53 protein-coding genes and 1 tRNA gene (2 of these 54 cut by a window edge) are annotated in these 56,755 nt (G+C 64.3%); 31 read left to right on the top strand and 23 right to left on the bottom strand.

Going from position 1 to position 56,755, the window contains the following annotated elements; genetic code table 11:
* On the top strand, positions 1-646 hold the final stretch of the coding sequence (locus tag SAJA_RS00840) for an SLC5/6 family protein (RefSeq protein ID WP_221180064.1). It extends 794 nt beyond the left edge of the window; 646 of the gene's 1,440 nt are visible here — the last part of the coding sequence; the start codon falls outside the window, past its left edge; its stop codon occupies positions 644-646.
* Between the two features lie 18 nt (positions 647-664).
* Here SAJA_RS00840 and SAJA_RS00845 read toward each other — a convergent pair whose 3' ends face one another.
* Positions 665-1,903: an SAM-dependent methyltransferase gene (locus tag SAJA_RS00845; protein WP_123656750.1), complete on the bottom strand. Its 1,239-nt coding sequence runs from the start codon at positions 1,901-1,903 to the stop codon at positions 665-667.
* A gap of 159 nt (positions 1,904-2,062) precedes the next feature.
* On the opposite strand from SAJA_RS00845, the gene SAJA_RS00850 reads away from it, so the two are divergent.
* From SAJA_RS00850 to SAJA_RS00865, 4 genes are read left to right on the top strand one after another with little or no spacing between them, the layout of a single operon-like run.
* Positions 2,063-3,052, top strand: a complete 990-nt coding sequence (locus tag SAJA_RS00850; RefSeq protein WP_123656751.1) for a zinc-dependent alcohol dehydrogenase — start codon at positions 2,063-2,065, stop codon at positions 3,050-3,052.
* Entirely contained in the window at positions 3,052-3,450 is a 399-nt protein-coding gene (locus SAJA_RS00855; RefSeq protein ID WP_123656752.1) for a 6-pyruvoyl trahydropterin synthase family protein, read from the top strand. Before SAJA_RS00850 ends, SAJA_RS00855 begins: the two co-directional genes overlap by 1 nt.
* Entirely contained in the window at positions 3,447-4,511 is a 1,065-nt protein-coding gene (locus SAJA_RS00860) for a glycosyltransferase family 4 protein (protein ID WP_123656753.1), read from the top strand. Before SAJA_RS00855 ends, SAJA_RS00860 begins: the two co-directional genes overlap by 4 nt.
* Positions 4,508-5,350, top strand: a complete 843-nt coding sequence (locus tag SAJA_RS00865) for a class I SAM-dependent methyltransferase (RefSeq protein WP_123656754.1) — start codon at positions 4,508-4,510, stop codon at positions 5,348-5,350. Before SAJA_RS00860 ends, SAJA_RS00865 begins: the two co-directional genes overlap by 4 nt.
* On the opposite strand, the gene SAJA_RS00870 is transcribed toward SAJA_RS00865, so the two are convergent.
* A complete protein-coding gene (locus SAJA_RS00870; RefSeq protein ID WP_123656755.1) occupies positions 5,327-6,157 on the bottom strand; it encodes a RibD family protein in 831 nt (276 codons plus the stop codon). The genes SAJA_RS00865 and SAJA_RS00870 overlap by 24 nt on opposite strands.
* 98 nt (positions 6,158-6,255) lie before the next feature.
* Here SAJA_RS00870 and ribA point away from each other — a divergent pair, with 98 nt between their 5' ends.
* Positions 6,256-7,377: a GTP cyclohydrolase II RibA gene (gene ribA / locus SAJA_RS00875; protein WP_123656756.1), complete on the top strand. Its 1,122-nt coding sequence runs from the start codon at positions 6,256-6,258 to the stop codon at positions 7,375-7,377.
* A gap of 491 nt (positions 7,378-7,868) precedes the next feature.
* Here the strand turns inward: ribA and SAJA_RS00880 are convergent, their stop codons facing one another.
* The gene (locus SAJA_RS00880) at positions 7,869-8,705 is read right to left on the bottom strand and encodes a creatininase family protein (RefSeq protein ID WP_123656757.1); all 837 of its coding nucleotides are present in this window, start codon (positions 8,703-8,705) and stop codon (positions 7,869-7,871) included.
* A 116-nt stretch (positions 8,706-8,821) separates the two neighbouring features.
* Between SAJA_RS00880 and SAJA_RS00885 the strand changes: the two genes are divergently transcribed.
* From SAJA_RS00885 to SAJA_RS00895, 3 genes are all read left to right on the top strand, one after another.
* On the top strand, positions 8,822-10,480 hold the full coding sequence (locus SAJA_RS00885; protein ID WP_123656758.1) for a Na+/H+ antiporter: 1,659 nt from the start codon (positions 8,822-8,824) through the stop codon (positions 10,478-10,480).
* A 367-nt stretch (positions 10,481-10,847) separates the two neighbouring features.
* Positions 10,848-11,468 (top strand): flavin reductase family protein, encoded by a 621-nt coding sequence (locus SAJA_RS00890; RefSeq protein WP_123656759.1) that lies wholly within the window; start codon positions 10,848-10,850, stop codon positions 11,466-11,468.
* Positions 11,469-11,510: 42 nt separating this feature from the next.
* Positions 11,511-11,966 carry an MliC family protein gene (locus tag SAJA_RS00895; protein WP_123656760.1) on the top strand — a complete coding sequence of 152 codons (456 nt, stop codon included), beginning with the start codon at positions 11,511-11,513 and terminating at the stop codon, positions 11,964-11,966.
* 19 nt (positions 11,967-11,985) lie between these two features.
* Here the strand turns inward: SAJA_RS00895 and SAJA_RS00900 are convergent, their stop codons facing one another.
* A complete protein-coding gene (locus SAJA_RS00900) occupies positions 11,986-13,248 on the bottom strand; it encodes an NRAMP family divalent metal transporter (RefSeq protein WP_123656761.1) in 1,263 nt (420 codons plus the stop codon).
* 147 nt (positions 13,249-13,395) lie between these two features.
* Here SAJA_RS00900 and SAJA_RS00905 point away from each other — a divergent pair, with 147 nt between their 5' ends.
* The 7 genes from SAJA_RS00905 to SAJA_RS00935 all read left to right on the top strand — a co-directional run bounded on the left by SAJA_RS00905 (position 13,396) and on the right by SAJA_RS00935 (position 19,506).
* A complete protein-coding gene (locus tag SAJA_RS00905) occupies positions 13,396-14,487 on the top strand; it encodes a M42 family metallopeptidase (protein WP_123656762.1) in 1,092 nt (363 codons plus the stop codon).
* Between the two features lie 86 nt (positions 14,488-14,573).
* A complete protein-coding gene (locus SAJA_RS00910) occupies positions 14,574-14,927 on the top strand; it encodes a CidA/LrgA family protein (RefSeq protein WP_123656763.1) in 354 nt (117 codons plus the stop codon).
* A 2-nt stretch (positions 14,928-14,929) separates the two neighbouring features.
* Positions 14,930-15,649, top strand: a complete 720-nt coding sequence (locus SAJA_RS00915) for an LrgB family protein (protein WP_123656764.1) — start codon at positions 14,930-14,932, stop codon at positions 15,647-15,649.
* Positions 15,650-15,722: 73 nt separating this feature from the next.
* A complete protein-coding gene (locus SAJA_RS00920) occupies positions 15,723-16,127 on the top strand; it encodes an Hsp20/alpha crystallin family protein (protein ID WP_123656765.1) in 405 nt (134 codons plus the stop codon).
* A gap of 14 nt (positions 16,128-16,141) precedes the next feature.
* Positions 16,142-18,565: an endopeptidase La gene (gene lon, locus SAJA_RS00925; RefSeq protein ID WP_123656766.1), complete on the top strand. Its 2,424-nt coding sequence runs from the start codon at positions 16,142-16,144 to the stop codon at positions 18,563-18,565.
* Positions 18,566-18,634: 69 nt separating this feature from the next.
* The gene (locus SAJA_RS00930) at positions 18,635-18,979 is read left to right on the top strand and encodes a winged helix-turn-helix domain-containing protein (RefSeq protein ID WP_123656767.1); all 345 of its coding nucleotides are present in this window, start codon (positions 18,635-18,637) and stop codon (positions 18,977-18,979) included.
* On the top strand, positions 18,976-19,506 hold the full coding sequence (locus SAJA_RS00935; protein WP_123656768.1) for a hypothetical protein: 531 nt from the start codon (positions 18,976-18,978) through the stop codon (positions 19,504-19,506). Before SAJA_RS00930 ends, SAJA_RS00935 begins: the two co-directional genes overlap by 4 nt.
* A gap of 14 nt (positions 19,507-19,520) precedes the next feature.
* On the opposite strand, the gene SAJA_RS00940 is transcribed toward SAJA_RS00935, so the two are convergent.
* Positions 19,521-20,099, bottom strand: coding sequence for a gamma-glutamylcyclotransferase (locus SAJA_RS00940; protein WP_123656769.1), 579 nt, complete (start codon positions 20,097-20,099; stop codon positions 19,521-19,523).
* Between the two features lie 13 nt (positions 20,100-20,112).
* A complete protein-coding gene (locus SAJA_RS00945; RefSeq protein WP_123656770.1) occupies positions 20,113-21,036 on the bottom strand; it encodes a recombination-associated protein RdgC in 924 nt (307 codons plus the stop codon).
* Positions 21,037-21,361: 325 nt separating this feature from the next.
* Here SAJA_RS00945 and SAJA_RS00950 point away from each other — a divergent pair, with 325 nt between their 5' ends.
* From SAJA_RS00950 to SAJA_RS00965, 4 genes are read left to right on the top strand one after another with little or no spacing between them, the layout of a single operon-like run.
* On the top strand, positions 21,362-22,501 hold the full coding sequence (locus tag SAJA_RS00950; RefSeq protein WP_123656771.1) for an ABC transporter substrate-binding protein: 1,140 nt from the start codon (positions 21,362-21,364) through the stop codon (positions 22,499-22,501).
* A gap of 6 nt (positions 22,502-22,507) precedes the next feature.
* Positions 22,508-23,311 (top strand): ABC transporter permease, encoded by an 804-nt coding sequence (locus SAJA_RS00955; protein WP_123656772.1) that lies wholly within the window; start codon positions 22,508-22,510, stop codon positions 23,309-23,311.
* Positions 23,308-24,045: an ABC transporter ATP-binding protein gene (locus SAJA_RS00960; RefSeq protein WP_123656773.1), complete on the top strand. Its 738-nt coding sequence runs from the start codon at positions 23,308-23,310 to the stop codon at positions 24,043-24,045. The genes SAJA_RS00955 and SAJA_RS00960 overlap by 4 nt, the downstream gene beginning before the upstream one ends.
* Positions 24,042-24,356 (top strand): DsrE family protein, encoded by a 315-nt coding sequence (locus SAJA_RS00965; RefSeq protein ID WP_123656774.1) that lies wholly within the window; start codon positions 24,042-24,044, stop codon positions 24,354-24,356. Before SAJA_RS00960 ends, SAJA_RS00965 begins: the two co-directional genes overlap by 4 nt.
* Here SAJA_RS00965 and SAJA_RS00970 read toward each other — a convergent pair.
* The 3 genes from SAJA_RS00970 to SAJA_RS00980 all read right to left on the bottom strand — a co-directional run bounded on the left by SAJA_RS00970 (position 24,353) and on the right by SAJA_RS00980 (position 26,618).
* Positions 24,353-25,306 carry a glutathione S-transferase family protein gene (locus SAJA_RS00970; protein ID WP_123656775.1) on the bottom strand — a complete coding sequence of 318 codons (954 nt, stop codon included), beginning with the start codon at positions 25,304-25,306 and terminating at the stop codon, positions 24,353-24,355. The two genes, SAJA_RS00965 and SAJA_RS00970, sit on opposite strands and share 4 nt — an antisense overlap.
* A 109-nt stretch (positions 25,307-25,415) precedes the next feature.
* Complete coding sequence (locus SAJA_RS00975) at positions 25,416-26,027, bottom strand: hypothetical protein (protein WP_123656776.1); 612 nt, start codon at positions 26,025-26,027, stop codon at positions 25,416-25,418.
* Between the two features lie 90 nt (positions 26,028-26,117).
* Positions 26,118-26,618, bottom strand: a complete 501-nt coding sequence (locus SAJA_RS00980; protein WP_123656777.1) for an MOSC domain-containing protein — start codon at positions 26,616-26,618, stop codon at positions 26,118-26,120.
* A gap of 91 nt (positions 26,619-26,709) precedes the next feature.
* On the opposite strand from SAJA_RS00980, the gene SAJA_RS00985 reads away from it, so the two are divergent.
* Positions 26,710-29,055, top strand: a complete 2,346-nt coding sequence (locus SAJA_RS00985) for a bifunctional acetate--CoA ligase family protein/GNAT family N-acetyltransferase (protein ID WP_123656778.1) — start codon at positions 26,710-26,712, stop codon at positions 29,053-29,055.
* A 59-nt stretch (positions 29,056-29,114) separates the two neighbouring features.
* Positions 29,115-30,008 carry a S1/P1 nuclease gene (locus SAJA_RS00990; RefSeq protein WP_123656779.1) on the top strand — a complete coding sequence of 298 codons (894 nt, stop codon included), beginning with the start codon at positions 29,115-29,117 and terminating at the stop codon, positions 30,006-30,008.
* A gap of 257 nt (positions 30,009-30,265) precedes the next feature.
* Here the strand turns inward: SAJA_RS00990 and SAJA_RS00995 are convergent.
* Positions 30,266-30,342 (bottom strand) — tRNA-Arg (locus SAJA_RS00995).
* A gap of 75 nt (positions 30,343-30,417) precedes the next feature.
* Between SAJA_RS00995 and SAJA_RS01000 the strand changes: the two genes are divergently transcribed.
* From SAJA_RS01000 to recB, 4 genes are all read left to right on the top strand, one after another.
* Positions 30,418-31,227 (top strand): TOBE domain-containing protein, encoded by an 810-nt coding sequence (locus SAJA_RS01000; RefSeq protein ID WP_123656780.1) that lies wholly within the window; start codon positions 30,418-30,420, stop codon positions 31,225-31,227.
* Between the two features lie 29 nt (positions 31,228-31,256).
* Entirely contained in the window at positions 31,257-34,658 is a 3,402-nt protein-coding gene (gene recC, locus SAJA_RS01005; protein WP_123656781.1) for an exodeoxyribonuclease V subunit gamma, read from the top strand.
* Between the two features lie 83 nt (positions 34,659-34,741).
* A complete protein-coding gene (locus SAJA_RS01010; protein ID WP_123656782.1) occupies positions 34,742-35,815 on the top strand; it encodes an endonuclease/exonuclease/phosphatase family protein in 1,074 nt (357 codons plus the stop codon).
* A gap of 381 nt (positions 35,816-36,196) precedes the next feature.
* Positions 36,197-39,889, top strand: a complete 3,693-nt coding sequence (recB, locus tag SAJA_RS01015) for an exodeoxyribonuclease V subunit beta (protein WP_123656783.1) — start codon at positions 36,197-36,199, stop codon at positions 39,887-39,889.
* A gap of 16 nt (positions 39,890-39,905) precedes the next feature.
* On the opposite strand, the gene SAJA_RS01020 is transcribed toward recB, so the two are convergent.
* Positions 39,906-40,190: a HigA family addiction module antitoxin gene (locus tag SAJA_RS01020; RefSeq protein ID WP_123656784.1), complete on the bottom strand. Its 285-nt coding sequence runs from the start codon at positions 40,188-40,190 to the stop codon at positions 39,906-39,908.
* Between the two features lie 27 nt (positions 40,191-40,217).
* Positions 40,218-40,511, bottom strand: a complete 294-nt coding sequence (locus SAJA_RS01025; RefSeq protein ID WP_123656785.1) for a type II toxin-antitoxin system RelE/ParE family toxin — start codon at positions 40,509-40,511, stop codon at positions 40,218-40,220.
* A gap of 89 nt (positions 40,512-40,600) precedes the next feature.
* Between SAJA_RS01025 and recD the strand changes: the two genes are divergently transcribed.
* The gene (recD, locus tag SAJA_RS01030; protein WP_123656786.1) at positions 40,601-42,502 is read left to right on the top strand and encodes an exodeoxyribonuclease V subunit alpha; all 1,902 of its coding nucleotides are present in this window, start codon (positions 40,601-40,603) and stop codon (positions 42,500-42,502) included.
* A 68-nt stretch (positions 42,503-42,570) separates the two neighbouring features.
* On the opposite strand, the gene SAJA_RS01035 is transcribed toward recD, so the two are convergent.
* Entirely contained in the window at positions 42,571-42,750 is a 180-nt protein-coding gene (locus SAJA_RS01035) for a TonB-dependent receptor (protein WP_123656787.1), read from the bottom strand.
* Positions 42,751-43,614: 864 nt separating this feature from the next.
* The gene (locus SAJA_RS01040; protein ID WP_123656788.1) at positions 43,615-43,845 is read right to left on the bottom strand and encodes a DUF2171 domain-containing protein; all 231 of its coding nucleotides are present in this window, start codon (positions 43,843-43,845) and stop codon (positions 43,615-43,617) included.
* Positions 43,846-44,189: 344 nt separating this feature from the next.
* Between SAJA_RS01040 and fdhA the strand changes: the two genes are divergently transcribed.
* On the top strand, positions 44,190-45,377 hold the full coding sequence (gene fdhA / locus SAJA_RS01045) for a formaldehyde dehydrogenase, glutathione-independent (RefSeq protein WP_123656789.1): 1,188 nt from the start codon (positions 44,190-44,192) through the stop codon (positions 45,375-45,377).
* 131 nt (positions 45,378-45,508) lie between these two features.
* Here the strand turns inward: fdhA and SAJA_RS01050 are convergent, their stop codons facing one another.
* Positions 45,509-45,898, bottom strand: a complete 390-nt coding sequence (locus SAJA_RS01050) for a DUF2267 domain-containing protein (protein ID WP_123656790.1) — start codon at positions 45,896-45,898, stop codon at positions 45,509-45,511.
* Between the two features lie 573 nt (positions 45,899-46,471).
* Between SAJA_RS01050 and SAJA_RS01055 the strand changes: the two genes are divergently transcribed.
* Positions 46,472-48,313, top strand: a complete 1,842-nt coding sequence (locus SAJA_RS01055; protein ID WP_123656791.1) for a GMC family oxidoreductase — start codon at positions 46,472-46,474, stop codon at positions 48,311-48,313.
* Positions 48,314-48,432: 119 nt separating this feature from the next.
* On the opposite strand, the gene SAJA_RS01060 is transcribed toward SAJA_RS01055, so the two are convergent.
* Together SAJA_RS01060 and SAJA_RS01065 are read right to left on the bottom strand one after the other, a co-directional pair.
* Positions 48,433-48,654 (bottom strand): DUF2795 domain-containing protein, encoded by a 222-nt coding sequence (locus tag SAJA_RS01060; RefSeq protein WP_245963191.1) that lies wholly within the window; start codon positions 48,652-48,654, stop codon positions 48,433-48,435.
* 140 nt (positions 48,655-48,794) lie between these two features.
* Positions 48,795-50,171, bottom strand: a complete 1,377-nt coding sequence (locus SAJA_RS01065; protein ID WP_123656792.1) for an NAD-dependent succinate-semialdehyde dehydrogenase — start codon at positions 50,169-50,171, stop codon at positions 48,795-48,797.
* A gap of 146 nt (positions 50,172-50,317) precedes the next feature.
* Here SAJA_RS01065 and SAJA_RS01070 point away from each other — a divergent pair, with 146 nt between their 5' ends.
* Complete coding sequence (locus SAJA_RS01070) at positions 50,318-50,764, top strand: YchJ family protein (RefSeq protein WP_123656793.1); 447 nt, start codon at positions 50,318-50,320, stop codon at positions 50,762-50,764.
* 68 nt (positions 50,765-50,832) lie between these two features.
* Positions 50,833-51,651: an SDR family NAD(P)-dependent oxidoreductase gene (locus SAJA_RS01075; RefSeq protein WP_123656794.1), complete on the top strand. Its 819-nt coding sequence runs from the start codon at positions 50,833-50,835 to the stop codon at positions 51,649-51,651.
* A gap of 43 nt (positions 51,652-51,694) precedes the next feature.
* Here the strand turns inward: SAJA_RS01075 and SAJA_RS01080 are convergent, their stop codons facing one another.
* The 6 genes from SAJA_RS01080 to SAJA_RS01105 all read right to left on the bottom strand — a co-directional run.
* Complete coding sequence (locus SAJA_RS01080) at positions 51,695-52,126, bottom strand: group I truncated hemoglobin (RefSeq protein ID WP_221180066.1); 432 nt, start codon at positions 52,124-52,126, stop codon at positions 51,695-51,697.
* Positions 52,127-52,200: 74 nt separating this feature from the next.
* Complete coding sequence (locus SAJA_RS01085; RefSeq protein ID WP_123656795.1) at positions 52,201-53,430, bottom strand: toxic anion resistance protein; 1,230 nt, start codon at positions 53,428-53,430, stop codon at positions 52,201-52,203.
* Positions 53,431-53,445: 15 nt separating this feature from the next.
* Positions 53,446-54,387, bottom strand: a complete 942-nt coding sequence (locus SAJA_RS01090) for a cobyrinic acid a,c-diamide synthase (protein ID WP_123656796.1) — start codon at positions 54,385-54,387, stop codon at positions 53,446-53,448.
* Positions 54,388-54,485: 98 nt separating this feature from the next.
* Positions 54,486-55,370 (bottom strand): endonuclease/exonuclease/phosphatase family protein, encoded by an 885-nt coding sequence (locus SAJA_RS01095; protein WP_184999686.1) that lies wholly within the window; start codon positions 55,368-55,370, stop codon positions 54,486-54,488.
* A gap of 7 nt (positions 55,371-55,377) precedes the next feature.
* Positions 55,378-56,376 (bottom strand): mechanosensitive ion channel family protein, encoded by a 999-nt coding sequence (locus tag SAJA_RS01100; protein WP_123656798.1) that lies wholly within the window; start codon positions 56,374-56,376, stop codon positions 55,378-55,380.
* 123 nt (positions 56,377-56,499) lie between these two features.
* A protein-coding gene (locus tag SAJA_RS01105; RefSeq protein WP_123656799.1) for a hypothetical protein crosses the window boundary here: on the bottom strand, positions 56,500-56,755 show its final stretch. The gene runs 1,334 nt beyond the window's last position; the window shows 256 of its 1,590 coding nt (coding positions 1,335-1,590); the start codon falls outside the window, past its right edge; its stop codon occupies positions 56,500-56,502.

Here is a 56,755-nt window from a genome sequence, read left to right on the forward strand (position 1 = left end):
GCTGGCCGCCCTGCTCGGCGGTGTTCTGATCGTTGGGTTCTCGACCGCCGGGCTGTACGCGCTGGTGCACGATATCGCACCGCAACCCTCGGTGGCCGTTGCTGTCCCACTGGCCATTGGCCTGGGCATGACGCTGCTGTTCAATGCGGTCATGCTGGCCAGTGCCGGATCCACGCTGGATTCGGTGATGACCTCCAGCGCGAAATTCGCTGCCCGCGACTGGCCCCACGCCGAGGGCCCGCCCACGGTGTATCAACAAGCCAGGGGCCGACGCGCCATGTGGGCGATCGCCGTGCTGGGCAATCTGCCCCTGTTATCGATCTATATCGACGGCGTGGGGCCGGCCGTGATCGCCGCGACCACGATCAGCGGTACGGCTATCATGGGGCTGGCGCCAATCTTTCTACTCGGCTGGATCAAGAAAGCCGGTCGGCTGTCGTTTCATCTCGCACTCTGGCCCGGCGTGATCATCGGCGTGCTCCTGGCCCTCGAGGATATCCTGCATCTGCCCACGATTCCGGCCTTCGTGGGCCTCGGCGAAGGCCGCTACGCCGAAACACTGGGCATCAACGTCTACGGCGTCATCCTGTGCTCGGTGCTGTTCGTGGCCGGAGCGTTCATCCGGCCACGGCGGGGTCTTTTATAGGCCGGCCGCCGGCATCACCTAACCCACTGAATCCAGCGTTCGTGCGCTGATTGAGGTCAGCTCAGGCGGGTGGGTGGCGTATTGCTTGTAGAGATAATCGCGCGTGACCGGCACGGCTTCGTTCGTGTGGCTGACCTGGACATGAAAGACGATGAGATCGCCGTAGCGGAATACCGCTTCACAGCCCAGCAGATAGAACTCCCACATACGACAGAAGCGCTCACCCAGGCGCTGGGAGAACAGCTCGCGCTGGGCCTGGAAACGTGTATTCCATGCCTTGAGGGTTTCGGCGTAGTGGCGGCGCCAGACTTCAAGATCAGCCAGCACCAGGCCCGAAGTCTCCACGCACGGCGATATCTCGGACAACGACGGGATATAACCGCCGGGAAAGATATGTTTCTGAATCCAGGTGCGGCTGTCGGCCGGCGGCGGGCCATTGCGGCCGATGGTATGAATCAGGCTGCGCCCGTCAGGCTTGAGCAGGCGTGAGACCTGATCGAAGAATGTCTGATACTGCGGCCGGCCGACGTGCTCGAACATGCCCACCGAGACGATCGCATCATAGGCGCCCCGATGATCGCGATAGTCCTGTTTGGCAAACGTCACCCGGTGCGACAACCCGAGAGCTTCGGCGCGTTTGACCGCGTGCCCGTACTGGTCATCGGACAATGTCAGCCCTACGACCTCGACGTCGTAATGACGCGCCAGATACAGAGCCATGCCGCCCCAGCCACAGCCGATATCGAGCACCTTGTCACCCGGCGAGAGTGTGAGCTTGCGGGCGATGTGATCGAGCTTGGCCAGCTGGGCATCGTCCAGCGTCATGTCGCGGTGTGACCAGTAGGCACAGGAATACTGCATTTCCGGATCGAGAAAACGCTGGAACAGATCGTTGTCGATATCGTAGTGATGCGCCACGTTGCGCGCGCTGCGCAGTTTGCCGTTGACCTCGGTCAAACCGCGCAGCGCGCGTCTGGCAAGCGACATCAAGCGACTGCCACCGATATGCTCGGCGTTGGCGAAATACAGCTCGAACACCTTGGCCAACCCGCCACGCCCCGGCCACCAGTCGCCGTCGACGTAAGCCTCGCCGAAAGCCATCTCCGGATCAGAAAGCAGCCGCGCTATGACACGGCGATCTTTCAAATGGACATGGGCGACCGGTTCACCCGAGCCATAACGGCTCTGCTCACGCTCGCCGATCGACACCACCAGCGTACCTCGCTTGACGAGGCGATCGAACAGTTTGTCTTTCACGTTCTATCCCTTGTGCGCGCTCCTGCACGCTTCCCCATATCAACGAAACCTAAAGATACACCGCTATCCCCATAGCTGCATCCTGCATTTACTTTCCGGCTGGTGCTCTGAGCGTCGAACTCTTAAGGTAACGCGACACCTTGCCCAGCCCGCTATTGCATGTCCTTGTCCTCGGCCCGTGCGCTCTGGCTCGCCCCGCCGAATCACGCGATGATCCGCGAGATGCCGCTTGACCCGCGGCCGGCCGATCATCTGCGCGTGCGTACGTTGTATTCCGCGATCTCCAAGGGTACCGAAACCCTAGTGTATTCGGGCCGTGTTCCTGAAAGCGAGTATGCCCGGATGGCGGCCCCGTTCCAGGCCGGCCAGCTGCCGGAACCGGTGCGTCACGGCTATGCCAACGTTGGCATCGTCGAGAAGGGGCCGCACGACTGGCCGGGCCGTCTGGTCTTCTGTCTGTTCGGCCACCAGAGCCGTTTTGATATTCCGATTGACGCCGCCGTCGCCCTGCCCGATGACGTGCCGCCCGCGCGCGCGGTGCTTGCGGCCAACCTGGAGACCGCCATCAACGCGCTCTGGGATGGACCGCCGCGGGTCGGTGACCGGGTGACGGTGGTTGGCGCCGGTGTGCTGGGTGCGCTAGTGGCTTGTCTGGCGGCCGATATTCCGGGCGTGCACGTCGAGCTGGTAGACATCAACTCTGACCGCCAGCCCCTGGCCCGCGCACTCGGGGTGCATTTCGCCACACCCGACACGGCGGCTCCGGCGCGTGATGTGGTCTTTCATGCCAGTGCGACCGAGGCCGGGCTGAACACCGCGATCGGCTTGGCGGGCACCGAGGCGCAGATCACCGAGATGAGCTGGTACGGCGACAAGCGCCCGGGCATCGCCCTGGGCGGCGCGTTTCATGCCAAACGCCTTACCCTGCGGGCCACGCAGGTTGGCACCGTAGCGCCGTCGCAGGCCGCGCGCTGGACACACGCCCGGCGCCTGGCGCTGGCGGTCTCGCTCTGTAACGATCCGCGTCTGGATGCCCTGTTCAACGCGTGCGATGTCGTCTTCGACGATCTGCCGGCCGTCATGGCACGCCTGGCCGAGCCGGGCGACCGAAGCCTGTGTCAACGCGTAACCTATTCGGAGATTGATTGATGTTTCATTTGACCGTTCGTGATCACATGATGATCGCGCACAGTTTCAACAGCCCCACCTTCGGCCCGGCCCAGAAGCTCCATGGCGCGACTTATATCGTCGACGTGACGTTCTATCGGCCCGAGTTGGACGCCGACGATCTGGTCGTGGATATCGGGGCCGCCGCGGCCGCTCTCGGCGAGATCACGCAAACGTTCAATCTCACCAACCTGGATGAGCACGAGGCGTTCGCCGGGCATAACACTACGACCGAGTTCATGGCCCGCGCGGTCTTCGATGCCATGAAAGCCGCCATCGCGGCCGACAAGCTCGGCCCCGGAGCGCACGGCGTGACGCGTCTGGGCGTGCGCCTGGCGGAGTCGCATATTGCCTGGGCCGGTTACGAGGCCGATCTGTGACCTCGGTGGTATTCATCGTCGCCGGCGACCCGTCGCAGCTCACCGGCGGCTATATCTATGACGAACGTATTGCGGCTGGCCTGCGGCACGCGGGCTACGCCGTCGAAACCATTGGCCTGGCCGGGCGTTTTCCCCTCGCCGATAGCCGCGCCCAGAACGCCATGGCCGATACGCTGGCTTGCCTGCCAGCCGATTGCCATGTCGTGATCGACGGGCTGGCGCTGGGCACGCTGGGGGCCACCGTGGCCGCGCACCGCGGGGCTCGTCGCATCACCGCCCTCGTGCATCATCCCTTGGCCGACGAGGCCGGGCTGGACGCACAGCAGGTCACACAGCTGAAGACTGCGGAGCACGCCGCACTGGCCGGCGTCGATCACGTCATCGTTACCAGTGCCTTCACCGCGCGTCGCCTGTCCAGCGCCTATGACGTGGCTACTGATCGCATCAGCGTGGTCGAGCCCGGCATCCCGCAGCCGATCACGCCACCACGAGATCGTCGCGCGCCGCCGAAGCGCCTGCTGTGTATCGCCACATTAATTCCACGCAAGGGCCACGAGACGTTGGTAACGGCTCTGGCCGAATTGGCCGCCCACGACTGGGTTTGTGATCTCATCGGTGATGCCACGCGCGCCCCAGCGCATGCTGCGGCCGTCACCCGGGCGATCGAGGCCGCCGGCCTGACCGATCGTATCCATTTACGCGGGGCGCTGGCACCGGAGGCTCTGGCTGAAGCTTATCAGGGCGCCGATCTGTTCGTGCTGGCCTCGCACTACGAGGGCTATGGCATGGTGATCACCGAGGCCATCAGCCACGGCCTGCCCGTGGTCACGACCACCGGCGGCGCGCTGGCCGATACGTTGCCTAGTAGTGCCGGGCTGGCTGCGCCCCCCGGGGACGCGCGCGCGCTCGCCGCGGCTCTGTCGCGCTGTCTGGACGAGCCGGCGACCTACAACGACATGGTCGCCGGCGCCCGACGGGCCGCGGCCGGCCTCAACGACTGGGACGCGGCCAGCCGGGCATTCGCCGATGCGCTGGGGTTGTCCAGCCCGGCCGCGCCATGAACGCGCCGGTCGAAGGCTCTATATTCGATAATGCCTGGCTGGCCCTGCGCGAACCGGTCGATCATGCCAGCCGTGCCCACGGCCTGAGCCAGCTGGCCGGCCGTGCGCTGGCCGCCCGATCCGCGCCCAAAGTCGTTGACCTGGGTACCGGCTCGGGCTCGAATCTGCGCTATCTCTCGGCTTACCTGCCGACCGAGACGCGTTGGCGCCTGATTGATCACGACGCCGATTTGTTGGCCCGCGTGGCCGCTCATGCCGGCCATGCCGGCCATGCCGTGAGCCCGCACGTAACGACCGAAACCCGTGATCTGGCGCGCGAGCTTTGCCCGGCCATTGGCGGCGCCGATCTAATCACGGCCTCTGCCCTGCTCGATCTCGTCTCCGACGCATGGCTGGACACGCTGTGTCGCAGCGCCGCCGCGCAGCGTTCGGCCGTGTTGTTCGCGCTGAGCGTGGATGGCCGAATTCGACTGACCGGCCGAACCGATACGGATGACCGCGCGCTACTGAGCGCCCTAGCCGTCGATCAGCGCCGCGACAAGGGGCTCGGTGCGGCTCTGGGCACGGCCGCACCGGCCCATCTGATTAATCATCTGGCCGCCCGTGGCTACGGTGTGACCGCGATGCCGGCCATCTGGTATCTCGACACACGCCAGCCCGAACTCGTGGCCGCCCTGCTGGACGGCTGGGCAGCCGCGGCCTGCACAGCACGGCCCGCCGAGGCCCGCCGGTTCAAATCGTGGGCGGCGCGTCGCACGGCAGATATAACCGCGGGGCGCAGCGGCCTGGAGGTCGGCCATATCGATGTGCTGGGCCTACCCGGTCGTCGTACGCCGTAGATCAAGATCATAGAGCCGATCATCGCCCATCGGGTGATCACGACACGCCGGTCGGCGCGCCTCGGCCAGCGTTTCAATCTCGGGTAGCGACAGCCCCGGCCGGCCTGAGCCGATCAGCATCGGGGCCACGACCGTATGCAACCGGTCGATCTGCCCGGCTGCGATGAAGCCCGAGATCGTCTGGCCGCCCCCTTCAACCAGCACGCGATGCACGTTGCGCCCGGCCAGTGCTGCCAGTACCGCGGCCGGGTCAAGGCGGCCATCGGCCTCACGGGCCACGCGCAGCGTAGCCACGCCAGGCAGCGCGGGCACATCATCAGCGATGACGTGCCAGGTGGGCGGCCCGTCATCGGTAAACACACGCCGCTCAGCGCTGGCGCGCCCGTTCGGGTCCAGCACCACGCGTACCGGATTAACGCCGGGCGCATGGCGAACGGTCAGCTGTGGATCGTCGGCCTCGAGCGTGCCCACGCCGATGATCACGGCATCCACTAACGCGCGTAGCCGATGCAGGTGTACGCGGCTGGCCTCGCCGGTCACGTAGTAGGAATGCCCGCTGGCGGTTGCGATACGCCCGTCCAGTGATTGGCCCAGCTGGGCGATCACAAAGCTCAGCCCACCACGAGCGACCGGCAACAGCGTATCGAACAGCGCAGCGGCCGCCTCGCTCACCGAATTCGGCCCGGCCTGCCAGGCGCCATCGGCCGTGATGGTCAGCCCCTCGGTCGGGGTCAACGTCTTGTCGGCAGGTAGACGAGACGCATCGCGGATGATCTGCCAAGCGTAGTCGGCATCGATTAATGGCATCATTACCGCATTCTAGACTGACCGCGCCGAGAACGTGTGGCTGATAGCCCGCTGTTTCTCCACGCCATTTTTCGCGCGGGCCGAGCAAGGACTGTTACATGCATCATGTCGAGCGTGCCATTTTCGATCTGCGCCGCGGTGTGCCCGTACTCATCGAATCCGATGAGGGCAATCGTCTCGTGGCCCCGGTCGAAGGCCTGGACAGCACGCTGCTTGCCAAACTTTTCGACGGTGCAGCCGAGGCGCCGCGCCTGGTGTTGACCGATCATCGCCTGGCACGCCTGGGCCACACGCAGCGTGATACGGCCGGCGCCTTGGTGCTTGATGCAACGCGCGACAGCCGTGAGGCCATCATCGAACTGGCATGCGCGCCCTCGGCCACGCTGGATCAAGCCCGTCCGCTTGAGCCGCTGTCAGCCGGGGATGCCGCCGGCCTGCATTTGATGCGTCGTAGTCTGTTAGTGCCGGCGGCTGTCGTGGCTGCGCCCTCGGAGCGCATGGCCGACGAACTGCGCCGCCGGGTCACGGTCAACGATATTCTGGCGGTTACGGCCGCCGATGTAGCCCTGCACTACGATGCCGTCCCCTCGTTGCTGCGACGTGTGAGCGAGGCCGACGTACCGCTGGAAACGGCCGAACGCTCGCGCTTCGTCGTCTTTCGCGAACCGGATGGCCTGCGTGAACACATCGCGATCCTCATCGGCGACGACATGCAATGGGCCGATCCGGTGCCAGTACGCCTGCATTCGGCCTGCCTGACCGGCGATTTGTTCGGTTCGCTGCGCTGCGACTGCGGGCCCCAGCTGCGTGCCAGCGTGGCCGCCATCGCCGAGCGCGGCGGCGGCGTACTGTTGTATCTGGCCCAGGAGGGCCGCGGCATCGGTCTGGCCAACAAGATGCGGGCCTATCAGATGCAGGATGAAGGCCTGGATACAGTCGATGCCGATCAGGTGCTGGGCTTTGGCAAGGACGAGCGCGACTACACCGTGGCGCGTGAAATGCTGGCCCAGCTGGCCGTCGAACACATCGACCTGCTGACCAACAACCCGGCCAAGCTCGATGCGATGAACCAGAAGCCCATCGATGTCGCCGGGCGCAGCAGTGTCTTCGGCCCACTCACCGACCAGAACCGACGCTACCTGGCCACCAAGGCCACCCGCGCCGGCCACTGGCTCGACGCCATCCTGGCCGAGCCGGACGATGTGCCCGTGAGCAAATAGGTGCTCACCGGGCCGTTCTTTAATAATCGTCCGCCAATGAACGCGAATAAGCGCAAATGGAAAACAGAAAGAAAGAAGACAATCCGCAGATTCACGCCGATTAGCGCAGATTAAAGACAGATGGGGCGGCGCTGTTATCGAGCACTGAAATCACAATCGCCCATCCGCTTTTCAGCGCCCCAAATCATCTTTTTCATCGGCGCCAATCTGCGGGTAACGGTCTGTATTCATTCGCCCTTATTCGCGTTCATTAGCGCACGTTTTAAAAGATTGGCCTCCGGCGCCTATTCAGGATAGGTCAAACTCGGCGGTCTCTTGAAAAGACAATCCGCAGATTCACGCCGATTAGCGCAGATTAAAGACAAATGGGGCGGCGCTGTTATCGAGCACTGAAATCACAATCACCCATCCGCTTTTCAGCGCGGCAATCATCTTTTTCATCTGCGCCAATCTGCGTAAATCTGCGGATAACCGTCTGTATTCATTCGCGTTTATTTGCGTTCATCGGCAGTCGTTTTAAAAGATTGGCTTTCGGAGCCCAGCCGGGATAAGTCAAACACGGCGGTCTCGTGCCAGATCTGGGCGAGGCGTTGCCCGAAGGTTTCGACTAAGCGCTCGCCTTGTTCGGCGGTGGCACTCGCGGCGTTGCCGGTCACGCCCTGAGGGTTCAGGTCTTCGGCGCGCCAGGCGAAGCCGGCATCGCCTTCCGGGCCGAGTGTGGCGCCGGCTGCTGCACGCTCGGCGCCGTAGCTCGGAAAATCGGCCAGCGCATCACGGCGAACGCGTGCCGGCGCCAGGTGCAGCATCATCGCGGTTTCCAGTGCCCCGCCATGCAGGCCGTGGGCCAGTTCGCTCGCGGCCAGCGTGTCGGCCGGCGGCGCGAAACGAAAATAGCTGGCCTTGACCACCAGCAGGCCGTGATCGTGTCGCAGCTGCAGGGCTGCCATATCGATGGCGGCCTTGTTGCCGCCGTGGCTGTTGAAGATCACCAGGCGCTTGATGCCGGCGCCGGCGACGCCGGCCCCGTAGGCGCGCAGCTGAGTCATGGCCTGTTCGCCCGACAGGCTCAGCGTGCCGGCGAAGCCGGTGTGTTCAAGACTGGCGCCCAAGCTCATCACGGGCAACACGATGATCGGGGCCCTACGCTCGGGATAGCCGCGCCCGGCGGCCTCGATCAGCCCGGCACCGATGACGACATCGGTATCCAGCGGCAGATGCGGGCCGTGTTGTTCGATCGCGGCCACCGGCAGCACGGCCACGGGATCCCTCGTGGCCAGCGCGGCCAGCTCCGGGCCGGTCAGATCAGCCCAGCGATAGAGTTCGGTCATCAATCGGCACGTCGTTGCGCAAGTGTTGCCATGATGAACAACACACGGGCACCTGCCCAGCGCGCGATCCATGCGGTAGGCTCTCGCTCGCACGCATTCGCGACGACCCCGCGCCGATGACGATCGTTCTGACCAGTCTCATTCTGTTGTTCGCCGTGGCGATATCCGGCGTGATGATCGGCGTGTTGCCGTTTCATCTGCCACGCCCGCTGGTCCAGATCGCGCTCGGGGCCGGGCTGGCCGTGCCGAGTTTCGGGGTGCATGTGGCACTCGACCCGGAGATCTTTTTCGTGCTGTTCGTGCCGCCGCTGCTGTTCATCGACGGCTGGCGGATGCCACGGCGTGAGTTTCGGCATCTGGCGATGCCGATCACGGCACTCGCACTTGGCCTGGTCATGGTCACGGTGGCCGGCGTGGGGTTTTTCATCCACTGGCTGATTCCGGCGATTCCGTTGGCCGCGGGCTTTGCTCTGGGGGCCGTGCTGTCGCCAACCGATGCGGTCGCGGTCTCGGCGATCACCGGCGGGGCGTCCATCCCGCCGCGGCTGATGCATATTCTCCAGGGCGAGGCCCTGATGAACGATGCGTCAGGGCTGGTCGCGCTGCGTTTTGCGATCGCCGCCACCCTCACGGGCACATTCTCGATTAGCCAGGCGGGCTTGAGTTTCGTTCTTATCGGCGGCGGCGGCCTGGCCATCGGCGTGGCGATCGCTTGGGTCTTCGCCCAGGTACGCCAGCTCATGACGCAGTGGCGCGGCGATGACCCGGCCAGCCACGTCACGCTGCTGGTGCTGTTGCCGTTCGCGGCTTATCTGCTGGCCGAGCATCTGGGGGTGTCGGGTATTCTGGCCGCGGTGGCGGCCGGCATGACGCTGAACAGCCTGGATACGCTCAAGGGCGAGCTGAACACACGCATGCAGTCGCGCGGCATGTGGCCGATGATCGAGTTCGTGTTCAACGGCTTGATCTTTGTGCTGCTGGGCCAGCAGATACCGGCAATTCTCTCGCTGGCCGACAACGCGCGCCTGAGCATGAATCTGTCCCAACTCGAGATCGTGGCCTATCCGCTGGCGCTATTCGCGCTGCTGTTGGCAATTCGGTACGTATGGGTCGGCGCGCTGCTCAAGCTCGTGGTCTGGCGGGCCCACCGACGCGGTGAACGCATCCGGCGCGCATCGAGCCGCGTGGTCGCAGCGACTACGGTCGCCGGGGTGCGCGGGGCGATCACGCTGGCGGCCGTGCTGTCGTTGCCGATCGCCGCGGGCGAGGCCAGCGGATTCCCCGCCCGCGGATTACTGATCTATTTTGCTGTGTGCGTGATTATGGCCTCGCTGCTGCTGGCGACGTTCGCGCTTCCCCTGCTGCTGCGCGGCATCGAGCTGCCCGAGGATGACCCGCGCGCCGTCGAGGAACGTCATGCCCGGGCCGAGGCTGCCCGATCGGCGATCCGCCGGCTGGATAACATGCGCGAGCAACGCCGTGAAGAAGCCGACGACGAAGACGAGGCCTCGTTGTACTCCGAAGTGGCCGGGCGCATCATGGCGGCCTATCAGCCGTGGCTGGATCCGGATTCCGACGCCGAGGACAAACAGCGTGCCCGGCGTGGTTTCACCATGGAACGTAGCCTGCGCCTGGCCGCCCTTGCCGCCGAACGCGACGCACTCTACCGGCTGCGCTACGAGGGCAATATCAACGACATCACCATGCGCCGTATCCTGGCAGATATCGACCTGACCGAAGCCTCGCTGCGCAGCGGGCGGCGTAACAAGTCATAGGCAGGCGACGGGCCGAGCCTTTAGGGCCTGTTGCCGTATCACGCGGGCCCGCGCCAAGCGCGCCATGGAATTGACTATGGGCGGCAAGACGAGGCGTAGCCCACGCCGCGCAGTCATTCTGCGTCAGTGGGCTAGAACGTTGTATTGCCGACGTATCGTTAATTTTGGGGCGCTTGTGCCGAAGGGTTGGGCCGCCCCTAAAAATTGAAGATGGGCGCCGTGGCGCTGGCGAGTCTTGATCGTGGCACAGCCAGAGCCGCGACTCGCGCCTTGCAGGACACACTTCGGACTCTCGACGAAAGCGGCGCTCGCATGAAACGGCAACAGGCCCTAAAGTGTTGTCTACAGATTGTTTGCCGATTGCGACATGAGCCACGATTTTCATTTTTACGAGCCGGCTGCCGGGCACGGTCTGCCGCACGATCCGTTCAACGCGCTGGTCGCCCCGCGCCCGATCGGCTGGATCTCGTCGGTCGCCGCCGATGGCACTTACAACCTGGCGCCTTACAGCTTTTTCAATGCCTTCAACTACACGCCGCCGATCGTCGGCTTTGCTAGCGTGGGCTACAAGGATTCAGTGGCCAATATCGAAGCCACCGGCGAATTCTGCTGGAATCTGGCAACGCGTGATCTGGCCGAACCGATGAATGAGAGCTGCGCGGCGGTTGAAGCCAGCGTCGATGAGTTCGAGCTGGCCGGGCTCACCCCGGCGGCCTCACGCGTCATCAGTGTCCCGCGCGTGGCTGAGGCCCCGGTGTCTTTCGAATGCCGGGTCAGCCAGGTGCTGCGCCTGACCGGAGCCGACGGCGATCAGACCGATACCTGGATGGTCTTTGGTGAAGTCGTTGGCGTCTATATTGCGACACATCTGCTGGTCGACGGGATCTACGACACCGCAGCCGCGCGCCCGATTCTGCGCGCCGGGGGGCCGGCGGATTACTTCGAAATCTCGGCCGATCAGCGCTTCCAGATGCATCGGCCCGGCTGACCAGGCCGACCTTCTAATTTGTTCTATCTCGTGAGTGCTGTCATGACGCCATCTGTAATCCGTATTTCTACCTGCCTGACAAGCTGTCTCGTCGCCGGCGCGATTCTTGCCGCCTGTGCGCCGAGCACCCTGCCGCAGCCGGCCGGCTCGACCGAATCGGCCTCGCCGGCCATCGGCGGCTCGTTGTCCGGCACACCCGAGCCGGAGCTTACCGAGGCCGGGCAAACCGGCCGCGACAGCCTGACGCGTCGCTACGAGTGCAATACGGGCGAAATGATCAGCGTGCGTTATCCCGACGTCCAGACCGCGGTCGTGGCCTACGACGGCAAGAAACGCGCCATGCACGTTGCCGTGGCCGCCGACGGCGCGCGCTATGTCGGCCATAGCTATGAATGGTGGACCAAGGGCTCGGGCCCAAGGGCCAGTGCCACGCTGTATGCCCACAACGCCGGCAACAGCACCGGGCGCGAGCTGTTGCAGTGCAACGAAATTGATTGATCGACAGCGCGGCGCGCGTTTAGCCAAGTAAACGCCAGCCCGCATAGATCAGGGCAAACGCGCTTAGAAAGACCAGCCCTGCCCGGCTCAGCCAACGCATGGCCGGGCCGGGGCGCGCATTGGCCGGCACCTGGGCCGAGGTCACCAGTCGATAGTTCAGCCAGGCCAGTATCGGGGCGGTCAGAAACGATAATGTCGTGGCGAGATCGATCATGACCGTGAACCGGCTGCCCAGACCATAGAGCACGAGCAGCGAGCATGCCGGAATCACCAGCAACAGCCCACGATAGAGACCGATGTGCGTCTGTAGTGTCGGCCGGCCGGCGAACTGGCCGATCATGTGGCGCATGACCCGCGGATGCGCGTCCAGCACGGTCAAAAGCGTGGAGAACATGGCGGTGAAGGCACAGCCGGCGATGACCGGCCAGGCCCAGGCGCCGAGCGTCTGTGTGTACAGCCCGATCAGCTGCTCGGCAAAAGCCGCGCCGTTGTCTGAAAACGGCGTATCGGTGGCGTACATCACCAGCGCGCCGAGCAATAGAAAGCCCACGGCCAGTATGCAAGTGCCGATATAGCCGATATTGAAGTCCAGCCGGGCGTGCGACAGGCTCGGTACGTGGCCGGTCTGGCGCGCGCGCTCGAGCGTCCACAGCGAATGCCAGGCCGCGGCATCGATCGGAATCGGCATCCAGCCCATCAGGGCAATGACGAAAGCAATGCCCCCGGCCGACCACCAGGCCGTAGCGGGGGCGCTGGACCAGTCGCCGGCCGGGCCGTGAACGCCGGCCGCCACCACCGCTACCAGCGTACAGGTCGCCAGCACGGCCACGATCCACTTCACGGCACCATCGAGAATATCGTAACGGCCACGAAACAGAATCGCGGCCGACAGGCCAAGCAGCCCGGCCGCCCAGACCAGCGGCGAGCCGGGGAGCCCTGTCATGGCGATCGCCAGATTGGCGGTCACCAGCGCGAGTGCGGCCTGAATGGCGAACATCGTGCCCACCGTAAACACGAAATAGATGCCCAACGCATAGCGCGAGAGCGCCCAGTATCCATCCAGCATCGAGCGGCCGGTGGCCGCGGCATAGCGCGGCCCGTACTCCAGAAACGGATACTTGAACAGATTGACCAGCAACACCGCCCACAAAAGCCCCAGGCCATAATCCGCGCCGGCCCGCGTGGCCTGAATCAGGTGCGATACGCCGATCGCCGCGGCAGCCAGAAGCAGCCCCGGGCCAAGGCTTGCGCGCAAATCTTGCAGGCGTTTGACAGGTTTCATGGCGCTCATTGGCAGTACAGGCGGCGCGGGGATGATGGCGCGCCAGGTCCGACTTCGCCAGTGCTTGTCGCACCGCCGGGCGAAGCAGACAATACCCGTCATGTATTGGCCCGTCGTTGACGGGCGCTTTTAATCGCAAGGTATGCCATGACTGACGTCGCTTCTATCCTGACCGCCGACTCTCTTGAGTTTCTCGAGCGTTATCTCAACAACGCCGCGCCGACCGGTTATGAATCGTCCGGCCAGAAGCTGTGGATGGATTATCTGCGCCCGTATGTCGACACCTTCATCACCGATGCCTATGGCACGGCCGTGGGCGTGATCAATCCGGATGCCGAGTACAAGGTCGTCATCGAGGGCCATGCCGACGAGATCGGCTGGTATGTGAACTTCGTCACCGATAACGGCCTGATCTATGTGATGCGCAACGGCGGCTCGGATCACCAGATCGCGACCTCCAAGGCCGTACATATCCATACCCAGGACGGCCCGGTGACCGGCGTGTTCGGCTGGCCGGCCATTCATACCCGTAACCCGGCAAAAGAAAAGACGCCCACCAAGGACAATATTTTCGTCGATGTCGGCGCGGACTCGAAAGAAGAAGTCCACGCGATGGGTATCTATCCGGGGTGTGTGATCACCTACCCGGACGAGTTCATGACCCTGGCCGGCGACAAGTTCGTCTGCCGCGCGGTGGATAATCGCATCGGCGGGTTCATGATCGCCGAGGTCGCGCGTTTGATGCACGAGGCCGGTGAGCGTCCGGATTTCGGGTTGTATATCGTCAACTCGGTACAGGAAGAAGTGGGCCTGAAAGGCGCGCAGATGATCGCCGATCGCATCAAGCCGGATGTGGCGATCATCACGGACGTCACCCACGACACCACCACCCCGATGATCGAGCAGACCACCCACGGGCGCACCAAGATTGGCGATGGCCCGGTTATCGCCTTCGCACCGTCGGTACAGAACAAACTGCGCGAGCACTTGATCGCCGTGGCCGAGCAGCACGATATCCCGTTCCAGCGTCAGGCCCGCTCGCCGGCCACCGGCACCGATACCGATGCCTTTGCTTATAGCAACGGCGGCGTGCCCTCCGCGCTCATCGCCCTGGCGCTGCGTTATATGCATACCACGGTGGAAATGGTCCAACGTCGCGACGTGGAGAACGTCATCCGTCTGATTCACGAGACGGTGAAATCCATCAAGACCGGCCAGACGTTCAGCTACTTCGACTGATCGGCGCACGCCGGCCGGCGTGACGCGCTCGGCGGCCGGCGTGTCGCCCGGCATAATAGGCCCGTCATTTTCATGCCGGGCCTGTCATGATTGCCTCGATCGCCGCGCTGCTCGTGTTGCAGCTCATCGGCACCATCATCATCCGTTTCACCGGGCTGCCGTTTCCCGGCCCGGTGGTCGGCATGCTGCTGTTGTTTGCTTATCTACTCTGGCGCGGGGCCACGCCTACGGCGTTCGAGGCCACGACACGCGCGCTGCTGCGTAATCTGGCCCTGCTGTTCGTGCCCGCCGGCGTCGGCGTGGTGACTTATCTGAAAGCCGTGGCCGATCAATGGGTCGCACTCTCGATCACGTTGATTGCCAGTGCTGTGATCGCGATCGTGGTCACCGGCTTCGTGCTGCATCTGTTGATGCCGCGCGCTGCGCGCAGCCGGGGCTAGCCATGCATTCAATTGCCGAAATCTGGGTCTATCTCGAAGAACAGCCCCTGCTCTGGCTCACGGTCACCGTCGGCATCTTCTGGTTGTGCCAACAGATCTATCGCATGGCCGGTGAGTTTCCGCTCTTGAACCCGGTGCTCGTCAGCGTGATCGCGATCGTGATTCTGCTGCTGGCCACCGGCACGCCCTACGACGAATATTTCGACGGCGCGCAGTTCATCAGTTTTCTGCTTGGCCCGGCGACCGTCGCCCTGGCCGTTCCCCTGGCCGCCGAGGCGGCCACGCTCAAGCGTCTGTGGCTGCCGATCACCATCGCACTGAGCGTGGGTTCGTTGACCGCAATCCTGTCGGCACTGGCCATCGGCGCAGCACTTGGCCTGCACGGCGAGATGCTCGTCTCTATGCTGCCCAAATCCGTGACCACGCCGATCGCCATGGGCATTTCCGACCAGATCGGCGGCAGCCCGAGCCTGACGGCCGTATTCGTCATCCTGACCGGCATCGTGGGGGCCGCGATCGGTATACCCCTGCTCAAGGCCCTGGGTCTGCGCGACCCGGTGGCCAAGGGCTTCGCGCTTGGCGTGGGCTCGCACGGTATCGGCACCGCCCGGGCCTTCGAGCACAGCGACCGGGCCGGTGCATTTTCGGGCCTGGCAATGGGCCTGAACGGCGCCCTGACTGCAATCCTGATTCCGATCGTTGTCTGGTTGTTCGGCTTGTAGCGGCCCGGCGGTTGATCCCGGCCTCACGCGGCTCTATGTTCAACGCATTGCTTTCAACTAGCCCAATGATTTCATGGCCACGGACGATCTCGACAGCTGGATGTGGGCCGAAGCAGTGGCGCGCCAGGAGCGCGCCGATCGCTTGCAGAAACAGTTCTTCAAGCGGGCAACCCCGCGGCCGCGGCGTCAGTGGGAGCCGCCGGTGGATCTGTTCGAAACCCAGGACGCGCTCTACGTGATCGTAGCCCTGCCGGGCGTCTCGAACGCCACGTTGACCGAGCTGGAAGTCCGCGGCGATACGCTGTTCGTCGCCGGCGATCGGCGGGTGCCCACCCCCGGCCAGGAAGCGGTTCTGCACCGGCTGGAGATCCCGCACGGTCATTTCGAACGCGCCGTGACCCTGCCCTGGCCGCGGCTGGCCATCGCCGGCCATGAACTCAAGGACGGCTGTCTATATCTGACCCTGTCCAAGCGCTAAATCTCGAGTATTCCATGAGCGAACAAGACACGAACGCACGCGTCGACGAGCCCGCGCGCCCCGAGCCGGGTGAGACCATCGAAGGCCCGAGCACGACGCTGGTCTATAACCGCCAGCAGGCCTCGCGCCCGGAAACCATCCGGGTGCTGCCCATGACCGAAACCGTGATGTTTCCCGAGCTGGTCATGCCCGTGGTGCTCAACCGCCAGGCCAATATCAACGCCGCCCAGAAAGCCATGCACGCGGATGAACCGGTCGGCCTGCTGCTCGGAGACGCTCAAAGCCCGGAGATGAACAGCCCAAACGGCCTGCATCGTTTTGGCACGGTGGTGAACATCCTGCGCTATGTGACCGGCAACGACGGCGCGCATCATCTGGTGTGCCAGGGCGTGTCGCGCTTCAAGGTGCGCGAGTTCATCGAGGATGAAACCGGCGCGCTGAGCGCGAAGATCATCTGGATCGACGAGCCGGCCGCTGAGGGCGACAAACAGATCGATGCCCGCATGTCGAACCTGCGCACGCGAGCGCTGGAGGCCATCGAATTGATGGATCAGCCCTCGCGGGAACTGGCCAACGCCATCCGCGCGATCGACTCGGCGGCGCTGCTGGCAGACGCCACCGCGGGTTATCTCGGCCTCAAGGCCAAGGAAAAACAACAGATTCTGGAGACCGTGGCGCTGGATGCCCGCCTGGAGCTGGTCCAGTCGTTCATGGACTATCGGCTTGAGGTGATGCGTCTGTCGCAGGACATCAACAAGCAGACGCAGGACCGGATGTCCGAGCATCAGCGCAAGGCGATGCTGCGCGAGCAGATGCGCTCGATCCAGCGCGAGCTCGGCGAGGACGACAGCGTGGCCGAGGAGGCCGAGCGTCTGCGCGAAGCCCTGGACAAGGCCAATCTGCCCGAGGACGCGGCCGAGCAGACCACGCGCGAGCTCAAACGCCTGGAGCGCATGTCCGAGTCCTCGGCCGAGTACTCGATGGTGCGCACCTACCTCGAACTGATGGCCGAGTTGCCCTGGGCCGAGCTCTCCACCGACGCCATCGATATCAAAGAGTCGCGCGCGATTCTGGACGCGGATCACTACGGCCTGGACAAGATCAAGCGCCGTATCCTTGAGCATCTGGCCGTGCACAAGCTCAACCCCGAGGGCAAGGCACCCATCCTGTGTTTCGTCGGCCCGCCGGGCGTGGGCAAGACCTCGCTGGGCCGCTCGATCGCGCGGGCCATGAACCGTGAGTTCGTGCGCGCGGCCCTTGGCGGCGTGCACGATGAATCCGAGATTCGCGGGCATCGACGAACCTATGTAGGCGCCATGCCGGGCTCGATCATCAGCCAGATCAAGAAAGCCGGCACGCGCAACCCGGTGTTCATGCTGGATGAGATGGACAAGCTCGGCGCCTCCGCCCACGGCGATCCGGCCTCGGCCCTGCTCGAGGTGCTGGACCCGTCGCAGAACGATACCTTCAACGATCACTATCTGGGCACGCCGTTCGATCTGTCGAAGGTGATGTTCATCGCCACGGCCAACGTGCTGGACACCATTCCCGGCCCGCTGCGCGATCGCATGGAAGTCATCGAAGTGCCGGGCTACACGCGCGAGGAAAAGAAACAGATCGCCAAGCGGTATCTCGTGGATCGCCAGCTGGAACAGTCGGGCGTGACCCGCGAACAGGTCGATATTTCCGATGCCGCGCTGGATACGATCATCGCCGGCTACACCCGCGAGGCGGGCCTGCGTAACTTCGAGCGCCAGATCGGTGCCATCGCCCGGCATGCCGCCGTCAAGATCGCCGAGGGCGAGCCCGGCCCGGGCCTGATCGAGCCCGATGACCTCAAGGCCATCATCGGCGCCAAGCGCGTGGATGATGAAGTCGCCCTGCGCACGAGCGTGGCCGGCGTGGTCACGGGCCTGGCCTGGACCCCGGCCGGCGGCGATATCCTGTTCGTCGAGGTCTCGCGCTCACCCGGCAACGGCAAGCTGACGATCACCGGCCAGCTGGGTGATGTCATGCGTGAATCCGCCCAGGCGGCCCTGTCACTGGTCAAGGCACGGGCCGAGACGCTGGGCATCGAGCAGGAACGCCTGGACAAGTCGGATATCCATATCCACGTGCCCGCCGGGGCCATCAAGAAAGACGGCCCCAGCGCCGGCGTGGCGCTCTACACCGCGCTGGTCTCACTGCTGACCGATCGCAAGGTGAAAAACGATGTCGCCATGACCGGCGAAATCAGCCTGCGCGGGCAAGTGCTGCCCATCGGCGGCGTGAAGGAAAAGACGCTGGCCGCGCATCAAGCCGGCATCAAGACCGTGCTGCTGCCCGAGCGCAACGCCCGCGACGAAGACGATATTCCCGACAATATCCGCGAAGCCTTGGATATCCGGTATATCGGCGAGGTCAGTCAGGCGATCGAGCTGGCGCTGGAGACGAACTGAGTACGCGGCTTTGCTATTGAACCCTATATGAGGTCAAATAGACTCAAATAGGGTTCAAACGGATGCTTAATGCTCGAGCTATTATTGGGCGGACAAACCGCTGAAAAAGTGCTGCTCTACCTGAACGAACAAGATCGCGGCTATGGGCGTGAGATCGCTCGCGCCTGTGGTCTGCCGGTGACCCCCGTCAACCGCCAACTTGCTAAGTTCGCCGAGGCAGGATACCTCGTGAGCCAAGTCTTCGGCCGCGCACGGGTGTATACATGGAATCCGCGTAATCCGCTGGTAGCCTCGCTTCGTGTGTTTCTTTCCGATGCGTTTTCGATGTTGCCGAGCAGCCAGCAGGCTGCACTTTCCATGCAACGCCGTCGGCCGCGAAACGCGGCTAAACGCCTCGAACCAATCGATGAATGAACGCGGCAGACGACATTACCGCTCTCGCTGCAACCGTGTCCCAGGCATTGGCAGCAGCGGGTATTGAAGCCGTTCTATCCGGCGGCGCGGCCGTCCAGATCTACTCGGACGCTGCCTATGTCTCAAAAGATTTGGACTTCGTTACCGCAGCAGGCCACCGCGAGCTCAGGTCCGTTCTCGCTACGTTAGGGTTCAAGCCCGGGCGCTCTCGGCGGCTGTTCGAGTCAGCAGACAGCGCCTATCTAGTGGAATTCCCTGCGTGGCCGCTGGCTGTGGGCGATGAATTAGTGCGCTCGTGGGCATGTCTACGTACGCAATACGGCGACCTGCAAATTTTGACGCCGACGCAATCAGTCAAAGACCGGCTTGCTGCGTTTTACCACTGGAAAGATCGCCAAGCGCTCTTACAGGCGGTTTGTATTACGCGTCAGCAAGATAACGTCGATCTAGCAGAAATCGAACGTTGGTCAAAAGCAGAACAGAGCGCCACCGGCTTCGAGACGTTCAAAAAACATCTGGAACAGTGATAGCGCAATCCGCGTCACGGCGATTGATTGTCGATCAATGCCCTGGTTCGATCGGCCACTAGATAGCAATGCGCGTCTTTTGCGTCCAGCGCGGCGAGCGCGTCGGCCAAATTGAGCACATAGTCCCGATTGGGCCCGCTCGGCCCGGTTGAAGCCGCGACCTGCGCGGCGATGGCCTCGATTCGTGCCTCGCCCAGCCAGGCCGCGTTGTCGGGCGTGGCGATATAAACCAGGCCTTTTTCGGTATGCCCGTCGGCAAACGTCATGGCTTGCGCGAAGCGCAGATAGCCGTTCTTTTCACGATGATCGAGATAATCGAACACGGCCGGGGTCACGCGATACGCCATGCCCAGACAGGTTTCACCCGGGGCTTCGACGAGCGTGACCACGCGCCCCGGCGCCTCCGGCGTCCCGCGATGATCGTGTGAGCCCTGCCAGTAGCGCCGCACCCAGCCTTCGATGGTGGCCGGGGCGCGCTCGATATAGTCAAAACCGGCCTTGTAGATCAGCGAGCCGTAGCCAAACAGCCACAGCTCGTCGTGATCGTCGAAGATGGCGGTCTGGCGATTGGCCTCGGTCGTATCAAAAGACACGCGACACCCGCGATCAGGCGGCTTGTGTGGAGCACTCGCCGGCCACACCGAAGTGTGTATACAGCCGGTCAAGCACGCCGCGAATCGCCTCGCCCTGCAGCGCGATACGTGCGGTCAGCTCGGCCACCGCGTCGTCGGCATCGACCGAGTCCAGATCCTCCTGGATCAGGTCGAGCGGGCGAATCCGTTTGAGATCGAGGTTTTCGTCGACGTCGAACTCCAGCGCGTCGTCGACCGCCACGTTGAGCTTGGTCGCCTGCATGCCCGAGGCCAGATGCGCACAGATCTCATCCTGCTGCAGATCCATCGCCGTGATGCGCAGGCTGGCCTTGGTTTCGTCGGTGGTTTCCAGCAGGCAGCGATCGCCGAGCTCGAAGCCGTTGGGCAAAGCACCGGGCTCGGTCACCCAGCGCGAGAGTTCGCCGGCCACACCGATCGTGGGCTCGGCGCGCTTGACCGGCAGGCTGCCGAGTGCCTCGCGCAGGGCCGCCACGACTTCTTCGGCCGTGTTTTCCGACGACGCGTCCACCCAGACGCGGCTGGCGCGCATGTCCACGATGATCGTGGTGCGCTTGGCGCGTGTGAAGGCGCGCGGCAACAGCTCGAAGTGAACCTCGTCCTTGAGGTCGGCTTTTTCGCGCCGGCTGACCTTGCGGTCCTCCTTGGCCTCGATGGCTTCCACGCGCTCGGCGACTTCCTCGGCCACGACCGGGCCGGGCAACACGCGCGAGATCGTCTGGTAACAGCAAACGGCCAGGCCATCCACGACGTGCGTCATGGCGTGTTCGCCCTTCAACGGCGGCACGAAACCGCCCACCGAGACCGTCTGATCACCACAGGGCGGGCACAGCGCCTCGCCGAGCGCGTCATCGAGCCCGGCGGCCGTCAGACCCAGGTCGCTCGTCCCCAGAAAGACACAGAGATTACGTAACCACATACGACAGGCCCCCGGACCATCGTCCGGTTTTCATATTGATTTGGATGAGTCGAACCGCAATTCGATAGGTTAGCTTGATCGATCCGCATGCACGGGCATCACAACCACCGCGCCGCACCATACGCCGCGCGCCAAGGCTTCTCAAGCGCAAACCGTGGCTGTCGTTATCCCCTATTAAACATGCACTTAAGATTCGCAGAGCCTATCGTGGCCGGGCCGGTTCCTGTATTCGGCCCCGCCGACCCATGAACTCAGGCACCGCCTGTGGCAATATCCCGCCACGCTACGGGCCGGGCGGGGACGGTCCTTGACCATCGAGTCGTTCATGGCTTTTTCAAAACGGTCGTTTTCGCATCCATGCTCGCCGGGCCGCCGGCTGTCGAACTGGCTGACGGCCGGCCTGCTGTTGGCCACGCTGGCGAGCCTGGCGAGCCTGGCTGGCTGCGGCGAGACCGACGACAACGCGTCTGCCAACCGCAACGACGCGCCGCGCGTGGCCACTCAGATCGGTTATATGCCGATCCTGCCGGATGCCCAACTGTTCGTGAACCTGGAAAACGGCCGTCTCGACAAGGCCGGCATCGAGCCGGATCTCGTGTCGTTCCAGAACGGCCCGGCCATGGTTCAGGCCCTGGCCTCCGGGCAGCTGGATATTGCCTACTTCGGCATCGGGCCGACGATGGTCGCGCGGGGTAAAGGTGCCGATATCCGCGTGGTCGCGGCCAATATCGTCGAGCAGATCAGCTTTGTCGCCCTGGCCCCGCTGGCCGGGTATTTTGAAAACGGCCCGGCGGATACCGCCTTCGCGCGTTTTGCCAAAGCCGAAGGCCGCAAGGCCAAGATATCGACTTTTCCCATCGGCTCGGTGCCGCAAACGGTGTTCGATTACTGGCGGGTCAACACCCTGGGTATCGATGCTTCTGCCCTGCAGATGGTCTATCAGGGCGCCTCGCAAGTGCAGCAATCGCTGCTGACCGGCGCCGTGGACGGCGCGGCCATCCTGGAACCCGTGGTCTCGATCGTGCAGTCGCGCAGTGATGCCGCCCGCGTGATCGCAAGCGGGGGCGAGTTGTTTGAAAACCAGCCGGGCGCGGTCATGGCCGTACGTGCGGATTACCTGTCGGCCCACCCGGACGTGGTCAAACGCCTGGTGGCCGCACAGATCGATGCCACGAAAGCACTGAACGCGGGTGACGAGGCCGCGGTGTCGGCTGTCGCCAAGCATGTCGGCGGCGGGCGGCTGCCACGCGAGATCATTCAAACCGCAGTGGCCCACTCGAAGGATCATTTCGTGGCGGATCCGCATCGCATCATCGATGCCACCAATCGGATGTACGACTTCCAGCGCGAACAAGGCACGCTAACCGGCGATCTGGATATCGACGCGCTGTTCGATACCTCGTTCTTCGACGCCGTCGCGGGCTCTGATGGGCCCGGCCACGGCGAACCGGCGCTGGCCAACTAGCCCCGTATGGCGCGACGTGGATCTCGAACCGCCGGCGCTGCGGCCAGCAAAACACCCGTCAGCCGTCTGCGCCGCATCGCACTCGGCGTGGCCGGGCTGGCGGCCTTCATAGCGCTGTGGAAATGTGCGTTCGTCTTCGCCTGGGCGCCGCCGGGCACCCTGCCGGATCCGTTTTCGATTCCGGCCGCGCTGGTGGCCGAGTACACCAGCGGCCATCTGCTGCCGGCTCTGGGCTCGAGCCTGATCCATTATGTCTGGGGCCTGGCCGTGGGCACGGTCGCCGGTTTCACGGTGGGGCTTCTGGCGGCCACGTCGCCGGCTTTCGATGATGTTCATCACGTGCTGGCGCGTATTCTGCGCCCGATTCCGCCGCTGGCCTGGGTGGTGTTCGCGATTGCCTGGTTTCAGGTCAGCCATGCCGGCGCGGCGTTCGTCATTTCCATCGGCGTGTTCTGGGTCAATTACTTCGCCACGGCCGCCGGCGTGGCCGGGGTGGATCCGCGCTTCTACGAGCTGGCCCGTGCCTTCGGCCACGGCGGTTTCGTGGCCCGTGTGACCACGGTCACGCTGCCCGGCGCGGCCCCGGGGATTCTCTCGGGCATGCGCACGGGCGTGGGCCAGGCCTGGATGACGCTGATCGCCGCCGAGCTGCTCGGCGTGCCGGGCATGGGCCAACAGATGAACTCGGCGGCCGGTGTTGGCGCCTATGACGCGGTCGTGGTTTATATGCTGGCGATATCGTTGATCTATTCGCTGTCCGACGGTGCCTTCGCACTGATACAGAATCGGGTACTGCGGTGGCGGCCATGAGCGGCAACGATCTGCTCACGATCCAGGGGCTGCACTTTGCCTACCCCGACATCGAAACCCCGGTGTTTTCCGATATCGATCTGTCGATTGCCGACGGCGAATTCGTGGCCCTGGTCGGCGGCTCGGGAGTGGGCAAATCCACGCTGCTTAGAAACGTCGCCGGGGTGATCGCGCCCAGCGGCGGTCAGCTGTCTATCGCACCGGCTGCTTCGCGTGGCAGCCGTGATCGCGCTTTTGTGTTTCAGGACACACGCCTGCTGCCCTGGCGCCGGATCGATGCCAATATCGATTACGGCCTGACCGGGCTGGGGCTGTCGAAAAAACAGCGGCGCGAGCGGATCGATGAAGTGCTCGAGCTGACCGATATGAGTGCTTATCGCCGACGCTGGCCGCACGCCATTTCCGGCGGCCAGGCCCAGCGTATCGGCCTGGCGCGCGCACTGGCCGTGCACCCGCGGCTGTTGCTGATGGACGAGCCGTTTTCGGCCGTGGATGCGCTGACGCGCTCGCGTCTGCAGGACGAGCTGCTGACGATCTGGCGCCGGATCGGCATGGCTGTCTTGTTCGTGACCCACGATATTGAGGAAGCCACCTACCTGGCTGATCGCGTCATCGTCATGCGCGGCGCCCCGGCGGCCATCGTGCGCCGCGAAACCATTGCCTGTACCCGCCCCCGTGATCGCACGGCCGCGGATTTCCGCGCGCTGGCACGCGACATCGCCGACTCGCTATGATTGAAACCGCCGACGACACCCTGCGCCTGCTGATCCACGCCCCCACCGAAGGCGCGCTGGCCCGCGCCCGTAGTAATGCCAGCAACCTGCTGCGCGCCGAGCCCGCGGCCGCGGTGGAGATCGTGATTAACGGCCCGGCTGTCGCCGCGGCCCTGGCCAGCCCGCACGATACGGATCGCCTGCTGCGTGTGTGTGCCAACACCCTGGCCAACAACGATCTCGAGGCCGATCCCGAACTGGCCCGGGTCAAGGCCGCCGTGCTCTATATCGCCCAGCGCCAGCGCGACGGCTGGGCGTATATGCGGGCCTAGTAAACCGAGGCCGGAGCGTCTGCGCCATCCCCCGGCGTCACGGAAAATCCGGCGCGCGGGAAATGATTGCGCAAGACACCCAGATCGGGGGCGTCGCGCTCGATGACGACACGCCCCTGACTGAGGTGAACCAGCCGGCCGGCCACGCTATCGCCGCCGTAGTCGGTGGCCGCCACATGGACCGACTGGTTCATGGTCAGCCCGCTGTCCGGGTCGATGGTCGCTGTCAGCGGCTCGAAACCGTTTGCGGCAGCGGCCTGGGCCAACGCATCGCCGCTGCTGATCTCTTCGGCCGTGGCGTGGCCAAGCGCCTGCATGCGATTGGCCCAGGCCGCCACGCGCGGATAACGCGTCACGGCCTCGGCAACGCCGGGGTTGCCGCGCACATACCACACCGGGTGATAGATCGCGCAGTCGGCGGCCGTGGGCGCATCGCCCAAAAGATACGCCCGGTCCTGAAGCTGGGCCTCGAGTGCCGCCATCGACGGGTGCCAGTGCGCGGCCGAGAAATCCGCGGTGGGCGCACCGATACGGCCCTGCTCGAACAGCGCGGCGCGATCAGCACGAAACGCAGCCAGCCCCACCGCCCCCAGCGCGCGCTCCAGCGCCACCTGGCCGGGTTCGGATAGCAGCAGCGGAATCGCGGCCAGGAACAGCACCTGATCGCCCAGCTGCTCGAGGGCCGCGATGCTCGCCGCCTGCGCCGGCGGGTAGAGCGCCGGCGTGGTGTGGCGAGCCTCCAGTTCGGCCAGAATCAAGCGCGTATCAGCATAGATATCGCGCCCGATCTGGGCCACCGGCGTGCGTCGATAGCCCCCGGTCAGCGGCATCAGGTCCGGTTTAGGCAGAATGCGTGGCACCTTGACCGATTGCCAGGACACGCCCTTGATACCCAGCGCGATCCGCACTTTTTCTGAAAAGGGCGAGGCATCGAAGTGATGAAGAATCATCGCAGAATCCGGGCAGAAATGACGGGCGCAGTATAGAGGCTATCGTCATACGATCTCGCGACACCCCGCGCGCCGGATTGGCAGACTCTGCCGCCCCGGCCCGGCTGACTCAGAACGCGAACAGCACGCCCATGCCCACGGCCATCTGATCGCTCAGGCTTTCGTTTTCGTTACGGGTTCGCTCGCTGGGAATAGCCAGCCCGCCCTGGATACCGACGCTTTCGTTGATCCAGCTCTGGGTCATGAAGCCCCGCATGCCGGTGCTGTTGTTGAACAGATCCTCGTCGTCGGTACGCGGGCGCCAGTCGTCGATATTCGGGTTGAGCTGCTGGCTGATCGCCTGTTCCTGATCCTGATCGGCGCCCTCGGCCGAGGGCGTCGCACTATCCGCAGCGCCCGGATAGACGAGATCCATATCCGCGAAATCGACATCGACCGGCGCGGGCACGCGAATGCGGGTGATCCGCACGGCCGGCATCGTCGGCGGCGTAGGCCTCGGTGCGAGCCCTGCCTTGTCGAGCCCGCCGGCGGCGGCCCAGGCCAGCTCGTGATCCACCGGCAAGTGATAGAACCGCCCGGCCGGCGTGGGCGACGGTGCTGCGATCGGCGCGGCCGCAGGCATCGGTGTCGTCTCACTCGCCAGACGATCCATCACGAACCAGGCGGCCAGGCTCATGGCGACAACCAGAATCAGGCTGGTAAGCACAGTCGTGACGATCACTCGTGTCATTGGCTTGTGGGTCACCCGAAAGATGAGGCCGGTCGCGCGTTATTGTAAGCCTGTTTACCGGCTGTGCGCCGTCTCGCGCCGTCAATCAAGCGCGATCAAGGGTTGGTCGATGCGGATTTCGCCGCCGCGCTCGATAACCGCGCGCATGCCGCCGCCGCGATAAAGGCCGGTGCGCATATCCCAGCCCGCATAGCGCGACAACAGCCCGCAGGGCGCACAGCGCCCGGCGATACGGATGATGACCTCGCCCAGGGCAAAACGCCGATCGCGCCATGCCAGCAGGTCGATCCCCTCGACCACGATATTTCGGCGTAGATCAGCGCCGCTGAGCGTGCTGCCCAGCCGATCGTTGCAACGCGCGATATCAGCCGTGTCGATGAGGCTCAGCGCCCGCGCGCCGGGCACGAGTGCGGCCCTGGATGAAAACGTCCCCACCGCGTCGTGATAACGATCCCCGGCCAGCCCGTGGCCGGCCACGGCCGTCGCTCGTGCCACGGCCTGCATCGGCCGGCCGCGCGCCGCGGCGATATACAGGCCGTGAATATAGGCATTGAGGCTGTTTTGTGCGCTGGACTGCGACATGGATGCTTGAGCCGAAGGGCTTGTCTTGGTCTGATACACCCATGACATGGGAGATTTTCAATATCACTGACCCAACGGACCAGGCGAGCGCATGACGCTTCGTAATATCGATGCGTTGTTTTCGAGCCGCTCGGTCAGTGTGTTCGGTCGGGCGCGAAGTGCGGCCCAGCATCAGCTTGTCGACAACGTTCGCGCAAGTGCCGGGGAGGCGTTTCAGCACCTGACCGGGCGGCCGTCTCGCTGGCAGTTTCCGGGCAAGCCGGGCACGGTCGGCGTCATTCTCGATGCGCGCTGGGCGCGCCCCCGGGCGATTACGGCGCTGGCAGATGCCGGTTGTCGCGCGCTGATCTGGGCCGCGGCCTCGCCGATCACCGAGGATGTGCTGCGTGCCGCCCGCCCGACCAATCTGCGCCTGCTGGGCGGGCGCTCGGCCGGTGTGGTGGATACCCGTAACGGGCTGAACATGACTTCGCTGGCGCTGACGCCGCGAGCCGGCAAGGTCGCACTCATCACCCAGTCACAGTCGTTAACGGCGGGCGCGCTGGACTGGGCGCTCGGGCGCAACATCGGCTTCTCATGGCTGGCCTGCACCGGCGCCGAGGCCGATATCGATGCCGCCGATCTACTCGACCACGCCGCACTCGATCCGCGCACGCGCGCTGTGGTGCTCCAGATCGGCGATATCCATCAGCCGCGCAAGTTCATGTCGGCCGCACGCGCCGCCGCCCGCGTGAAACCGGTTCTGGTGTTGCAGACCCAGTCGCGCAATGCCCGGGTCATGGGCCCGGATCCGGTGCGCTCGGCGGCTTTCGCCCGGGCCGGCCTGATCGAATGCGAAAACCTGGGCGGGCTGTTCGACGGCCTGGCCGCACTGGATCTTTTGCCCGCGGTACAGGCCGATCGGGTGATGGTGCTCGGCAACGGCGCCGGCGTCTGTGCGCTGGCCAACGACGCGCTTCGCCGCAAGTCACTCGCCGCGGCCCGGCCGGGCTCGGAAATGGCCGCGGCGTTGGCCGATATCGCCCCGCGGGCGCATGACACGCCGGCGGGTATCGACCTGGCGGGCTCGAACACCCAGGAAACGGTCGAGGTGCTTCGCGCCGCACTGGCCAACAGCAAGCGCGATGGCGTACTGCTGGTACACAGCCCCGTGGCCGGCCATCCGCACGAGCCGATGGTTCAGGCGATTGCCGATGCCGGCCTGGACGGGCGTCTGATGACGGTATGGCTGGGGCTGCAGACCGCATTGCCGGCGCGCTCTCAGGCCGCGGCTGCCCGCCTGGCGACGTTTGCTTCGGTCGATGAAGCCGCCCGAGCGATCCAGTATCGCAAGCGGTACCAGGCGACGCGTGAGCTGTTGACGGCCACGCCACCGCCCGACCCCTCGGTCGCCGCCGATGTGGAGAACCTGCGTCACCGACTGTCGGTGCTGGCCGCCGACGGCGTGGAGTGGCTGTCCGGCGACGATACGGCCGAACTGTTGGCCGACTACGGCATCCTGGGTGCGGCCAGCGGGCGGCCCGGGGCCGATCCGTCGATGCGGGTGCGTATCGAGGTCGTGGCCCACGGCGAACTCGGCATGGTCATGCGTGTGACCGACGAAACGCTCGGTGTGCCGCCTGCCTACGGTTTTGCCCCGCTGGACACGCTGCTGGCCCGGCGCATGCTCGAAGGCGCCAGTGCCGGGCGCCTGGCGGCCACCACCGAAGCCGTTGAAGCACTGGCCCAGGCGTTGGTGCGCCTGTCGAAACTGGTGGTCGATCTGGCCCGAATCGCGCGGCTGGATCTCCATCTGGCGATCGGCCCGCACGGGCGCCTGCACACACCGACCGATACGCTGATCGAGATCACTCAGAACCCCATGGCCGAGCGCCGGCGCCTGGCCATGTCGCCCTATCCGGCCCGGATGCGTCATCGCGTAACGCTGGCCGACACGCACACGTATGTCGTACGCGCGATTCGACCCTCGGACGAGCCGTTGGTACTTGATCTGCTGGACAGCCTCTCGCCGGAAGAGATCCGGCTGCGGTTTTTCACGTATATCCGGCACTTCTCGCACGACATGGCCGCGCGTATCACCCAGGTCGACTACGACCGCGAGGTATCGCTTGTGATCAGCGCCGCCGACGACGATGCCGGCCTGGCCGCGATGGGCACGATCATCGCCGACCCCGACGGGCGTGAGGCCGAATTCGCCGTGCTGGTGCATCACAGCCATACCGGCGTGGGGCTGGGCCGGCATCTGCTGGATTGTCTGCTGCGCCAGGCTTGGGCGCGTGATATCGGCACGGTCTACGGCGATATCCTGGCGCATAATCGCCCGATGCTCGAACTGGCCAAGCGGCTCGGTTTCTCGATCAAACGCTCGCTGGATGACCCGTCGAGCATCCGGGCCGAGATCGATGTCGGCGCGTATCGCGCGGCCAACGAGGCCTAACGCTCATCGGGGCCTATGCAGGGTTACTCTCATCCCGTTCTTCATCAAAGGCAGGATCAATGATCGACGCCCGCCCACGGTATCGCGTACCGCGCGCTGTCTGCGCCCTCGTCGTCAGCCTGACGGTTGTCTTCGCCCCGCCCGCGCTCGCCTGGGGCCCGGTGGGCCACGCCATCGTCGCCGATATCGCCGAGGCACACCTGAATCCGACCGCGCGCGCCAATGTCGCCAAACTCTTGAAACAGGACAGCGCGCTGCATCTGGATGACATCGCCTCCTGGGCCGATGCCATTCGCGGCGATCACCCCAACACCCGGTCGTGGCACTACGTGGATATCCCGCTGGCCGCCGACGGTTTCAAGACTTGGCGCGACTGCGGTGCACACGATTGCCTGGTGGTCCAGCTGATGCGCCATATCCGCGTGCTCGACGACGCCGAGGCCACGCCGCGCTCGCGCGAGGCCGCGCTGAAGTTCGCGGTGCACCTCATGGGCGATCTGCATCAGCCGCTGCACGCCGCCGATCGCGACGACCGCGGCGGCAACGACACCCCGCTGACCTATTTCGGCCACGCCACCAATCTGCATCGTATCTGGGACAGCACGATCATCGAACGCGCGCTGGATCTGCACACCCAGGCCGATTATCAGATCGATCACGTCGCCGTGCGGGCAGCTGCCCGTCGCCTCGATGCCGAGATCCGCCCAGCGGCGGCCAAACAATGGACTCGCGGCACGTTACCGTTACAACGCCGCGACACCGTCGTCGCCTGGACCAATGAATCCCATCGCCTGGCGCGCGCCGTGGCCTACGGTCTGCTGCCGGAGACGCCCCGTGCGCCGGACTGGTCGAACACCTACCAGAAAGAAAGCTGGCCGTATGCCAGGGTACAGCTCCAGCGCGGCGGGCGCCGTCTGGCGGCCATGCTCAACGCCGTGCTTGGGCCGGAATAAGTCATCGAACCTGTATTTTCTATGCCGCAGGTTCGACATCTATCGAAAACCATTTCATAGCACGGCCTGCGACCGCGCTATGGAATGGTGTCCCCGGCAGGAGTATTCGGCGCTTCGCGCCTCACCCTTCGGGCCAGTCGCTTTCGCGACTGTTCGTCGTGGCTGGCGCCACGCCGTCGAACCTGTATTTTCTATGTCGCAGGTTCGACGTCTATCGAAAACCATTCCATAACACGGCATGCGACCGCGCTATGGAATGGTGTCCCCGGCAGGAGTCGAACCTGCGACCTGCCGCTTAGGAGGCGGCTGCTCTATCCTGCTGAGCTACGAGGACACGGGCGTATAGGCTAACGTAAGGTCTCGCCGAAAACGACCACCTGTTTCACTGCCACAGAGCTTTTTCGCTGCCATGCCCGACGATGCGTCTCATCTCGACAGCCATCTGCATATCGGTCCGCGCAGCGGGGGCATCGGTGAGCGCCGTATTGCGTTGCTCGAGGCCATTGGTGCGACCGGCTCGTTGACCCGGGCGGCGCAACAGGTCGGGCTGAGTTACAAGGGCGCGTGGGATGCCATCAATGCGATCAATAACCTGGCCGACACGCCGCTGGTACGTCGCAATACGGGCGGTGCGCGGGGCGGCGGCACGACGTTGACCGAGCGCGCGGTGGCGCTGGTACGAACCTATCGCGCGGCCGAGGCCGAGCAGCAGCGCTTTCTCGAACAACTCAATCGGCGGGTGGCCTCGTTGTCCGGCGATGATCTCAACCTCATGGAACGCCTGGCCATGCAAAGCAGTGCCCGTAATCAACTGATCGGCCGGGTGACGGCTATCCAACGATCGAACGTGAACGCCGAGATCACGATCGAGGTGGCCGGTGGCGATACCCTCGTGGCCATGATCACCGAGGCCAGCGCGGATAATCTGGGCCTGGCTGTCGGTGTGACCGTCACCGCGCTGATCAAGGCCAGCTGGCTGATCGTGGCCGCGGGCGATCTATCACACGCCCGGCTATCCAGCCGCAACCGGTTGGTGGGCACGGTCGCGCGTATCACCCGCGATACGGTGGCCAGCGAGCTCACGCTGCGCCTGCCCGGCGGTGCGCATCTGGCGGCGACCATCACGCGTGAATCCGCTGATGCGCTGGGTCTGGCCGAGGGCGATACGGCGACCGCCCTGTTCAAGGCCTCCAGCGTGATTGTCTCACCGGCCGACTAGCCTCCGGGCTGTCCTAGCCGAGCTGCTGCATGTTCTATCTCTATCATCACAACGATCTGTCGCGCCTGGCCGATCTGTTCGCCGTGCTTCGTTCACGCCGGCGGGTATCCCCGCTGGCGTGCGATACCGTGCTGGCCCCCAACGCCGGTATCGGGCGCTGGCTGCGGATCCAGCTGGCCGAGAGTGAGGGCATCGCGGCCAATATCGACGGCGAGCTACCGGGCGAGTTCATCTGGCGTCTGTTGGGCCGCGTTCTGCCCGAAGCCGATACCGATGGTCATCACTTCCAGGGCGACTGCCTGCCCTGGCATCTCTACGCCGCGCTGCCCGAGATTGCCCGCGACGTGCCCGAAGTCGCTGATTATCTCGGCCATCCCGTCGCCGAGGTACGGCGCTATCAGCTGGCACGCCAGCTGGCCGATGTCTTTGATGAATATCTGTACTACCGCGCCGATATGCTGGCCCGCTGGGAAGCCGGCGAGGTGCCGACGACCACGCCCGGGCGCTGGCAGGCACGGGTCTGGCACTGGCTGACGCGCTCTCACCGGCTGGGTAGCGATCATCGCGCGGCTGCGCTGCGGCGCTTCATCGCCGGGCTGAGCGATGATGGTGACCGCGCGTTTCACCAAAAGGTCATCGCCCGCTGCCCGGCCGATCTCTATTGTTTTGGCCTGGTGGCGCTGCCGCCGGATCACCTGCGGTTTCTCTATGCCCTGGCCGCGCATATCGACGTGCATTTTCTCTTGCCCAACCCCAGCGAGGCCTATTGGGGTGATATCACTTCCCACCGGGTCGCCCTGGACCTGCCGGCCGTTGATGATGCCGACGAAAACGCCTTGTTGCCGGGCGAGGCAGCCATCGAGGCCGGCCATCCGCTGCTCTCCGGGCTCGGGCGCATGGCACGCGATACCCTGCGCCTGCTCTACTCGGACGAATTCACCGGCATGATCGAGCCGGAGCTGGGCGAGGCCATGGCCTATACCCACCCGCCCGACGATTCGCTGTTGCATCGTATCCAGGGCGATATCGTCACGCTGGAATGTCGCGACAGCCCTCAGGGCATGGACAGCGCTGATGTCTCGTTCGAGGTGCACACCTGTCATAGCCGCCTGCGCGAGATTCAGGTGCTTCAGGATCAGCTGCTCGATCGCCTGGCCCGCGACGATGCCCGCGTGGCCGCCGGCGAGATCGCGTCCGCCGCACGGCTGGCCCCGCGCGATATTATCGTCATGCTGCCGGACGTGGCGGCCTATACCCCGGCGATCCAGGCGGTGTTCGGCGGCGCCTCGGCCGATCGCTATCTGCCGTTCGGCCTGGCCGATCGGGCCCGGTCGGCAGCCCATCCGATCGTGGGCTGCGTGGCCGATCTGCTGGATCTGCCGTTATCGCGCTGGCAGGCCAGCCAGCTGCTGGATCTGTTGGCCGTACCGGCCGTCGCCCGCCGGTTTCGGCTGGATGAGAGCGAGCTCGCGGCACTGGCCCGGTGGATTGAAGCCGCCGGCATCCGCTGGGGCCGCGACGGCGATCATCGCGCCGAGATGGGCGCTGGCGACTATGACCAGAACAGCTGGCGCTTCGGGCTGGACCGGCTGCTGCTCGGTGTGGCCCAGGCCGATGATGAAACCCTGATCGACGGCGTCGCCCCCTGGTCGGATCTGGAGGGCGGCATCACGGCCGCGCTGGGTAAGCTCTGGCGCTTTGAAGACACCCTGGCTACTTTTGCCGACGTGCTGACCGTGCCCGCCACGCCCGGCGAATGGCAGACACGGCTGAACAATCTCGTCGATCAGATGATCGCCCCCGGCCCGGATGCGCCCGGCGAACAACGCGCCCTGGACGCACTGCGCGGCGTGTTCGCCTGTCTGGACCGGGCCGAAGCCTGCACGGCCGAGAAATCGCTGGCCGCCGACCGGCGTCTGTCATGGCAGGCAGTACGCGATGATCTGCGTGCCCGGTTGGACAGCGTGGCCGATCGCCAGCCGTTTCTGGCCGGCGGCATCACTTTTTGCGGCATGGTGCCGCTGCGCGCGGTGCCGTTTCGTCTGGTCTGCGTGCTGGGCATGAACGACACGGCCTTCCCGCGCCAGGATACGGCGCGGGCGTTCAACGTCATGTTCGCGGCCCCGCGTCTGGGCGATCGCAATATCCGCGATGATGACCGGCTGCTCTTTCTGCAGGCGCTGACTGCCGCCCGCGATCAGTTCTATATCAGTTATATCGGTCAGGACATCCGCACCGGGGAGACATTGCCGCCCTCGCCCCTGGTCGGCGAAACACTGGATTTCATTCACCAGGCCTATTTTCGCGATGCGCCGCGGCGCGACTTCGACGCCCGGCTGATCCATCGCCAGCCCATGCAGCCGTTTTCGGCGCGTTATTTCATGCCGGCGGATACCACGCGAGACAGCCGAATCTTCACGTATGCCGAAGCATGGCGGACAGCCAGTCGCGCCGCACAGGCCGCTCGGCGCGAGGCCGATACGTTCATGGGCCCGGCCGAGGCCGCCATCGAAGCCCCGGCCGAGCCGATCGAAGCGCTCGATCTGGCCACGCTGAAACGATTCTTCGACCACCCCGCGCGGGCGTTCTTTCGTGATCGGCTACAGCTGGATCTGGACGCCGACCCGGCCGCACTTGTCGATGAAGAACCGCTGGAGCTGTCGCCGCTGGCGGCCGCCGGCCTGCGCAACCGCCTGCTGGCCACGGCCGAGACCCATGCCCAGGACACCCTGGACACGGCGCCAAGCGCGCTTGAAATCGCGCGCGGCAGCCTGCCGCCACCGCCGCTGGCCGCAGCCCGCTACACCGAACAGGCCGAGGCAGTGAATCGGCTCTTGCCGCTCGCCCGCGACTGGCAAGCCCAGGCCACACCCGACAACGTGGACATCCGGCTCGACGATATCGCCGGCCTGCGCCTGACCGGGCGGATCGAGGGCCTGGCTGCAGGCACGCTGCGCCGGCTCATTCCCAACAAGCTCAAGACCCGTCATCGTCTGCGGGCCTGGATCGATTATCTGGCGCTGGTGGCCGACAGTCACACCGCCGAGCTTGCCATCGCCGGTTTCGACCCGGACGAGAAAACTCTGGACAGCGTGTGTTTCAAGGCCCAGGTGACGCCGGCCCAGGCTCGCGAGACGCTGACCGGCCTGATCGAGATCTATCGCCGCGGCCAGCGCCAGGCCCAGTATTTCCACCCCGATCTGGCCGATGCCTATAACCCGGCACAGACCAAGGCGTTCGAGAATCTATCCTTTCGTTTTCGCGCCGGGGACTATCGCGCCCATCATCTGCTACGTGATCCGTATTTCGCCCTGTTGCTGGGCCCGGCCGAGGCACCGCTCGGCGAAAGCGCGGCCACCAGTGTCTTCATTGCCCAGGTCGAGCAGATCACCGGGCCCATGAACGCGGCCCTGCAGGCACATGCCGTGTAATTCCACGCCTATGCGCCGGCCCGCCGAAGCTATACGGTAACGCCGTTCACTGCGGCCCTCGACCGCCGCCCAACTGGATCTCCATGAAAATCGCGTTGTTCTATCTGCTGCTCATCGCAGCCGTGGCGCTCTGGTTGGGCAGCCTGCTGCCGATCATCCCCACCGATCTCTGGTGGATTCGGGTGGCCGATTTTCCGCGCCTGCAGACCAGCATCGGTCTGGTGGCGGTGTTGATCGGTTTTTTCTTTTTCACTCGGCGGTATCGAACACCGGCGACCACGGCGGCCACGATCACGGCGGGCGTGCTGGGCTATCAAGCCTTCCTACTGCTGCCCTATCTGCCAACCGGCACGGATCTGGCCAACGATAGCTGCCCGGTCGATCACCGCTTCAAAGTCATGGTGGCCAATGTTCGGCTGACCAATGACCCGGATAATCGGCTGATCGACCAGGTGCGCGCGGCCGATCCGGATGTGTTTCTGGCCCTGGAGGTGGATCAGAAATGGACCCGGGCCCTGGCCCCGTTGAAGACCCGGATGCCGCATACCGTCATCCACCCGACGGGCTCGTATTTCGGTATCGCACTGTATTCACGCCTGCCGCTGGATAACCCGCATATCGAGCACCTGGCCAATCAGGACACGCCACAGATCGTGACCGGCGTGCAGCTGCCCACCGGCGAGGTCTTCGATTTTCTGGGCATCCATCCACGCCCGCCGCATCCCTCGCAGTCGGCACTCGGGCGGGATGCCGTACTCATGCGCGCGGCGTTTCTGCTCCGCGACAACGACCGGCCCGGCGTGGTCGCCGGGGATTTCAATGCCGTGCCCTGGGAAGACGCCGTGGCGATGATGCGAGACGTCGCCCAGCTGGTCGATCCGCGTCATGGCTATGGCTATCTGCCCACCTATGACGCCCAATCCTGGTGGATGGCCTGGCCGCTGGATCATGTCTTCTATGAGGCGGGTTTTGCCGCCCTGGAACTCGAACGCGGCCAGGCCTTCGGCTCGGATCACTATCCGTATATCGCCACGCTGTGCCGCGTGGATCGCCAGCGCAGCGAGCGCCCCGACGCCGCCGAGCGCGACACCCTGAACAGCGCGCGCGACATCATCTCGCGCGCCCGCCGCCAGGCAGAAACGCGTGCCTCGGATTGATCGACGGCCAACCCGATCACTCATCACGCCAAGCCGCTAGGGGCTGTTGCCGTTTCGTACGAGCGCCGCGTTGGAGCCCAAAATTTGGCCAGGCAAGGCGCGAGCCGCCGGTCGTGGCGTGCCACGATCAAGGTGAGCAACGCCGCATGGCCAGATTTTGGGCCCAACCCTTCGGGACAAGCGCTGTTTTGCGGCAATCCAGCGTTCTAGCGCGCTAGCGCAGAACAACTGCGCGGCGCGTGCTACGCCTCGTCTTGCCGCAAAACAGCGCTTGGCGCGGACTCGTACGAAACGGCAACAGCCCCTAGACTAGGCCCGTGTACTTGATCGCGCGATGGCAGTCATGGGGCAACAAGTCAGCGTTAAACCGGCAGCGGTGCGATGAGCGCCCAGGTATTCGATGCGGCCACCCTGGCCCTGTCTGACCTGCGCCTGATCGAGGCCAGTGCCGGTACCGGCAAGACCTTCAGCCTGGCCGGCCTGTATCTGCGCCTGATCGTCGAACGCCAAGTGTCGGTGCGCGATATTCTGGTCATGACCTTCACCCGCGCGGCCACCCAAGAGCTGCGCGAGCGTATTCGAGCCCGCCTGGCTTACGCAGCCCGTATCGCGCATGATCCGAGCCTGGCTGATCCGGCCAATGTCGAACACGGTTTCACCCAAACCGTGCTGGCTGCGGCCGACGAATCCCCGACGACCGTGGCACGCCGCCTGGCCGATGCCGCCGGGCGTATCGACGAAGCCACGATCGTCACCATCCACGGCTTTGCCCAGCGCGCCGCCACGGAAAACGCGTTCGAATCCGCGCTGGCTTTTGATCGCGGTGAGGCCGTGGACGACCCCACGATCTATCGCGAGGCCACCCACGACTACTGGCGCGAACAGGTTTTCGGCAACGGGGACGACGGCGAGACCGTGCTGAATATCTGGGCCAGCCCGGAGGCGCTTTATGCCACGCTTGCCCCGGTCTTTTTCCGGTCGCATGCGACGATCGCCGGTATCGATCACGAGCGGATCGCCGAACGGCTGGAATCGCTGGCCCGGCACTGGCCGGACACGCCGCCCACGCTGGCCGCCACGCTGACAACGGCTGTCGAGGCCGATGCCCTGCTCAAGGGCCATGCGCTTCATGCCGCGCTGGCCGGCGAGACGGATATCCAGGCCTGCGTGGCCGCGCTCGATGCACAGATCACCGCCGCGCTGGCCGCCGGCCGCCTCCCCGCATTGCCGAGCTGGGTGGCGGCACTGGCCTCGCCGCGTGCGGCCTTCAAAAAGGCGGCCAAGCATCAGGCATTGGCCGACCCGCTCGACGGCCTCGAGGCACTGCCGATTCTGGCCGAGCTACAGCCGCTGGCGCGGCTGGTGATGAGCGAAAAGGCCGCCACGCGCATCAGCGCCCGCGCGGCCGCTCGCAAGATCGAGCGCCGTCAGTACAGCTACGATGATCTGATCGTCGCCCTGCACGACAGCCTGATGGATCCGCGCACCGGGCCGAACCTGGCCGATGCCCTGCACGCGCGCTGGCCCTATGCGCTGGTCGATGAGTTCCAGGACACGGACCCGCTGCAGTACGCCAGCCTCTATGAGATCTATCTGGCCCGCCCGCGCGAAACCGGCGCGCTGCTGCTCATCGGCGACCCGAAACAGGCGATCTATGGCTTTCGCGGCGGCGATATCTATGCCTATCTGGCCGCCGCCCGTACCGCCGGGGCGGCGCGCTATACGCTGACCACCAATTTCCGCTCGACCCAGGGTGTGCTGGATAGCATCGCCGCGTTGTACAGCCTGCCCGGCGCGGCACCGTTCGTGGTCGAGGCCATCGATTTTCCGAACGTGGCGGCCGGCCGTACGGCCGGTGATCGTCAACTGATCACCGGCGACGATACCCCGCTGCCCGCGATGACTGTCTGGGAACTCACCGGCGGTGTGCATACCCAGAAAAACGGCAAGACACGCAACCCGAACAAACAGATCGACCGCGATCGCCTGATCGGCGAAACCGTGGGCCGAATCGCCAACCTGTTGGCCGGAAACGACACAACCTGGCAGCACGCTGATGGCACCACGCGCGCCGTGGCCGCGCGCGATATCGCGGTACTGGTCAACAGCCACAGCCAGGCCGAGGCTATGCAGGCCGCACTGGGCGCCGCCGGCGTGCGTGCGGTCTGCCAGCAGCGCCAATCGGTGTATGCGAGCGCTGAAGCCGACGACTTGAAGCGCGTGCTGGCCGCCATGGCCCACCCGGACGACCCGCTGGCCGTGCGCGCGGCCCAGCCCACCGGCCTGATCGGCAAGCGCCTGGCCGATCTGATCGAGATGGCCGACAACGACACCGCCCTACAGGCCGCTATCGAGCGGTTCCATGACCTGTTCCTGGCCTGGCAGCGGCGCGGCGTATTGAGTGCGCTGGAGACGTTGTTTATCGCAGCCGCCCCCGAGATTCTGGCGCTCACCGACGGCGAGCGCCGTATGAGCAATTACTTGCAGCTTGCCGAGCTGTTGGCCGAGGCAGAGACCACCTGCTATGGCATGGACAGCCTCGTCCACTGGCTGGCCGCCCAGATCACGGCCGCCGAAGCCGGCACGCTCGGCACCGACGACGAAAGCCAGCTGCGTCTGGAAACCGATGCCGATCTCGTGCGTATCAGCACGATTCATGCCGCCAAGGGCCTGCAATATCCGATCGTCTTTCTGCCGTTTGCGCTTTGGCTCGGCCAGAGCCATGGCGACCGGCGCCCGGACGTGCCGCCATTCGTCTTCCACCCGGCGGTTGAGGGCGCGCGCCCGGCTCTGATCGATATGATCGGCAATCCTGACAACGCAGCCCAGGCCCGGCTCGAGGCCCGCTCGGAGACCCTGCGCCTGCTCTACGTTGCCCTGACCCGGGCCGAACAGGCTGTATTCATCGGCTGGCGCGAGCCCGATGATTCCAAAGGCGTGGACGGGGCGCTGGCCGATCTGCTCTATCGCAGCGCCACCGTAGACGGCCAGGCCCTCGCGCGCCTGACCCGGGCGGCAGATGGGGCCGTTGTTCATGAAACGCTGGATATCGACACGCCGCCGACAATCGCCCCGCTGGACAGCCCCGCCCAGGCCATGCCGCAGGGCCATGCACGCCATGATCTACCGGCGCGCCGCCTGCGCTGGTCGACCTATAGTTTCTCCCGCCTGGCCCATGCGCGGACAGACACCACACCGGACAACCTGCCGGAACCCGGCGCGGCGGATGAAACGCCGACAGCGCCTGACACCCTGCAAATTGCCGACGCTGACAGCCAGGCCGTGCTGCCCGAACTTGATACGCGCCTGGGCGGCGTACGCTTTGGCAGCGCCGTACACGATCTGCTGGAAGACGCGCTCAACCGCGAAAAACGCGACGGCGCCGAGCCCGGATCAACATGGCATCTACCGGGCGCCTCCCCGCGCGAAAACGAAATCGAGGCGGTGTATCAAAAGCTGCGCACCGGCGGCCTGATCCCCGAGGATCGCGGCGATATCCGAATCATCCAGACCGCGGATCTCGTGGCGCGCACCCTGCATACACCGCTACCGTCGATCGGCGCCCTGGCTGGCCTTGCGCGCGCGAACATGCGCACCGAAATGGAGTTCATGCTGCGCCTGCGCGGTCAGCGCCTGGGCACGCTCATCGATACCCTGCGTGCCCACGATTATCTGGGGGCCGCGCTCGGCGGGCATCCGGCACAGACGCTTTATGGCCTCATGCAAGGCTTCATCGATCTCGTGGTCGAGCACGACGGGCGTTTTTATATCCTCGACTACAAGACCAATCGGCTGGGCGATACGCCCACCGACTACGATGGTCCGGCCCTGCAACGCGCGATCACCCGCTCTCACTACGATCTGCAATATCTGATCTATACCGTGGCCCTGCACCGGCATCTCGGCCATTGCCTGCCCGAGTATGACCCGGCCACCCATCTGGGCGGCGTACAGTATCTGTTCCTGCGGGCCATGGACGGCCAGAGCACGGCCGGCGTGTATGTCGACACACCCGACATCGCCCTGATCAACGCACTCGATGGCCTGTTCGACGAAACCGCAGAGATGGCATGAGCGCCCGGCTAGAACCTCATGTGGCCTCAATGCGTGCGATATGCCGCCTCGGTCGATGCACGGACAAATCGTGCGCGGTCTGTAGGTTGATCCAGAATTCTGGCGACGTCCCAAACGCCTCGGCCAGCAACCACGCGGTTTCGGCCGACACCCCGCGTTTGCCGCGAACCAGTTCGTTAACGCGCTGTACCGAAACCCCTAGATGCAACGCCAGGGCTTTCTGGCTCAGATCCATGGGCCCTAGAAATTCGTGTTGGAGAACACGCCCGGGGTGCGTGGCTGTTCGATGGGTTGGAAGCATTGAGAACTCCTGACTGTTAGACGTGAATCAGCCGTGGTAATCCACGATCGCGACCTCATAGGCTGCGCCTGCGTGCCAACGAAATACGAGTCGCCACTGGCGATTGATCCGGATGCTATGAAAGCCGGCGTACTCTCCTCGTAATATTTCCAACCGGTTGCCCGGCGGCACCCGAAGATCTTCGATCACGGCCGCGGCATTCAATAAGTCGAGCTTGTAAAGCGCCGGCTCCACAATCTGCGATGGCAATCGCCTAACCTTATTACTCGCACGCCCATGAAACAGGTCTGACGTGGCACGATTCCCGAACGACACGATCATGCTTGAAAATTAACGGATGCCGTTAATGCGTGCAATCAAAAGCCCGTCTCGCGAGCCGTGTTTTTCGTTGGTCAATAGGCAAGCGAACTATGAGCCCATCCCGTACCAGTCATCTACGCGAAACCCCGCACGATGAGGACACGCGCGCGACCAACCGGGCCGTCGAGCGTGAGACAAGTCACGCGGGCCAGACGCCGGCCGGCGAAGAGGCCAGCCTGTCCGATCTGGATATCGCGCTGGCCAATTGGGCGCGGCGCCACGGTGCGGACCGGCTGGTGGCGCGTGCGTTTGCCCTGGCGAGCTGGGCGGTGGCCCAGGGGCATACCTGTCTCGATCTGCGCCACATCCCCACGGCCTTGATGAGTGCGGCCAACCAGGCCGAGCTGCTGCCGGCGCTGGCGGCCAGCACGCTGGTTGGCCAAGCGGGCAACTCTGGCCAGACCCGCCCGCTTATTCTCGACCAGGATCGGCTGTATCTACAGCGCTACCATGCCTACGAAACACGACTGGCCGCGCGCCTGCGCGAGCTGATGGCCGCCGCGCCCGAGCCGGTCGATGTCGATGCGCTGGCGCCCGGCAACGGCCTGTTCACCGCCGATCCGGCCAATCCGCAGGCCACCCACTGGCAGGCGGTGGCGGCCTTTGTGGCCCTGCGGCATCGTTTCACGGTCATCTCCGGCGGGCCGGGCACCGGCAAGACATATACCATCGTGCGCCTGCTGCGCGTGCTCATCGAGGCCGCCTTGAGCCGGGGCGACGAGACCCCGCCGCTTATCGCGCTGGCCGCGCCCACGGGCAAGGCAGCGGCCCGGATGCTGGAATCCGTTCGCCGTGGCCTGGCCGACATGGCCGCCGATGGCACGTTTGACGACACGGTGATTGCCCGGCATATCCCGCAGACCGCGCGAACTCTGCACCGCCTGCTTGGCCTGACCGGGGCGAGTACGCACGCACGGTTCAACGCCGATAACCCTTTGTCTTACGATGTCGTCATCGTCGATGAAGCATCGATGGTGGACTTGCCGATGATGGCCAAACTGGCCGAGGCCATCCGCCGCGATGCGCGCCTTGTCCTCCTGGGGGATCGCTACCAGCTTGCCTCGGTCGAATCCGGCGCTGTTCTGGCCGAGCTGTGCGGTGCGGCCGGCGTCAATCGCTTCAGTGCCGTGCAACAGGCCGCGGCCCACGAGCTGCTCACCGAGACGCCGGCCCCGGCCAGCCACCCGCTGGCCGATCATGTCATCACGCTACAGACCAGCCGACGCTTCAACGCCGACAGCACGATCGGCCAGCTCGCGGCCGCGGTCAACGCCGGCGATATTGACGCGACGGATGCGCTGCTGAATGCCGGCCATGCCGATCTGGTCTATCACGAACATGCCGATGAGCGCGGTCTGGCACCGCTCCTGGATACGGTCGCCGAGGACTATGCCCGCTTTCAGACGATCACGGATCCGGCGATTGCCATTGCCGAACTCGGTCGACAGATCATCCTCACGGCCGTGCGTGAGGGGCCCGCGGGTAGCCAGACCCTCAACGCCGGCATCACCGACCGTCTGGCCCGGCACTTCGACTTCGCGCCCACGCAGACGTGGTATCACGGCCGCCCGGTCATGGTGCGTCGCAACGACTATCGAACCGGGCTCTACAACGGCGATATCGGCATCGCACTTGCTGACGACGACGGCGTGATCCGTGTCTGGTTCGAGGGCAACGACGGGCGCCGTGCGTTTCTGCCAAGCGCATTGCCCACGCATGACACCGTCTATGCGATGACGATTCACAAAAGCCAGGGCTCCGAGTTCGATGCCGTGACGCTCGTGCTGCCCGCACCGGAGGTACCCGTGTTGAGCCGCGAGCTGGTTTATACCGGGCTGACACGGGCACGCGGGCATCTGTCGATTCACGCCGCTCGGCAAGCCGTGCAACAAGCCGTGGCGCAGGGCGTGACGCGCACGAGCCAGCTGGCGGCGTTGATCGGGCGCGACTGACAAAAAAGACCCGGCTTGAAAACGAGCAAACGGATGCCCGAGGCACTCGGGCCGACCTGACCGTCGTCTCAAAACGTCGCCCGCCCCCCCGCCGTGAGCGCGCGCGGGGTGCCGGGCTGTACACAGAGCCGGGCGTAGCTGCTGGCATACCAATCGGTATCGAACAGGTTGTTGATACTGCCGAAGACGGTGAGGTTGTCGGTGAGTTCGACCTCACCGAACACACAAAACAGCGTGTAATCCGGCAACGTGAAGTCGGTGCCGGAGGGTTAGGCTCTGCGGCAACGGCGGCCGGTGCCGCGTCGACCGGCGCCGGGGCCACCGGCACCGAGACAGGCGGCGTCGCCCCGGCGCCGCGTGCATTTTCGGTCTCGGCTTGCGGTGCCGCCGCAGCCGGCGATACCAGAAAGCTCATGAAGAGCGAAGTCATTACTGCCGACACAGGGGCACGCATCTTCATTCTGATTATTATCTCTTGTTGCAGAGCCAGGCCCTGGCTCTGCTCGGCTCGTGAGTTTCACTCACAGGTCGCCGTTAGCCCGGCCGATCCAGAGCAACAGGACAGTCGGGCATGTTCCGATCCCGATGAGGCGGTTTTCAGGACTGGCTGAGTGCCTAAAAACCAACAACCGGCTCTGGGCTTTAAAAGTTATAATATAACAATTAAAAGACGCATACATGCGGCCAAACGCCACAGGTAGTCACTCGCTGTAACCGGCGTTGAAAAGACTTGTCAGAGCGCCCGGATAGTCTCGCGGTTTCCGGTGCACGCCCGTCTCACGAAGACGCACTCGCCAACAGCGATGACGCGACCCGTCCGGTCTGCTTTTCTAACCACGCAGGAACGGCACGGCGAGTCGCGAGTTCACACGTCTCGCGCTGCAGCTTCATACATCCCATTGATCGCGCTGGCGCAGGTAGTGGCGCAGCGCTTTTCCGGCGCATCGGTCGACAAGCGATGCCGCTAATCGAGTTCTTTTATTGATCTGTTCCGGTCAGCCTGGCGTTCCAGGCTTTCGCAAATCGCCGAGAATGTCGTGGGCGTGGCCTAACGAAAAAAGCCCCCGGCATGAGCCGAGGGCTTTCGACGATCGTCGACGTCCTAGGTTGACCTAGGTATTGGCGCCACTCCCGCCGGGAATATTGGCACCCTTTTTCAGATAGACACGGTTGTCTTCCAGACGATCAACGTCGTCGAGATCCAGGTAGTGATGCTGTTCGTCTGAGCTGTCCGTCTTGGTCAGCTTGATCTTCTCATCCTCTACCTTGTCGACCGTGCCCACGTGCTCGCCGTCGGCATCAGTGACTTCCATGTGCTCTTTGATACGAAACTTTTCCAACATGGTTATTCCTTCTCTATACCAGTACCACTACGGTAACTGAACTCTGGCCTTCTGTGTGCTATCCAGCATTTTATCGACGACGCCTTGCTACAGACACGAATCGAGCGCTGGTTTGAAGCCCTCGCCAACACAAGTTCGGGCCGGCGTGTCTGTATTTTGCTGACATAACCTGCTTGCCCCGGTCTCGTTTCGACTTGCGTTCTGACCGTCGACGATCACCGCGTCGATCATCCAGCCCCTTGACGTGTCCTGATGATTCGCCCGGGGGCTCAATCGAAAGCATGACGGCCGCCCTGCGCCAGAAGGCGTAGATTAGAGACACGTATCCCAAGGCGAGAGCCGTTATGTCTTCCAATCGTGGTGTGGTGTTTCGTGGTAAGGGCGAGGTGGCCGTCGAGGCCATTGATTTCCCCGAGTTGGCGCTGGGCCGGCGCTCTTGTCAGCACGGGGTAATTCTGAGGGTCGTCACCACCAATATCTGTGGCAGTGATCAGCATATGGTGCGCGGGCGCACCACCGCGCCGACCGGTATGGTGCTGGGCCACGAGATCACCGGCGAGGTGATCGAGTGCGGGCGCGACGTGGAGTTCATCAAGGTCGGCGATATCGTCTCCGTACCCTTCAACGTGGCCTGCGGGCGGTGTCGCAACTGCAAGCGCGGCGACACGCATATCTGCCTGCACGTCAACGACGATCGACCGGGCGGTGCTTATGGTTATGTCGACATGGGCGGCTGGGTCGGCGGTCAGGCCGAATATGTGATGGTGCCCTACGCCGACTTCCAGCTCCTGGTGTTCCCCGACAAGGAACAGGCCATGGAGAAAATCCTTGACCTGACCATGCTCTCGGACATCTTCCCGACCGGGTTCCACGGCTGCGTCACCGCCGGCGTGGGCCCGGGCTCAACGGTGTATATCGCCGGTGCCGGCCCGGTGGGTCTGGCCGCGGCGGCCTCGGCCCAGCTGCTCGGCGCGGCGTGCGTGATTGTCGGTGACATGATCCCGGAGCGCTTGAAACAAGCCAAGAGCTTTGGCTGCGAAACGATCGACCTACGCCAGGACGCCACGATGTCCGAGCTGATCGAATCCGTGCTCGGCGTGCCGGAAGTCGACTGCGCGGTGGACGCGGTGGGCTTTGAAGCCAACTGCCATGGCCATAACCACGGCCAGGAAGCACCGGCCACGGTACTCAACGCCGCGATGGAGATCGTCCAGGCTGGTGGGCGCGTGGGCATACCGGGCCTGTACGTTACCGAAGACCCGGGCGCGACCTCCGAAGATGCCAAACAGGGCAATCTATCGATGAAGTTCGGCCTGGGCTGGGCCAAGGCGATGTCGTTTCATACCGGCCAGACGCCGGCGATGCGCTATCACCGCCAGCTCATGCAAGCGATCCTCTACGACAAGGTGGCCATCGGCAAGGCGGTCAACGTACAGACGATCAGTCTGGACGAGGCCCCGGACGGTTATGCCGCCTTCGACGACGGCGCGGCCAAGAAGTTCGTGATCGATCCGCACGGGCAGATCGCCTGATCAAGACGGGCCCGTGCTAAAAAAAGCCGGTGAAGAAACCATTTCACCGGCTTTTTTGGTAAATGCTCACGGCATAAAACACTGCTGGCTGACAACAGCGCCGCCGCAACGATCGCCGCGTGCCGGGGCGATCAGTTCTCGATGAGAAGCTGATCCAGCTCGCTGGGCAGCGCCAGGACGGCCTGGCCTTCCTCGCTGTCGGACAGCGCGGCGTTCAATGTCTGGATCACCGCTTTGACGAATTGACGCGTGTCGTCGTGGCCAAGCTCGGTACGGAATTCGATCTTGCCGTAGAAATCATCCAGCGAGATCGGCACGCCGGACGTATCGCTGCGTTTGGCACCGTCGGCGGCTGCTTCACCGATTTCTTCGGGCAACTGGCTTGCCATGCGGCGTGTCTGCTCGGCCGGCATCTGTTCACACAGCGCATCAATCACGATGAGCGTGCACTCGTGGACCACGTCCGGGTCGAGCTGTGGGCATTCGTTATAGATATGGGCCAGAAAACGATCAGTCTGCATAAGACGGCATCGGTTAGTTCGTTGAATATTCCGCTACCGTGCCGGCCGAACGACGCCATGACTATCGGGGAGATCACGGACCCGGTCTTGCGGGGCCACCTTGTCGCGGCCGGTTTTTCAGTGATCCCTGATGGCCGACGGACCGTTTCCAAACGGGCCCGGCGCGGCTTGCGATGTAGTCGTTCGCGTGGCGATTTGATACCGGCTGAGTCACCGATCGCGACGCGCGTCGATCTGCGATACCCCCGCAGACGTCGAATCATTTATCAAGCGCTACCGAGCGACAACGGTTAGCCGATAAACGGCGAACCCGCGGCGTATGGCCGGCGCGGGCATGCACGAAGTGATTGTTTTCGTTCAGGCTTTGCAGCCGGGGATTGGCGCGCCATGCCAGCCAAACGGCTCATCGGCGGTCTTGTCACGCATTGGAGCGCGCAGGCGCGCATCGCAGTTAAGCCCGCCCACCTACGCCCTTAGGCGCATTGTGGCCAACGCCGTTAGCGGCCAGTGTGACAGCAGGCTTTTCAAGACCTCGTTGTCATAACCAGCGCGCCCGGCGCTTCGGAGGAATTCATGTCGCAGACGTTCGATTTCATCGTGGTGGGGGGCGGCTCGGCCGGCGCGATCGTGGCCGCGCGATTGTCCGAGGACGCGAATTGTCAGGTCGCACTCGTCGAGGCGGGCAAGCAGCCGCCGGCCGAGGAGATGGTGCCGGCCGCCTGTTCGGCGCTACAACTCAACCCCGACACCGACTGGATGTATACCGCCGATGCCGGGCGGGCCGGCAAAGGCCTGCGGGACGGGCGCATGATGATGCCGCGCGGCAAGATGCTGGGCGGCTCGTCGGGGATCAATTACATGGCCTATGTCCGGGGCCACCCGGGTGATTTCGATGCCTGGGCCGAGGCCGGCGCCGAGGGCTGGCGCTACGACGATGTCTTGCCGTATTTCAAGAAAAGCGAAGGCCTGGTGCCCAACGAGGCGATCACCATCGACGACGCCGCCCACAATACCAACGGCCCACTGGGCGTTTCGGTGCGTGCGCCGATCATTCCCGGAGCCGCCGAATTCGTGGATGCCGCCGAGGCCGCGGGCATTCCGCGTGGCGACTATAACGGCCGCGAGCGCGGCGGCGCAGACGGCGTGGTATCGCTGTTCCAGACGACCACCCGCGATGGCAAGCGCTCGAGCACATATCGCGCCTTCATTCAGGGGGATGCCGAGGCACGGGCCAACCTGACGATCATCACCGACGCCCATGTTCAGCATATCGTGCTCGATGATTCTGCCGAGGCGCCGCGGGCCAGCGGCGTTGTTTATACCGCAGCCGACGGCGAACGCCATACGCTGACCGCGGCCCGCGAGGTCATCGTGTCCGCGGGCACGATCGGCTCGCCGCATCTGCTGCTACTGTCCGGCATCGGCCCGAAGGACGAGCTGGCCGCGGCCGGCGTGGATTGTCGTGTGGATTCGCCGCACGTGGGCAAGCACCTCAAGGATCATGTCCACGTCGCACTTTGCTTCCCGGCCCCCGGTGTCGGCATCTCCATGACCGAAATCGGTCTGTCGTTCGGTGCCGATGCCCTGCGCGCACCCGATGGTCCACTCCCGGCCGATCCGGCCGAAGATGCGGATATGTCCGACGAACTGGTCGCGGTGAAAGAAGAAGCCGATCGACGGTTTTCGGCCTGGGCGAGCGAGGGCCAGGGCATGATCGCCTCCTCGCTGTATGACGCCGGTGCCTGGTTTTCGACCGGGCTGGGCGATCATCACAGCCACGATGCCCAGATCGGTTTTTTTGCCTCGGGCTATAACCGGGATCTGTGGGCCGGCTGTATGCGGGTCGACCCCGAGCAGTATTTCGACGATGTGGGCAAACGTCTGGGCGATGACGCCGAGACCGTGATGCTGTTGGCCAACCCGGTCCAGCCGCACAGCGAAGGCCAGATCACGCTGGCCGATCGTCAGGCCGACACGCCGCCGAACATCGACATGAATTACTTCGGCGATGATCACGATATGCCGGTGATGATTGCCACCGTGCGCCGCGTGCTGGATATCGCCGAGAATTGGCCGAGCCATCGCGAGCTGGGCGCGCCCCTGTTCCCGCCGTTTCTGGCTGACAAACATGGCCATGCCCACGGCGATACGCCCAGTGATGCCCTGCTCGAAGACTTGGCGCTGCACTATGCCTGGACGGTCTATCACCCCACCACCACCTGTCGTATCGGTGATGTGGTTGACCCGCAGCTGCGTGTTTACGGTACCGCCGGCCTGCGCGTGGCCGATGCCAGCGTCATGCCGAACGTCGTCAGCGGCAACACCAACGCCGCAGCGATGATGATCGGGGAGAAGGCCGCCGAGATGATCGCCCGCGAACACGGCGTGCGTCTGAACCAGTTCGTCGGCGCTTGAGGCAAGACTTCAGGGCCTGTCGTCATGACGTGAGCCGACCCACCGGCTGCCGGCGGGGCGCGGCGCCCGGTCACGACAATGCCGGCGCCGCGCAGGGCCGTTTGTTGTAGAGAGCGCTGTCAGACCACGGCGCCCACGGCACGGCTGACATCGGCCGGGCCTTCGTATTCTTCGTCGGCGATGATCTCCAGCGTATGGCGTACATCCAGCGGCGCATCGTTGTTGGTGGCGTAATCCTGCAGCGTTTGCTTGGTCGCCGGATAAGCCACACCGGCCAGGTGTTCCTGAATCTTGGCGGCACTGGCATGTGCCGGATTGGACATGAATTCGTTCTCGGCCATTGAAGGCTCCGGTGTTGGGTTAGGTGACAGATCGGTTGGCGGGCGAGGGCTTGACCGACAAGTGCGCAAGCCCGCCCGAGGAGCGATGACAAACGACGGGATGTCGAAACGCCGCCGTCGTTGTCGTCAGCGCATCACTTCTATTGCGCGATCATCAGTGATTTCGTGTTTACGAACTCCCGCATGCCGAAACCGCCGTGCTCGCGGCCGTAGCCGCTGTTCTTCACGCCGCCAAACGGCAGGTTGGGCTGGGCGATGTAGTAGCCGTTGATGCTGACCATGCCGGTATCGAACTCGTCGCGAGCCAGGCGTACCGCGCGCGCTTCGTCCTCGCTGAAGATACCGCCGCCCAGGCCGTAGACCGAGTCGTTGGCGATACGAATGGCATCGGCCTCGTCCTTGGCCCGGATGAGCGCGGCCACCGGCCCGAACAGCTCGTCGTCGTAGGCCGGCATGCCGGGTTTGACGTTTTCGAGCACGGTCGCGGGGTAAAAATAGCCGTCGTGATCCGGCACCTCGCCGCCGACCAGGCACGTCGCGCCTTTTTCGATCGATTGCTTGACCTGCTCGTGCAGGTCATCGCGCAGATCCTTGCGCGCCAACGGACCAAGCTGGGTGTTTTCGTCGGACGGATCACCAAAAGCGATCTGTTTCATCTGCTCCAGATACGCATCGCGGAACTGGTCATAGACCTCGTCGACCACGATGAAGCGCTTGGCCGCCACACAGGTCTGGCCCGCGTTGACGATCCGGCCCATGACACAGGCCTGTACCGCTTTTTTGATATCGGCGTCTGCCAATACGAGGAAGGCATCGTTGCTGCCCAGCTCGAGCACGGTCTTTTTCAGGTGCTGTCCGGCATCAGCAGCGATCTTGCGGCCCGTGGCCGCACTGCCGGTGAAGGTCACACCGCGCACCAGGGGATGAGCTGTGACCTGGCTGGCCTGAGAGTCCTGGATATAGAGCACGCTGAAGACGTCTTTGGGCACGCCGGCTTCGATCATGATCTCTTCGAGCGCCTCGGCACAGCCCCAGACGTTGGGCGCGTGCTTGAGCAACACAACGTTACCCGCGGCCAGGTTGGCCACGGCATAGCGCACCACCTGATAAAACGGAAAATTCCAGGGCTGGATACCGAAGATGATGCCGATCGGCTGGTGACTGACCAACGCGCGCCCGCCTTCCAGCTCGCGGTCCTCGTCGGCCAGTTCGGTCGGCGCGTTATCAGCGGTGTAGTGGCAGATCGCCTGACACAAGTCGATCTCGCCCGGGCCCTGGTTGATGGGCTTGCCCATCTCCTCGGTCATCAGCGCACATAGCCGATCCTTGTGCTCGGCCAGTTTGTCGCCCACGCGGCGCAGAATCTCACCGCGATCCTCGACCGACTTGGCGCGCCAACCTGCAAACGCCTGGTGACTGGCCTGGATCCTGTTTTCCAGCGCATCGTCAGAGATTGTCTGAAACTCACGAACGACCTGGCCGTTGGCCGGATTGATGCTCTTGATGCTTGTCGACATACGAACTACCTGTTGGATTTGAATGCCATCGGCGACGACCGTGGTTGCCGCGTGGCATGACACACCCACAATACATAAAATGCGGCACGGTCAAGACGACACGCTGACTTGTTATCGTGTCGCCTGTTTCAAAGCCGTTCTGGATCATGACCCGCCCCTGCCCCTGTCAATCCGGCCTGGCGTACACGACTTGTTGTGGCCTCTATCATCGCGGCGCATCCGCGCCGTCGCCCGAGGCGTTGATGCGGGCGCGTTATAGCGCGTACGTGTTGAATGAAACCGCGTTCCTCAAGGCCAGCTGGCATGCAGACACCTGCCCGACAGAGGTGACGCCCAACGGCGACCTGCGCTGGTGCGGCCTGATCATCACGGCGCATGAGCACGCCAGCGAGCGCGGCCGCGTGCATTTTCAGGCCACCTATCAGGATGCCGGCGGCTTCGCCTTGCTCGATGAAGACGCTCGTTTCGTCTTCGAGGCCGGCCACTGGCTGTATCTTGACGGCACGCCGAGCGTGTCGCGCCTGCGCCCCGGCCGCAATGACGCCTGCCCCTGCGGCTCGAAGCGCAAGTTCAAGAAATGCTGCGCGCGCTGATCGAGCGGCCCCGCGTATTGCCGTCTTCGTTATGATCGTCGTGTCGATCGGCTGATCAGGAGCTGCCAATGACCGAATCCCAATCCCAGACCCGCCCATTCGCCGTGATCACCGGCGGCAACCAAGGCATAGGCTACGAGCTGGCCGCCCAGTTTGCGGCCAACGGCCACGACATACTCATCAGCGCCCACGGCGACGGCCTGCCCGAGGCGGCCGAACGCCTCGGACAGCACGGGACCACCATCACGACCGCCAAGGCCGACCTGACAACCTACGACGGCGTCGAGGCCTTATACGCCGCGATTTGCGAAACAGATCGCCCGGTCGACGCACTGGTTCTCAATGCCGGCCTGGGCCTGGGCGGGCATTTCGTCGGCGGTACCGCGCTGGACGACGAGCTACGCCTGATCGCACTCAACGTGACCTCGACCGTCCATCTGGCCAAGCGCGTGGCCCCGGACATGGTTGCGCGCCGGGCCGGACGCATCCTTGTCGTGTCCTCCGTGTCTGCGACCACGCCGACACCATTCGAGGCGGTTTATGGCGGCACCAAGGCTTTCGGTCTGTCCTTTGCCGAAGCACTGCGCAACGAGCTGGCCGAGCACGGCGTGAGCGTAACCGCCCTGCTGCCGGCCCAGACCGAGACCAACTTCTTTCATCGCGGCGATATGGACGACACGGCGATCGGCGCCGGCGACAAGAACGATCCCACCGAAGTCGCCCGTCAAGGCTACGACGCCCTGATGGCCGGCCAGGACAAGGTCGTGGGCGGCGACTGGTCGGCCAAGTTCAAGGGCAACGTCACCAACAAGATCCTCACCGAAGAACAGAAAGCCGATGCTCACCACGACCTGGCGCGCCCGGGCTCGGCCGAGGCCAACGATTAAGCGGGCCTCCGTCTGAATTTTCCGCGTTCTGGTATGCCCCGGCTCAGCTTGCCGGAGCGATCACCTTGTCACGGTAGCTTTCGACGATGCTCATGAATTCGTCGACCTCGGCACCTGGGACGCCCACTTGATAAAGCGAATTGCGTATCTCGTGGGCCGTGACGTCGAACTCGAACTGCGACAGCCCCAAGTGGCTGTGGGCCTCGAACATATCGCGCCCCGGATAACAGGCCGGCCCGCCGCACACCTCAATACTCCAGGCCGTTACCATGAACTTATAGCCGGCCTTGTAGGGCGTGTCGTGGAAATCTTTGACCTTGTCGTTGGCGTTATTGAGCGTGGCGTTGGTATGTAGCCGGTCGATGAGATAATCGACGGCACTGGCGATTGGGTAGGCGCCCCCAACCGGTCGTAGAGCGTTTGTTCGGCCATGATCAGCTCCTGTTCTCGCACCACAGTTTGTTTCGATCGACAACGTTCTGGTTGCCGTCGATCATTCTTGATAGCACGCGTTTTGAGAAGCTTGAAATACGTCTTTCGCTGTAGAAGCTAGAGGGTGTCGTTTTTTTCATCAGCCGCGGCATTGCCGCGATCCATGTCGGTGATGGCGGCTTCACCTTTCTGGGCCATGGATTCGAGCCGGCCGATCTGTTCGGACAGTTTGGGCAGCGCCTCGCGGCGATAGCGCGACACCTCGTCGATCGCGCCCAGCACGTCAGCGAAGGCGTTCTCCAGCTGTTCCATATCCAGCATGGCCGAGGCACTGCGGTTCTGGATATCCACGCCCTGCGAGCGCAGCTGCGAGGCCGTGCCGGCGATCATGTCCGAGGTGGTCTTGTTGAGCGACTCTACCCGGTCGAGCACGAGGCGCTGGTTGGCAAGCGCCAGCGCCACGGTCACGGCCACGTTCAGGGCCGACACGGTGACGTTGAGCGCGCGGTCCACGCCGCGCATCAGCTCACGGTTGTTGCGAATGACAACTTCCAGGGCCAGCACGCCCTGCTGGCTGACGGCCAGCTGCTGCTGCAGGTCAACCACGCGCTGGCGCAGCGGGAAGATGAGTTCTTCCTCGATGAAGCGACGTTTGGCGTTGTCGGTGTCGAGGCCGTCGCCGGCCTTGACCAGCCGTTGATCGATGAGCTGACCGAGCGCGATCTGGCGTTTGAGTTGGGACAGGGTCGCCCGCATGGCGTCCTGGTCGTCGGCCAGGGTGACGTTGTCGCGGGCCAGCATGTCCTTGCCGGATTCCAAGTCACGAATGATGGCGTCGATGGCTTCCTGCGCGGTTTCGAACTTCTGGAAATAGCGTTGCAGCCGGTCGCCCACACCCGGAATGAAGGATAGACGCCGCGCCAGGCCCGAGTCGCGCAGCTTGTGGCGATTGGGATCGAGATCGGTCATGCGCCCGCGCAGGTCGGTCAATGCCTTGGCCACGGGGCCGCCGTCCTCGCCGTGCTGGGCCAGCTGACGGATCGGGGTCTGGAGCATCGCACTGCGATGGGCGGCCTGGCGCTGGATTTCAGCGCCCATGCCGTCCACGGCCTCGCGCTTGGCGTGTGCGGCCGCGGCCTGCTCGTCGTCCATGGCCAGCACATCGGCCACGAAGGCATCGGCCGTGGCGGCCAACTCCGGGTCTTCGGGCTCGGCTGCCGGAGGCGCTTCGGGCGCGGTATCCGGCGTCTGGGCATCAATATCGCGTGCAATCTCGTCGATGGGTAACGACAGGCTGAGCGGGCTGGCCGAGGCTGTGCGATTGTCGGGTTGGGTCGGATCACTCATAGTCAGCTCTTTCGGTCAGCTCTTGTGGCCGTAACGCTCGGCCTGGGCAAGAAAGCGTTGCAGATCATTCAGCGCTTGATCGGCATCCAGGGCCGCCTGTGGCCGGTCGGTCTGTACGCGGGCCATGACGACGGCCGCGTTGTCCAGCGTGGTCATGGCCGCCTCGTTGCGGGCGGTGAGATCACCCAGGCGGCGCTCGGTATCGGTGACGAGCGCCAGCCGCTGATTCAACGCCTCACGTTCGTCGGCATGGCTCGTGTGTTTGGTTTGCTTGAGCCGGCGCCGGACATACGCCGTGTCGATACCGAGAACGCCCGCGGCCAGGCTGTGCATGGCGCCCAGGTTATCGGCGGCGGCCATACAGACTTCCCCCACCATCGCACGCGAGCGCCCATGGGTAAGCTCGCGCGCATCGAACTTCGCTGCCAGCGTGTCGAGTACGCGGGTGTAGCGGGTATAAAGCCGATCCGCCTGGCCGGCCAGGTCGGCCCGCTGCACCTCGAGCAGGCGTTTCTTGGCCGCACACAAGGCCCGAACGACGTTATCAGCATCAACCGGCGGACGCTCCGGGTCCAGCTCTGCGGTGCCGGCTTCGCGTTCGGCGCGCTCACGCTCGGCCTGTTTGGCCCGGGCCTCGGCTTCGATACGAGCCTGATCCGACTGGTTCTTGCGACGGGCCAGCCAGCCACGCCAGCGCCGCTCCACCGGCACCTCGATGGCAATCGCCAACAGGCCCAGCACCCAGCCGTTGAAGCTCGGGCTGAAACCGCCCCAGAGCGAGGTCAACCATAGCGCAAACGCCAGAAACGGCAGGCCGAAAACATATCGCAGAATCGCGCGCCAGCGCGTGGGCGGTACAGCCGGCACGGCCATGCGCGGGTCGATCATGCCGATCAGGAACCAGGGCAAGCACGACAGAAACAGGCCGTAAGAAAATCCTTGTAGAAAACCGAACATGAGCGCTTGTTATTGAGCCGTTGCCGAGTATTCCTTGTTATGGGGTGTATGGCGTCAAACATCAAACCGGGCGCTGTCGGGTTGAACCCGCAGGCACGTCAGGGATAGGCGAAACGCACGGAGAGGCTGTTGTGATCGGATACGTCGGTCAGCGCCTCGGCGCCGATCCGGCCGGGCGTGATGACAGACAGGCCCCGATAATAGATATGATCCAGCGGCTGGTCGCCGTCGATTACGGCGCGGGTACGCGCATCGTCGGTGGCGTTAAAAACAGCCTTGAGCCCGGCTTGATGGACGGTCTTTTCAAGCAGACGGGTACGGGCCAGGCTACGGCTGTTCATGTCGCCAGCCAGAATGATCGGCCCGGCGTGCTGTTCCAGAAGCGCGCCGATCGCGGCGAGCTGATCGCTGTAGTCGTCGAGCGTGAGCCATTCGAAATTCAGCAAATGAGCGTTGATCACGAGCAGGCGCGGGGCGCGGCCGGCGATCGGATATATCGTGGCCAGGCTGGCTTTCGGGGTAAGCCCGAATTCGCGGTGCTGGCTCACCAGGGCAATACGCCGGGTCGGCGCAACGCGCGAACCGGTAAGCACGCCGGTGGCCCGGCCGGACCCACAGCCCAGAATCGCGGCCGAAAAACTGGCCGCGAACACGCCGGTGAGCTGCGCGGCGGCCAGACGCTGGCTTACCGTCCCGCCGGATACGGGCGCACACACTTCTTGGAGCGTGACGAGATCTGCATCACGCAGCAGCCTGGCAACGATTGCCCTGCCCCGGGCGCCGCCCCATTCGTCCGCCTGTGCTTTCTTGATATTCCAGTCGACGACACGGATATCGTTGGCCGATAGCGCCGTATTGCTGAAACCCGGGCCGGCCTGCGCCAGGCGTTGATCCGGCGAGGCCACACAGGCGGCAAGGCCCAGCGTGGCCACCAACAGGCCAACAACCGTCCGGCAGCGCTGCCCGACGGGCGCGCCTGACAAGCGCCGATCAGTCGTGAGGCGGTGTCGCGCGCTCACGCGCCTCGGCTTTCCAACGCGGCTGGCTCGGGTTATCGGGGTCGGCCGGCCAGCCTTCGCGCTGGCGGCTGCGATCGCCTTCCACGGCCTCGGTCTGGTCGTGCCAGAGGGTGACCTGGGTTGGGTACGGCATATCGATATGCGCGTCGTCCAGCGCTTTCTTGATTGCACGAATCACCTGCGACTGTACGCGCACCACATCGGCGCGGCGGCTGTCGGTCCACCAGCGCACGCGGATGGTGGTCCAGCTGGCGGCCAGATCCCAGGCAAACGCCTCGGCGGCCGGCTCGGCCTGCACTTCATCGATATCGGCCAGGGCCGTGCGAATCGCCTGGCACGCGACGTCGATATCATCGCCATAGCCGATACCCACGTCGTACTGGCTCCGACGCTTGTTGTGTGCGGTCTTGACCAGCACCGCGTTGGTATAGACGTTGCTGTTGGGCATGACGACATTCTGGCCGTCATAGGTGCGAATGATCGTGGCGCGGGTCTCGATGCGCTCGACCGTGCCTTCGTAGCCGTCAATCTCGATCTGGTCATTGATATTGAACGGCTGGCGCAGAAGGATCAGCAGCCCGGCCAGCCAGTTCTGCAGAATATCCTTGAACGCGAAACCGATCGCGATCGAGCTGACGCCCAACCCGGCGATGAGATCACCCGGGTTCAGCGTCGGCACGACGATGGTCGCAGCCAGCAGGAAACCCAGAACCATCACCACCCATTTGACGAAACCGCCCAGCACCTCACCCAGGTTATGGCGCGAGCGCCGCGCGCCCTGGCCGATGACCAGTCGCTTGGCGAGTGCGGCCAGGCCGATGAAAATCACGAATACAACGATCGCGACCACAATGTTCGGCAACAGCCGCACGGCTCCGTCGACCCAACTGTCCAAGCGCTCGATGATCACACCCGGATCGAGATCGAGCGTCTGTGGTTGGTCCGCGGGAGAGGATTCAGGGCTCGGCATGGGCAAAAGTCACGTTAGACACGATTCGTTCAGCCTACCGTATTAATCAACGCCAGCCACCGCGCCGGGCTGAAAAAGCCGGCGCGCCAGCCGCGTTTGGCCATCTTGGCGATATGCAGATCGCTAGAAGTAATAGCCCATGTTGATATTGAACAGGGTCTGGGTCTTGGGCCGATCACCAACGAGCGTGCCGTTGACGAAGGTTTCGTTCTTGCCCTGAATCAGGTCGAAATAGGTATACAGGTTGCCCGCGGCCAGCGCCGCCCCGGTGACGTTCTGCCAGGTGTTGGGCAACCCGCCCGATTTGTTGCCGATATAGGTGTAGTCGTTGTACACCTCAAGGCTGTCGAACGGGCCGAAATCGAGCTGGAACGTATAG

Source organism: Salinisphaera japonica YTM-1, assembly GCF_003788585.1.
GTDB classification, from domain to species: domain Bacteria; phylum Pseudomonadota; class Gammaproteobacteria; order Nevskiales; family Salinisphaeraceae; genus Salinisphaera; species Salinisphaera japonica.

Bases quoted from the DNA above. Each gene is read 5' to 3' on its own strand.
- SAJA_RS00850 (WP_123656751.1), top strand. From the start codon at position 2,063: ATGTCCTTGTCCTCGGCCCGTGCGCTCTGGCTCGCCCCGCCGAATCAC.
- SAJA_RS00855 (WP_123656752.1), top strand. From the start codon at position 3,052: ATGTTTCATTTGACCGTTCGTGATCACATGATGATCGCGCACAGTTTC.
- SAJA_RS00865 (WP_123656754.1), top strand. From the start codon at position 4,508: ATGAACGCGCCGGTCGAAGGCTCTATATTCGATAATGCCTGGCTGGCC.
- SAJA_RS00870 (WP_123656755.1), bottom strand. From the start codon at position 6,157: ATGCCATTAATCGATGCCGACTACGCTTGGCAGATCATCCGCGATGCG.
- ribA (WP_123656756.1), top strand. From the start codon at position 6,256: ATGCATCATGTCGAGCGTGCCATTTTCGATCTGCGCCGCGGTGTGCCC.
- SAJA_RS00880 (WP_123656757.1), bottom strand. From the start codon at position 8,705: ATGACCGAACTCTATCGCTGGGCTGATCTGACCGGCCCGGAGCTGGCC.
- SAJA_RS00885 (WP_123656758.1), top strand. From the start codon at position 8,822: ATGACGATCGTTCTGACCAGTCTCATTCTGTTGTTCGCCGTGGCGATA.
- SAJA_RS00890 (WP_123656759.1), top strand. From the start codon at position 10,848: ATGAGCCACGATTTTCATTTTTACGAGCCGGCTGCCGGGCACGGTCTG.
- SAJA_RS00895 (WP_123656760.1), top strand. From the start codon at position 11,511: ATGACGCCATCTGTAATCCGTATTTCTACCTGCCTGACAAGCTGTCTC.
- SAJA_RS00900 (WP_123656761.1), bottom strand. From the start codon at position 13,248: ATGAAACCTGTCAAACGCCTGCAAGATTTGCGCGCAAGCCTTGGCCCG.
- SAJA_RS00905 (WP_123656762.1), top strand. From the start codon at position 13,396: ATGACTGACGTCGCTTCTATCCTGACCGCCGACTCTCTTGAGTTTCTC.
- SAJA_RS00910 (WP_123656763.1), top strand. From the start codon at position 14,574: ATGATTGCCTCGATCGCCGCGCTGCTCGTGTTGCAGCTCATCGGCACC.
- SAJA_RS00915 (WP_123656764.1), top strand. From the start codon at position 14,930: ATGCATTCAATTGCCGAAATCTGGGTCTATCTCGAAGAACAGCCCCTG.
- SAJA_RS00920 (WP_123656765.1), top strand. From the start codon at position 15,723: ATGGCCACGGACGATCTCGACAGCTGGATGTGGGCCGAAGCAGTGGCG.
- lon (WP_123656766.1), top strand. From the start codon at position 16,142: ATGAGCGAACAAGACACGAACGCACGCGTCGACGAGCCCGCGCGCCCC.
- SAJA_RS00930 (WP_123656767.1), top strand. From the start codon at position 18,635: ATGCTCGAGCTATTATTGGGCGGACAAACCGCTGAAAAAGTGCTGCTC.
- SAJA_RS00935 (WP_123656768.1), top strand. From the start codon at position 18,976: ATGAACGCGGCAGACGACATTACCGCTCTCGCTGCAACCGTGTCCCAG.
- SAJA_RS00945 (WP_123656770.1), bottom strand. From the start codon at position 21,036: ATGTGGTTACGTAATCTCTGTGTCTTTCTGGGGACGAGCGACCTGGGT.
- SAJA_RS00950 (WP_123656771.1), top strand. From the start codon at position 21,362: ATGGCTTTTTCAAAACGGTCGTTTTCGCATCCATGCTCGCCGGGCCGC.
- SAJA_RS00955 (WP_123656772.1), top strand. From the start codon at position 22,508: ATGGCGCGACGTGGATCTCGAACCGCCGGCGCTGCGGCCAGCAAAACA.
- SAJA_RS00960 (WP_123656773.1), top strand. From the start codon at position 23,308: ATGAGCGGCAACGATCTGCTCACGATCCAGGGGCTGCACTTTGCCTAC.
- SAJA_RS00965 (WP_123656774.1), top strand. From the start codon at position 24,042: ATGATTGAAACCGCCGACGACACCCTGCGCCTGCTGATCCACGCCCCC.
- SAJA_RS00970 (WP_123656775.1), bottom strand. From the start codon at position 25,306: ATGATTCTTCATCACTTCGATGCCTCGCCCTTTTCAGAAAAAGTGCGG.
- SAJA_RS00980 (WP_123656777.1), bottom strand. From the start codon at position 26,618: ATGTCGCAGTCCAGCGCACAAAACAGCCTCAATGCCTATATTCACGGC.
- SAJA_RS00985 (WP_123656778.1), top strand. From the start codon at position 26,710: ATGACGCTTCGTAATATCGATGCGTTGTTTTCGAGCCGCTCGGTCAGT.
- SAJA_RS00990 (WP_123656779.1), top strand. From the start codon at position 29,115: ATGATCGACGCCCGCCCACGGTATCGCGTACCGCGCGCTGTCTGCGCC.
- SAJA_RS01000 (WP_123656780.1), top strand. From the start codon at position 30,418: ATGCCCGACGATGCGTCTCATCTCGACAGCCATCTGCATATCGGTCCG.
- recC (WP_123656781.1), top strand. From the start codon at position 31,257: ATGTTCTATCTCTATCATCACAACGATCTGTCGCGCCTGGCCGATCTG.
- SAJA_RS01010 (WP_123656782.1), top strand. From the start codon at position 34,742: ATGAAAATCGCGTTGTTCTATCTGCTGCTCATCGCAGCCGTGGCGCTC.
- recB (WP_123656783.1), top strand. From the start codon at position 36,197: ATGAGCGCCCAGGTATTCGATGCGGCCACCCTGGCCCTGTCTGACCTG.
- SAJA_RS01020 (WP_123656784.1), bottom strand. From the start codon at position 40,190: ATGCTTCCAACCCATCGAACAGCCACGCACCCCGGGCGTGTTCTCCAA.
- SAJA_RS01025 (WP_123656785.1), bottom strand. From the start codon at position 40,511: ATGATCGTGTCGTTCGGGAATCGTGCCACGTCAGACCTGTTTCATGGG.
- recD (WP_123656786.1), top strand. From the start codon at position 40,601: ATGAGCCCATCCCGTACCAGTCATCTACGCGAAACCCCGCACGATGAG.
- SAJA_RS01040 (WP_123656788.1), bottom strand. From the start codon at position 43,845: ATGTTGGAAAAGTTTCGTATCAAAGAGCACATGGAAGTCACTGATGCC.
- fdhA (WP_123656789.1), top strand. From the start codon at position 44,190: ATGTCTTCCAATCGTGGTGTGGTGTTTCGTGGTAAGGGCGAGGTGGCC.
- SAJA_RS01050 (WP_123656790.1), bottom strand. From the start codon at position 45,898: ATGCAGACTGATCGTTTTCTGGCCCATATCTATAACGAATGCCCACAG.
- SAJA_RS01055 (WP_123656791.1), top strand. From the start codon at position 46,472: ATGTCGCAGACGTTCGATTTCATCGTGGTGGGGGGCGGCTCGGCCGGC.
- SAJA_RS01060 (WP_245963191.1), bottom strand. From the start codon at position 48,654: ATGGCCGAGAACGAATTCATGTCCAATCCGGCACATGCCAGTGCCGCC.
- SAJA_RS01065 (WP_123656792.1), bottom strand. From the start codon at position 50,171: ATGTCGACAAGCATCAAGAGCATCAATCCGGCCAACGGCCAGGTCGTT.
- SAJA_RS01070 (WP_123656793.1), top strand. From the start codon at position 50,318: ATGACCCGCCCCTGCCCCTGTCAATCCGGCCTGGCGTACACGACTTGT.
- SAJA_RS01075 (WP_123656794.1), top strand. From the start codon at position 50,833: ATGACCGAATCCCAATCCCAGACCCGCCCATTCGCCGTGATCACCGGC.
- SAJA_RS01085 (WP_123656795.1), bottom strand. From the start codon at position 53,430: ATGAGTGATCCGACCCAACCCGACAATCGCACAGCCTCGGCCAGCCCG.
- SAJA_RS01090 (WP_123656796.1), bottom strand. From the start codon at position 54,387: ATGTTCGGTTTTCTACAAGGATTTTCTTACGGCCTGTTTCTGTCGTGC.
- SAJA_RS01100 (WP_123656798.1), bottom strand. From the start codon at position 56,376: ATGCCGAGCCCTGAATCCTCTCCCGCGGACCAACCACAGACGCTCGAT.